Annotated in this window: 49 protein-coding genes (2 of these 49 only partly in view); 20 read left to right on the top strand and 29 right to left on the bottom strand. The window is 44.9% G+C overall.

Annotated elements, in window-relative coordinates; genetic code table 11:
- Positions 1-1,562: the 3' portion of a M56 family metallopeptidase gene (locus tag INQ51_RS02855; RefSeq protein ID WP_233376385.1), read on the top strand. It extends 1,276 nt beyond the left edge of the window; the window shows 1,562 of its 2,838 coding nt (coding positions 1,277-2,838); its start codon lies beyond the left edge, outside the window; the stop codon is at positions 1,560-1,562.
- Positions 1,563-1,958: 396 nt separating this feature from the next.
- Here the strand turns inward: INQ51_RS02855 and INQ51_RS02850 are convergent, their stop codons facing one another.
- From INQ51_RS02850 to gdhA, 7 genes are all read right to left on the bottom strand, one after another.
- The gene (locus INQ51_RS02850) at positions 1,959-2,777 is read right to left on the bottom strand and encodes a hypothetical protein (protein WP_233376384.1); all 819 of its coding nucleotides are present in this window, start codon (positions 2,775-2,777) and stop codon (positions 1,959-1,961) included.
- Positions 2,778-3,112: 335 nt separating this feature from the next.
- On the bottom strand, positions 3,113-5,767 hold the full coding sequence (locus INQ51_RS02845) for a TonB-dependent receptor (protein WP_233376383.1): 2,655 nt from the start codon (positions 5,765-5,767) through the stop codon (positions 3,113-3,115).
- 144 nt (positions 5,768-5,911) lie between these two features.
- Positions 5,912-6,385 carry a hypothetical protein gene (locus INQ51_RS02840; RefSeq protein ID WP_233376382.1) on the bottom strand — a complete coding sequence of 158 codons (474 nt, stop codon included), beginning with the start codon at positions 6,383-6,385 and terminating at the stop codon, positions 5,912-5,914.
- A complete protein-coding gene (locus INQ51_RS02835; protein WP_233376381.1) occupies positions 6,382-7,206 on the bottom strand; it encodes a peptidylprolyl isomerase in 825 nt (274 codons plus the stop codon). Before INQ51_RS02835 ends, INQ51_RS02840 begins: the two co-directional genes overlap by 4 nt.
- 55 nt (positions 7,207-7,261) lie before the next feature.
- Positions 7,262-7,897 carry a DNA-3-methyladenine glycosylase family protein gene (locus INQ51_RS02830; protein WP_233376380.1) on the bottom strand — a complete coding sequence of 212 codons (636 nt, stop codon included), beginning with the start codon at positions 7,895-7,897 and terminating at the stop codon, positions 7,262-7,264.
- A gap of 415 nt (positions 7,898-8,312) precedes the next feature.
- The gene (locus INQ51_RS02825) at positions 8,313-10,715 is read right to left on the bottom strand and encodes a TonB-dependent receptor domain-containing protein (RefSeq protein WP_233376379.1); all 2,403 of its coding nucleotides are present in this window, start codon (positions 10,713-10,715) and stop codon (positions 8,313-8,315) included.
- 162 nt (positions 10,716-10,877) lie between these two features.
- A complete protein-coding gene (gdhA, locus tag INQ51_RS02820) occupies positions 10,878-12,233 on the bottom strand; it encodes an NADP-specific glutamate dehydrogenase (RefSeq protein WP_233376378.1) in 1,356 nt (451 codons plus the stop codon).
- Positions 12,234-12,532: 299 nt separating this feature from the next.
- Here gdhA and leuS point away from each other — a divergent pair, with 299 nt between their 5' ends.
- Positions 12,533-15,184, top strand: a complete 2,652-nt coding sequence (gene leuS, locus INQ51_RS02815; protein WP_233376377.1) for a leucine--tRNA ligase — start codon at positions 12,533-12,535, stop codon at positions 15,182-15,184.
- 127 nt (positions 15,185-15,311) lie between these two features.
- Here the strand turns inward: leuS and INQ51_RS02810 are convergent, their stop codons facing one another.
- From INQ51_RS02810 to INQ51_RS02795, 4 genes are all read right to left on the bottom strand, one after another.
- Positions 15,312-15,680 carry a DsrE family protein gene (locus tag INQ51_RS02810; protein ID WP_233376376.1) on the bottom strand — a complete coding sequence of 123 codons (369 nt, stop codon included), beginning with the start codon at positions 15,678-15,680 and terminating at the stop codon, positions 15,312-15,314.
- A 39-nt stretch (positions 15,681-15,719) separates the two neighbouring features.
- Positions 15,720-16,370 carry a cysteine dioxygenase gene (locus tag INQ51_RS02805; RefSeq protein ID WP_233376375.1) on the bottom strand — a complete coding sequence of 217 codons (651 nt, stop codon included), beginning with the start codon at positions 16,368-16,370 and terminating at the stop codon, positions 15,720-15,722.
- Positions 16,371-16,613: 243 nt separating this feature from the next.
- Positions 16,614-17,078 carry a hypothetical protein gene (locus tag INQ51_RS02800; RefSeq protein WP_233376374.1) on the bottom strand — a complete coding sequence of 155 codons (465 nt, stop codon included), beginning with the start codon at positions 17,076-17,078 and terminating at the stop codon, positions 16,614-16,616.
- 104 nt (positions 17,079-17,182) lie between these two features.
- The gene (locus tag INQ51_RS02795) at positions 17,183-18,043 is read right to left on the bottom strand and encodes an AraC family transcriptional regulator (RefSeq protein WP_233376373.1); all 861 of its coding nucleotides are present in this window, start codon (positions 18,041-18,043) and stop codon (positions 17,183-17,185) included.
- A 564-nt stretch (positions 18,044-18,607) separates the two neighbouring features.
- Here INQ51_RS02795 and INQ51_RS02790 point away from each other — a divergent pair.
- The 10 genes from INQ51_RS02790 (at position 18,608) to INQ51_RS02745 (ending at position 30,705) form a co-directional block, all read left to right on the top strand.
- On the top strand, positions 18,608-19,486 hold the full coding sequence (locus INQ51_RS02790) for a YitT family protein (RefSeq protein ID WP_206610035.1): 879 nt from the start codon (positions 18,608-18,610) through the stop codon (positions 19,484-19,486).
- A gap of 132 nt (positions 19,487-19,618) precedes the next feature.
- On the top strand, positions 19,619-20,920 hold the full coding sequence (locus INQ51_RS02785; RefSeq protein ID WP_233376372.1) for a M23 family metallopeptidase: 1,302 nt from the start codon (positions 19,619-19,621) through the stop codon (positions 20,918-20,920).
- A 335-nt stretch (positions 20,921-21,255) separates the two neighbouring features.
- Positions 21,256-22,125, top strand: coding sequence for a hypothetical protein (locus INQ51_RS02780; RefSeq protein WP_233376371.1), 870 nt, complete (start codon positions 21,256-21,258; stop codon positions 22,123-22,125).
- Positions 22,126-22,128: 3 nt separating this feature from the next.
- Positions 22,129-23,466 (top strand): NAD(P)-binding domain-containing protein, encoded by a 1,338-nt coding sequence (locus INQ51_RS02775; RefSeq protein ID WP_233376370.1) that lies wholly within the window; start codon positions 22,129-22,131, stop codon positions 23,464-23,466.
- 2 nt (positions 23,467-23,468) lie between these two features.
- Positions 23,469-25,064 (top strand): cytochrome c3 family protein, encoded by a 1,596-nt coding sequence (locus tag INQ51_RS02770; RefSeq protein ID WP_233376369.1) that lies wholly within the window; start codon positions 23,469-23,471, stop codon positions 25,062-25,064.
- Positions 25,046-26,077 carry a hypothetical protein gene (locus INQ51_RS02765; RefSeq protein ID WP_233376368.1) on the top strand — a complete coding sequence of 344 codons (1,032 nt, stop codon included), beginning with the start codon at positions 25,046-25,048 and terminating at the stop codon, positions 26,075-26,077. The genes INQ51_RS02770 and INQ51_RS02765 overlap by 19 nt, the downstream gene beginning before the upstream one ends.
- Positions 26,070-27,689, top strand: a complete 1,620-nt coding sequence (locus tag INQ51_RS02760; protein ID WP_233376367.1) for a hypothetical protein — start codon at positions 26,070-26,072, stop codon at positions 27,687-27,689. The genes INQ51_RS02765 and INQ51_RS02760 overlap by 8 nt, the downstream gene beginning before the upstream one ends.
- Before the next feature lie 30 nt (positions 27,690-27,719).
- Positions 27,720-28,460 carry a hypothetical protein gene (locus INQ51_RS02755; RefSeq protein WP_233376366.1) on the top strand — a complete coding sequence of 247 codons (741 nt, stop codon included), beginning with the start codon at positions 27,720-27,722 and terminating at the stop codon, positions 28,458-28,460.
- 87 nt (positions 28,461-28,547) lie between these two features.
- Positions 28,548-28,796 (top strand): hypothetical protein, encoded by a 249-nt coding sequence (locus INQ51_RS02750; RefSeq protein WP_233376365.1) that lies wholly within the window; start codon positions 28,548-28,550, stop codon positions 28,794-28,796.
- Positions 28,797-28,956: 160 nt separating this feature from the next.
- Positions 28,957-30,705 carry an alpha-L-fucosidase gene (locus INQ51_RS02745; protein ID WP_233376364.1) on the top strand — a complete coding sequence of 583 codons (1,749 nt, stop codon included), beginning with the start codon at positions 28,957-28,959 and terminating at the stop codon, positions 30,703-30,705.
- Positions 30,706-31,067: 362 nt separating this feature from the next.
- Here INQ51_RS02745 and INQ51_RS02740 read toward each other — a convergent pair whose 3' ends face one another.
- The 7 genes from INQ51_RS02740 to rpsO all read right to left on the bottom strand — a co-directional run bounded on the left by INQ51_RS02740 (position 31,068) and on the right by rpsO (position 40,628).
- Positions 31,068-32,645, bottom strand: a complete 1,578-nt coding sequence (locus tag INQ51_RS02740; RefSeq protein ID WP_233376363.1) for a T9SS type A sorting domain-containing protein — start codon at positions 32,643-32,645, stop codon at positions 31,068-31,070.
- A 266-nt stretch (positions 32,646-32,911) separates the two neighbouring features.
- Positions 32,912-34,282 (bottom strand): dipeptidase, encoded by a 1,371-nt coding sequence (locus INQ51_RS02735; RefSeq protein ID WP_233376362.1) that lies wholly within the window; start codon positions 34,280-34,282, stop codon positions 32,912-32,914.
- A gap of 397 nt (positions 34,283-34,679) precedes the next feature.
- Positions 34,680-36,431, bottom strand: a complete 1,752-nt coding sequence (locus INQ51_RS02730; protein WP_233376361.1) for a tetratricopeptide repeat protein — start codon at positions 36,429-36,431, stop codon at positions 34,680-34,682.
- A 92-nt stretch (positions 36,432-36,523) separates the two neighbouring features.
- A complete protein-coding gene (locus INQ51_RS02725; protein WP_233376360.1) occupies positions 36,524-37,153 on the bottom strand; it encodes a deoxynucleoside kinase in 630 nt (209 codons plus the stop codon).
- Between the two features lie 76 nt (positions 37,154-37,229).
- Positions 37,230-37,712 carry a lipid droplet assembly factor 1 gene (locus INQ51_RS02720; protein ID WP_233376359.1) on the bottom strand — a complete coding sequence of 161 codons (483 nt, stop codon included), beginning with the start codon at positions 37,710-37,712 and terminating at the stop codon, positions 37,230-37,232.
- A gap of 244 nt (positions 37,713-37,956) precedes the next feature.
- Positions 37,957-40,254, bottom strand: a complete 2,298-nt coding sequence (pnp, locus tag INQ51_RS02715) for a polyribonucleotide nucleotidyltransferase (RefSeq protein ID WP_233376358.1) — start codon at positions 40,252-40,254, stop codon at positions 37,957-37,959.
- Positions 40,255-40,358: 104 nt separating this feature from the next.
- Positions 40,359-40,628: a 30S ribosomal protein S15 gene (gene rpsO / locus INQ51_RS02710; protein WP_233376357.1), complete on the bottom strand. Its 270-nt coding sequence runs from the start codon at positions 40,626-40,628 to the stop codon at positions 40,359-40,361.
- Positions 40,629-41,122: 494 nt separating this feature from the next.
- On the opposite strand from rpsO, the gene INQ51_RS02705 reads away from it, so the two are divergent.
- Positions 41,123-41,557, top strand: coding sequence for a hypothetical protein (locus INQ51_RS02705; RefSeq protein ID WP_233376356.1), 435 nt, complete (start codon positions 41,123-41,125; stop codon positions 41,555-41,557).
- 4 nt (positions 41,558-41,561) lie between these two features.
- Here INQ51_RS02705 and hydF read toward each other — a convergent pair whose 3' ends face one another.
- The 7 genes from hydF to INQ51_RS02670 all read right to left on the bottom strand — a co-directional run bounded on the left by hydF (position 41,562) and on the right by INQ51_RS02670 (position 47,454).
- Positions 41,562-42,788 carry a [FeFe] hydrogenase H-cluster maturation GTPase HydF gene (hydF, locus tag INQ51_RS02700; protein WP_262909848.1) on the bottom strand — a complete coding sequence of 409 codons (1,227 nt, stop codon included), beginning with the start codon at positions 42,786-42,788 and terminating at the stop codon, positions 41,562-41,564.
- 104 nt (positions 42,789-42,892) lie between these two features.
- Positions 42,893-43,213 carry a hypothetical protein gene (locus tag INQ51_RS02695; RefSeq protein ID WP_233376355.1) on the bottom strand — a complete coding sequence of 107 codons (321 nt, stop codon included), beginning with the start codon at positions 43,211-43,213 and terminating at the stop codon, positions 42,893-42,895.
- A gap of 189 nt (positions 43,214-43,402) precedes the next feature.
- Positions 43,403-43,735: a hypothetical protein gene (locus INQ51_RS02690; RefSeq protein ID WP_233376354.1), complete on the bottom strand. Its 333-nt coding sequence runs from the start codon at positions 43,733-43,735 to the stop codon at positions 43,403-43,405.
- A 190-nt stretch (positions 43,736-43,925) separates the two neighbouring features.
- Positions 43,926-45,320, bottom strand: coding sequence for an aspartate ammonia-lyase (locus INQ51_RS02685; protein WP_233376353.1), 1,395 nt, complete (start codon positions 45,318-45,320; stop codon positions 43,926-43,928).
- A 19-nt stretch (positions 45,321-45,339) separates the two neighbouring features.
- The gene (locus INQ51_RS02680; protein WP_233376352.1) at positions 45,340-45,714 is read right to left on the bottom strand and encodes a GxxExxY protein; all 375 of its coding nucleotides are present in this window, start codon (positions 45,712-45,714) and stop codon (positions 45,340-45,342) included.
- Positions 45,715-45,791: 77 nt separating this feature from the next.
- Positions 45,792-47,183 (bottom strand): [FeFe] hydrogenase H-cluster radical SAM maturase HydG, encoded by a 1,392-nt coding sequence (gene hydG, locus INQ51_RS02675; RefSeq protein WP_233376351.1) that lies wholly within the window; start codon positions 47,181-47,183, stop codon positions 45,792-45,794.
- A gap of 25 nt (positions 47,184-47,208) precedes the next feature.
- Entirely contained in the window at positions 47,209-47,454 is a 246-nt protein-coding gene (locus INQ51_RS02670; RefSeq protein WP_233376350.1) for a TM1266 family iron-only hydrogenase system putative regulator, read from the bottom strand.
- Between the two features lie 291 nt (positions 47,455-47,745).
- Here INQ51_RS02670 and hydE point away from each other — a divergent pair, with 291 nt between their 5' ends.
- Entirely contained in the window at positions 47,746-48,795 is a 1,050-nt protein-coding gene (hydE, locus tag INQ51_RS02665; protein ID WP_233376349.1) for a [FeFe] hydrogenase H-cluster radical SAM maturase HydE, read from the top strand.
- Positions 48,796-48,812: 17 nt separating this feature from the next.
- On the opposite strand, the gene INQ51_RS02660 is transcribed toward hydE, so the two are convergent.
- Entirely contained in the window at positions 48,813-49,535 is a 723-nt protein-coding gene (locus INQ51_RS02660) for a DUF5715 family protein (protein WP_233376348.1), read from the bottom strand.
- A 129-nt stretch (positions 49,536-49,664) separates the two neighbouring features.
- Positions 49,665-51,248 (bottom strand): SulP family inorganic anion transporter, encoded by a 1,584-nt coding sequence (locus tag INQ51_RS02655; RefSeq protein ID WP_233376347.1) that lies wholly within the window; start codon positions 51,246-51,248, stop codon positions 49,665-49,667.
- A 790-nt stretch (positions 51,249-52,038) separates the two neighbouring features.
- Here INQ51_RS02655 and INQ51_RS02650 point away from each other — a divergent pair.
- From INQ51_RS02650 to INQ51_RS02640, 3 genes are read left to right on the top strand one after another with little or no spacing between them, the layout of a single operon-like run.
- On the top strand, positions 52,039-52,374 hold the full coding sequence (locus INQ51_RS02650; protein ID WP_233376346.1) for a hypothetical protein: 336 nt from the start codon (positions 52,039-52,041) through the stop codon (positions 52,372-52,374).
- A 60-nt stretch (positions 52,375-52,434) separates the two neighbouring features.
- Positions 52,435-52,884 (top strand): hypothetical protein, encoded by a 450-nt coding sequence (locus INQ51_RS02645; protein WP_233376345.1) that lies wholly within the window; start codon positions 52,435-52,437, stop codon positions 52,882-52,884.
- Positions 52,885-52,905: 21 nt separating this feature from the next.
- A complete protein-coding gene (locus INQ51_RS02640; protein WP_233376344.1) occupies positions 52,906-53,187 on the top strand; it encodes a hypothetical protein in 282 nt (93 codons plus the stop codon).
- A gap of 17 nt (positions 53,188-53,204) precedes the next feature.
- Here the strand turns inward: INQ51_RS02640 and INQ51_RS02635 are convergent, their stop codons facing one another.
- Together INQ51_RS02635 and INQ51_RS02630 are read right to left on the bottom strand one after the other, a co-directional pair.
- Positions 53,205-54,683, bottom strand: a complete 1,479-nt coding sequence (locus INQ51_RS02635) for an alpha-L-fucosidase (protein ID WP_233376343.1) — start codon at positions 54,681-54,683, stop codon at positions 53,205-53,207.
- Between the two features lie 54 nt (positions 54,684-54,737).
- On the bottom strand, positions 54,738-55,391 hold the full coding sequence (locus INQ51_RS02630; RefSeq protein ID WP_233376342.1) for a copper homeostasis protein CutC: 654 nt from the start codon (positions 55,389-55,391) through the stop codon (positions 54,738-54,740).
- Positions 55,392-55,529: 138 nt separating this feature from the next.
- Between INQ51_RS02630 and miaA the strand changes: the two genes are divergently transcribed.
- The 3 genes from miaA to INQ51_RS02615 form a co-directional block, all read left to right on the top strand.
- Entirely contained in the window at positions 55,530-56,444 is a 915-nt protein-coding gene (miaA, locus tag INQ51_RS02625) for a tRNA (adenosine(37)-N6)-dimethylallyltransferase MiaA (RefSeq protein WP_233376341.1), read from the top strand.
- Positions 56,445-56,596: 152 nt separating this feature from the next.
- On the top strand, positions 56,597-57,214 hold the full coding sequence (locus INQ51_RS02620; RefSeq protein ID WP_233376340.1) for an RNA polymerase sigma factor: 618 nt from the start codon (positions 56,597-56,599) through the stop codon (positions 57,212-57,214).
- A gap of 121 nt (positions 57,215-57,335) precedes the next feature.
- Positions 57,336-57,671 carry the 5' end (the start) of a FecR family protein gene (locus tag INQ51_RS02615; RefSeq protein ID WP_233376339.1) on the top strand. 867 nt of this gene lie beyond the right edge of the window, so the window shows 336 of its 1,203 coding nt (coding positions 1-336); its start codon is at positions 57,336-57,338; its stop codon lies off the right edge, out of view.

Raw genomic sequence — 57,671 nt, 5'->3', positions numbered from 1 at the left:
TAGAGATTTCGGAGGGTGTTATTCTTTATCGCAAGGATGTGGAAACTTCTCAGAAGGCATCGGAAGCGGTAATGAAGTCAATTGCGGAGGCTATTTTGAATGTTCGGAAAGAAACTGCACAGGAGAGATTTGGCGCAGCATATTTTTCGCTGCCTGCCGACAAGAAGAAGGTAATCAATGAGCTTATTCCCGACAGGGTCAGCCTCGCCAGCCCGAAAAAAGTAAGAGATTCGGGATCAGCTAACGTATTACCCGGGACTTCTGACGGAGAGTTTGCTTTTGTTCCGCCGCCATTTATAGTCTCAATGAAATCGGATGGAAGTTTTGGTGTTCCCTTTAAAAACATTTATGAGCTTAGAGCAAGCCTGAAAAAACACCGAAAATGGTATTTGGATTACGAGTCAAAAGGAAAGCCGACGTCAACGATAACCTTTATTACAGAAGCGGGTGTTTCTAATGGCCAAATTAACGCAGTGAAAGATATGTTGAGCAAAGTTCAAATCAAGAATGTCCGATTTACTTCTCAGCTTGACCCTGTTCGTATTTCATTAAAAAACAATGGCGATTACATATACCATGATGAGCGTTATGATTCTCCTGTTGAAATTAAAAAGCAGTTAATTAAGCAGAAAGATATTTTAGAAAAGTGGAACAGACAGAATGGAACTCAGTTTGATTTCAATGTAAATGTTTTGGTAGAGAGTAAAGTTCCTAGATCGGATATATCAAGGATGGGAGAGGCTTTGGTTGAAGCCGGGGTTAAAGCGAAAAATATCCTGTACATAGTTGATGATGAAAAACCGGGGTCAAAAGAAGATGGGGCAGAGGGAAAAAGCAAATACGATGTGATTGTTACCAACGAAAAACTGCAAGTCTTTGACAGATTATCTACGGTTGAAAATCTCAAAAAGGATGTTGAAGAGGCTTTAAAGTTAACAGGTGATAAAACGACAATTTCTGTTTTGTCGTTCAGCGATGTTCCGAAAGAAAAACTGAATAACGTTCTTAATGAGCTGAACCAGGTTCCTTTCGTAAAAGTCAGCACAACGGTTTTGAAATTGGAACAGGAGCCGGCTGCTGTGGCGCGCCACAAAGTTCTGGTAAAAGCAAACGGTAAGATTGACCTGGATAACCGGGAATACACTTTAACGGAGTTTGAAACAAAACTCAGGGAAATGGGCAACCAGCCCGCAAAAACAAATGTTGCGTTGGAAGTTGAAAACGAGGTTACGTATCTTCAGATAGAAACTGTAAAACGCATGCTAAAGGAAGTAAACATCGACCAGGTTGGTTACAGTATCCAGCGTCATTCGGTTCGGGAAACAAATCCGGGAACAAAAGCAGGAGAGCCCATGTATGCATTTAGTTTTGGGTGGAATGGGGGTGAGCCAAGTCTGGAAGGAGCTAAACGAGCAGCTGAAGAGTTCCTTTCTGGAACAGGTAATCGGAGTTTGTACACCAGTGTGTCACCCGATAAAAACGCTACGCAAGCAGAAATCGATGCGGTAAAGGAAGTGTTGCTGGAGGCCGGTTTTCTGAAGGTGGATGTTCGGCGAAATTAAAGGTAAAGCTTTGAAGAAATGCTTCCCCGATAGCTAGTTATTGGAAAGCATAAAAATACTGAAGATCTTATGGGCAAATAGAGATTTGTCATAAGTTGGAAAATTAAGTTTGACAGAAAGCCCGGTTCTACGGGCTTTTTTTATGCTTGAAAATAGCAGGTGATGTGTTGGTTTTTGACGTATTGCCGTAGAATGGAGGCCCTCTTCTGATCTGTAAGCACTCACTGTTTGACGCTTTTATCATAACCTTATGATCCCGGCATTGGTTGACGTGTTATGCAAAAGAAAAGGCTACCTGTAAGTTTTGCTTTTAGGTAGCCTTGTATATCTGCTAAATTAGTCAGGAACAATCTGTAACGTTTATTTCTGACGAGTTATAATGTTATTTTGAGTTGTTTATGAAAAAATTGCTTTTCGTTTTGTAATGACTACACTGAGGGCAATTAACATGAATACCAAAATGATAGAAAACATGGAAACAGGAACGGTAAGAGGGGCTGACATTCCGTTAAGGACACTGGCGAAAACGTTTGCCCTGTTGTTGGCATCTCCTGCTGGCGTGTCTGATAGATAGCCTAACATAATGGTATTCCCGTTGTTCCCAATAATGATCGCTGCTTCGTCATTTTCAAAGGTAGCGGCTACAATCCCATTCCCAATCGGAGCAAGGCCGGTGGAGAAGATGGTCCAACCTGGATTTGAAAGCGCATATGGGTTGGTTGTGAGCTCATTTGCTATGAGAGGATTGCTAACAGTAACGTTATTCAAATTGGTATTGCCTGTAAACTCAGCTTCAAACAGATTTGCATAAGCTTGGTCGGCACCTGTTGCCCATGAGGCAAAAATCATTTTTCCTCCCCCTGTAATATAGTTTTGAACAGTAGTAAGGTTTAAACTTCCTGAAGCCGAGTTGTTTTGGGCAAATGCAACGGCCAAATCAGTTCCGGCGGCAAGCTTTGTGTTAAAATCACTCCAGCTTGTTGCTACAGTAACCGTATAACCTTTGTTGTTGAGTGCCAATACAACACCATCATCACTGAACGAATAATCAACATAAACCAAGGCGCTTGGGCCGGTTGACGACGAAATTGCAAGAGATTTGGTAAAAAAGGAGTTATAGAAATTTGAGCCGGTTCCAACTTTGTTAGACTGAGCAAAAGTCACGCCTGCAAAAGCTAGGTAAAATACAATTGAAAGTAAAAAAGATTTTTTCATAAGGAATTCGTTAAACGTATGTTTTCTTTTGAATTAAAGCCGGCAAATATAATATTTAGAGTGGTAAACATAATATTTCACAATGTTTTTTTCGTGTTTTTGAGGCTTCGTGTGATGTCATCGTTTTTAGGGGCTTTCGAATGATGTTTCCGGGGGAGTTAAAAGACGACGGAGGAATGGACAGAGACCTCACTGCATTGTTCAATAATGCTTAAGCATGCCGAAAAAAGACATCACGAGTTAGAGGAGTAAGTCACGTAAAGTAAGCCGAGCTAAGTTAAAAAGAAGCAGACTCCAAAAGACTCATGCTATTGAATTCTTTTCGCTGTTTTTCCTTACCTGTTCCGCTTGCTCCTTTTAAAATAGGGTCTTGGTTTTTTGGTGAAATTCCACGTAAGTTTGGTTCCTACCATTCGGGGCGGCCCGGGAACAAAAGTGGGCACTCCAAACAAGCTTCCCGTGTTTCCGGCGCTGGTAATGTATTGTTCATCCAATACATTGCTGGCCCAAACCGATAGCACCAGGTTGGGATCGTTCAGTGCCAGGCCTCCGTTGATGTTCAGTAAACCGTAAGCATCCTGTTCAAGCCCCGGGGTGTTGGCATCTTCGAAGTACATGTGCGATTTCCAGGCATACGATGGCGTTACAAAAAGCTGAATGGTGGGCGTGATGTTCACCCGCGCATGAAATCCAACGTTGAGGCTGTGTTCGGGCGCGAGGCTAAACACATTGCCGGCGTATTGCTGGGTTTGTCCGTCCACATCGGTGGAGTCGAATTCAGTCTTTAGCCACGCATAATTGGCAAACAAGTGAAGCTGTTCAATAACGGCTACGCGAAGATTGGCTTCCGCCCCGTACGAAGTTGCCTGTCCTCCGTCTTTCGAGATGTAATTAAACTCCCCTGTAGATGCATCAGCCACCCAGGCACGGGTTTGAAAGTTTTTGTAGAGTTGGTAAAAGGCGGTTACGTCCACAAAAATGCGATCGAAGAAAGCAGCCTTAAAACCTGCTTCAAAATTGTCCAGTGTTTCGGCATCCAGTACCTGTTTTTCGCCGGTGGAGGTAAACTGCAATACGTTGGGGCGGCGCCCGCGCGAATAATTGGCAAAAAGATTTCCGTATTCGTTAAAACGGTATTTCAAACCCCCGTGGTAGGTAAACGATAAGGTGCTTTTGCTGAGCTCCTGCTCTGGTATTGGCTTAAAAAATAAGTTGGGGGATTTACTGATATAGCTTTCTTGCGCATTGCTTAATATTCCATCCAGAACAGACTCAGAGCCACCTGTAAATTCAGATTGATAATTTAATTTATAACGATCGTAAACAATACGCGCACCACCCGAAACAAAAAACTTCCGGCTTAGCTGGTAGTTCACATCGATAAAACCTTCGAGGGCTGAATTGGTTGCCTTGCTGTAGTTTTCTTCCTGGTGGTTGGTGGGGAGATCAACATAAATGGGAACGTTGTTTATGGAGTCGTATCCCACAGGAATGACTGGGATCGATATCGGTTGTCCGTTGTTGTCAACCAAAGGCATGGGCGGACTGGAAAGCATAAGATTGGCCAGTTGTTGCTCGTTGGGCGAAAACCAGTAAGTCTGGTCGGCCGTTTCGCGCCAGTAACTTCCGCCCAGCACTCCGTTTAACCGGCTGTTTTGCGAGAAATTTCCCCTAATCTCCTGGTAAAACTGGCTGGCACTCGAATTTTCTGCCATATCGATGGCTGCTGATGCCGTTCCGTCGCCGTCCCAGCGTGCCGAAGCATCGTTGGTGCGGTACGAAGTAATGGACGTCCAGTAATTGTGCTCGCTCATGTAGAGGCGGTAATTCAGTGTGGCGTCAAAGACTTCTTTCCCGGTTCCCAGGTTGGTTCCCTGTTCGTGCGAGGCTACGCCGCTAAAGATTCCGGTCGTGCCGTTGGTGTTGGCCAGACTGTCGGGCATAAAGGCAATTCCCGGAGTATCGTCTTTCTGGTAATTCACCACCAGGTCGAATTTGTGGTTCCACGCCGGTTTAAAGCGCACCGAGAAACGTCCGCCGTAGGTGTTTTTTCCCATCAGGTCGCCGCCAAAAGTATTTTCAATATAGCCGTCGCGGTAGTTGTAAATACCCGCTGCCCGCACTGCCAGTTTGTCTTTTATAATGGGCAGGTTTACAAAGCCACGCACTTCTTTTTGTCCGAATTCTCCGTATCCCGCAGTCAGACTTCCATTGAATTCTCCGGTGGGCATTTTGCTGATATAATGCACGGCTCCGGCCTGGGCACTTCTGCCAAACAGGGTGTTCTGCGGGCCCTTTAAAACTTCCACGCGGTCCATGTCATACAATTCGAGCGAGGCCCCGCTTGCCCTGTTGATCGGGACATTGTTGAAATACACCGAAACACGCGGCTGCGCACTGGGGCTTACTTCGTCGCTGGTGAGGCCGCGAATAACAAAGCTTGGCCGGTTGGCGCCCTGTTCCCGAATGTACAAACCGGGAACAAATTCGCTCATCAAACTAAGGTCCGTAATATTCGACTGTTCCATGGTTTGGGCGCTTACGGAACTAATGGCCGTTGGAACATCCAGTATTTGCTGTTCGCGTTTTTGTGAGTTCACCAAAATTGGTTCGAGGTGAATGTTGTCGAGCGGTAGCATCACGTTTTTTACGTTTTGTCCCTTACGCAAAATAATGTCGGCCGTGTGGGTTTTGTAGCCGATAAACGAGACTCGCACACGCGTGCGGCCTTCAACCAGCCCGGTAATCAGGTATTCCCCGTCTTCGTTGGTATTTACGCCCTTTGCCGTTCCGTCGATGGTCACGGTGGCGCCCGGCAGTGCATTGTAGCCTTCGTCGTACACCGATCCCCGGATAAAAACCGAAGGCATTTCATTGGTAACCGCTTCGGTGCTGCGGTACTTGCGTTTTACCTTGTCGCGTTTTTTGGATTGGGCAAAAGCGGTGGTTGACAGCAAGACGAGGACGAGTAAAAGGCCGGTTATCTTCATGAATCTAAATTTTTTACTGAACGGAATAACTAAAAAACGGAAAGTAAGGATCATTTATTTTTACGATCACGAATATAGTACGATTTATCTGCCAGAATAAACGGTTGGGGAGGGAGAGATGTTTAAGCGGGGCGGATACTGTTTTTACTTCGGAGAATAAACCGGTTTGTGCAGCCAGATAGCAAATTCATCAAGGCATTTGTATCCTTCATCCTGTGTTTTGCATTTTTTTATGGGAATGGCCGGGCGTTTGGCCTGGTTCACCAGGTAGATCCGGTATTCGGTTTTATGGGAAGTGTTGCTTCTATTGGAGCGGCTGTACATGCGGTAAACTTTTCGTATGGGAACAAGTGTTACGCCAATGTAATCGTCGAGCGAGCGCCAGCGCCCGGTTTTAAACAGCCCGAATTGTTTGTTGTAGTTCCTGAATTTCTTTGTTTCGGTGTCTATTTCCACTCCCGAATAGGTGGCAAACAAATAAGCTATGGCAAGCGAACTAACTCCGGCCATAATTGGATGATGCTCAAGCAAGCCCATCAAAAGCAGGGGTATAAAAAGAAAGCCAAAGAAAATATACGGGCCGGTTAAAAAGTGCGATATTTTGTTGTCAATCTTCATGGTTCAATAATACTGGCAGCAACAACTCGTATGTCGCTGAATGGCCGGCTGAGTGAATCAACAGGCAGGGCGGCAATCGAATCCACCACATTCATGCCGTCAATAACTTCTCCAAAAACTGTATAATTCTGATCCAAATGAGGGGCACCTCCAATGGTTTTGTATACTTCGCGGTGAGGTTCCGGGATCGAGTATCTTTCGAAATTGGTATAATTTTTACTGCCCGACTGTATGCTGTCCGACCATTTTCGGTTCGCTTCTTCGTTTTCTTCCTGCAAAGCCAGCTCCAGCGAATCGCGAAGGGCTTTGTTGCCCGGATTGTTTACAAAATAATGCGCTGCCAGCCATTCGTTGATTCTTTTTTCGGCTCGCTCTAGCGTACTGTCGGTTTGAACTTTTCCCTGAACAATAAAGAACTGCGAACCCGATGAGGCACGGTCGGGATTGTTATCGCGGGCAGCAAGTATGGCTCCGCGTTTATGGAAAAGCTCCGTATTTATTTCTGCCGGAATGGTATAATCAGGGCCTCCGTCTCCAAGCGCTTTCCCTGCTTTGGCATTTTTGCTGTCGGGGTCTCCTGTTTGAATCCCAAAACCGCTAACGACCCGGTGAAACAGCATCCCGTCGAAATATCCTTCTTTCACGAGCTTTACAAAGCTGTCGCGGTGCAGGGGAGTTGCGTTCGATAATTCGAGCAGCACATTTCCCTTATCGGTGCTTAATTCAACTCGGACGGGTTGCGCTTCGGGTGTTTTTTTAGGGGAAGAAGTACAGGCGTAAATCAATATAAACAGAAATAGAAAGTATTTTGGATGAGCCATGTTTTTTGCTTGTTAATTCTCAAAGCTACGAATTTTAGCGGTTAAGCAAAACTGTTTATTCCAGTGTTAATCGGCGCCGTTGAATGTAGGAATGCCATAAAATGTAGGTAGCCATCGAACGGTAAGGGGCAAATTTCTCCATGTAGCGGATGATCTCTTCTTTTGAAGCTTCCGGCGGAACAAGTTTTAGTTCGTACACCGCCTTGATGGTAGCCAGGTCGCCGGGCGGAAAAATATCAGAGAAGTGCAAGCTCATCAGCACATACATATCAACGGTCCAGTGTCCGATTCCTTTCAAACGGAGCAAGCTTTCGCGGATGTTTTCTTCGGGGAGTTGGTTTAGCGCATCGAGATCAAGTTTTCTGTCCACAATTTCGCGGGCCAGCAGACGGGTGTAAACAGTTTTTTGCCGGCTGAAATAACAGGAACGCAGCTCTTCGTCGCTCAATTTCAGAATATTTTCTGGTGTTATTTCTCCCACTCGTTCCTGCAGGCGAACAAACGCCGCTTTTGCCGAAGCCAGCGAAACCTGTTGCTCCAGAATGGTAAGTACCAGCGTGGCAAAATTGGGCTCGCGGTGCCAAAACGGAGGATAACCGTATTCCCGGATTACGGTATCCAGACCGGATTCCTGCTCGGTACACCAATCGCAAAGAACCAGAAACTCTGCTTCATCTTTGATTTTCTTCATCCCATAAAAATAGGTATTTCTGAAAATTGAATGTTTGCCTGAATGAAACGAGAATGAGTACGGCTGTTTTTGGTGAATGCCCTTGTGTTTTCTTTGCGGTTCTCTGTGTCACGATTTTTGTTGTTATAACACAAAGTTGCGCAAAAAAGACACAAAGCACCCAAAGATTTTGTACCGAGCTAACTGCGCCTTTCTTTTGGTAAGGGGCTAAAAAAAAGAGGGATGCAAGCACCCCTCTTAAGGCTTTGAAGGCAATACCGAATTAAATAAATTAAAAAATCTCAATGATTTTCTGCCTTCCTGCTTTAGAAACGGCAAATGAATTTTTTTAGTATTAGATAAAATCGATTATTTTGATTGATCTGATATTGAAAATTCAATAACTGACTCATAGTCTGCGAATATGCGTCTTCATTTATATTTTGAATAAGGCCGAGAACATGAAATTTACTCCGGGTGCTACAATTCCAGAAGAGTATGGCCGGTAACGTTTGTCGAAGATGTTTTCCACGCCCGCGCTAAGCGTGATTTTGGGGTGGATCCTGTAATTCGACTTCAGGTTGAGTGTCCACCAAGAGGGCAAGTGCGGATTGCCGTTTTCATCCGGCAGGTACAGGTGCGGCTTGTCTTTTTCGTCGGGCGCCAGATCGTTGTAGTCGAGCTTTCCGTTGTAGTTGAGGTACAGGTCGACATACCACAGTTGATTTTCAAAAACAAGGTGCGACGAGCCAAATGTAGGCGGCACGTGGCGCATCGGAAAACCATCTGAATCTTCTCCACGGGTAAGGCTGATGTCGTGGCGGGTACGCCAGTTGTTGCCAAACAGTACTTCCAGGTTCAGGTTTAGCCCGTAAATCTTGGCGGATTCAGCATTTACCAGTGCTTCCACTTTGCTCAACTCCCCGTCGTACATGATATAGTCTTGCCCGTTCAGCGAGAAATCCCGCCGTACCATGGCGTCTTTCAGCCAGCTGTAAAAACCGGTGATTTCGAACTTGGCATGGTCGTGTATGTTCCGGAGAACGTTGATCTCCAGGTTTCGGGCATATTCGGGCTTTAGATCGGGGTTGGGCACCACCACGTTGCCCGGTTCGGAGTCAAACACTTTGGCGATGTCGTCGATGTTGGGGGAGCGGAACCCCGTAGAACCGTGCAAGTTGATCTGCCACTCTTTCGTTGGGTGCCAGACAACTCCCAGGTTGCCGTTAAAAGCCGAGTTGTCCATGTCAAACCCGTCGAACGGAAAGCTGTAATACTGTTTGTCAAAAACTCCCTCGAGCTGTGTGTAGGTAAAACGCGCGCCCACCTGGAAAATAAACTTCGGGCTCACGTTGTATTTGAATGAAGAATACGCTGCAAAGCTGTTGTATGTCGAGCCATCGGGGTAGCGGGGGGCAATGTCTTCTTTTTCACCGGAAAGCAGGTTTTTGGATATTCCGTTTGAGCCGACATTGTTGAGGTAAGTTTCCAGCCCGTAGAACAGTTCGGCCTTTTCGTCAAAATCTTTTCCAAAGTCGAGGTTAAAAGAAAGAACCTTTACGTTTTCTTCCCGGCTTCTTCTGTTTTCGTTGTTCAGTTTCCGGTCGTTGCGGCTTTCTGTATAGTCCTGAAAGCCCACTTGCAGGCTAATGCGGTCGAAGAGAAAGTGTGGAGCAGTGTATTGTGCGCGGGCCGAAGCCATTGTCCAGATTTGCGGGCCGTAATACCATTCGGCGTAAGCCAGCCGGTCGTTCTTGTATTCAATCAGCCGGTCGTAGCGCGGAATGTCGCCGGTACGCGAATGGTTGGCGCTAAAAACCAGGTCGAAACGATCCGACGGCCGGTAACGCAGTTTTCCCAGGACATTGAACTGGCTGTAACCGGTATATTTTTGAACCTGGTCGTTGTCGTTTGCCACAATTCTGTCGAAACCATTGAACGGGCCGTTCGCAACATATTGGGGACGAAGGTATGCATCCGGTCCCTGACTACCCATCCGGAGATCGTCGAAGTCGGTGTAGGTGGTGCTCAAAACAGCTCCCCATTTTTCGCCGCCCACGTTGTAGGTACCATGAACGGTTTGCTCCATGTTGGCACTCGAGTAACGGGTGAAGACTTTTCCTGATGATTCGGTTTTCGAGGTAGTGGAAAGCTTCGGATTTACCGTGTTGAAACTCATTACTCCCCCCAGTGCATCGCTTCCGTAGATGACTGAGCCGGGGCCAAAAATAACTTCGGCGCTTTCGAGGCTTTGTGCATCCACCGAGATTATGTTGTGCAGGTTGCCGCTTCGGTAAATAGCATTGTTCATCCGAATCCCATCGACAACAAGCAGTATGCTGTTGGCCGAGAAACCACGGATCATCGGGCTTCCGCCGCCCATCTGGCTTTTTTGAATAAAAATGCCGTTTTGATTTCCAAGCAGATCAGCTGAGGTTTGCGGGTTGTATTGTTGTATTTGTTCGGCTTGTATGCTTTGAATATAGTGCGGGATTTCAGATTTTGATTCGGCCCAGCGGTTGACAGAAACCACCACCTCGTCAAGCCGCACCGGGTTTTCGACCAATATCACCACGTTTCCCTGTTTGCTGATCTTTTCTTTGGTGGTAGTGAGCGACAGATAGGAAGAATGTTTGAACAGAATTTTTTCGCCCGGTAAAAAACCGCCCGTGCTTGCTTTTCCGTTTTCATCTGATTGCGAGGAGAAACTGTCGGAAATTAGTACAACACCTTCAATCGGCGCGCCCGATTTGCTGTCGGTTATTTTTACATAATTTTGTGCATGCAGGGAAAGGGTGGTCAGCCATAAAATCAGAACAAAGCAAAAACTTTTTATCATGGTCGTTTCATTCGTTTATATTTAGTCGTCAAGTTTTGGCAAAAGTATAATTACGCGCGATTGTAACAAAAATCGTACCTGTAAAAGGGTGGGGAGATGTTCGGATAAAAAAATCCGGTTCCCCTAAAGAAACCGGATTTTTGATATTATGTATAATATGGTTTATACTAGTCCTTGGGCGATCATTGAATTGGCTACTTTTACAAAACCTGCAATGTTGGCTCCCTTAACATAATTAACTGAGCCATCAGGATTTTGACCATATTTCACGCAAGTGTCGTGGATATTCACCATGATGGTTTTCAGTTTCTGATCCACTTCTTCGCGTGTCCAGTTGATGCGCATGCTGTTTTGAGTCATTTCGAGGCCCGAAACTGCCACTCCTCCTGCATTTGCCGCTTTACCCGGAGCATATAAAATGCCTGCTTCCAGGAATTTGTGTTTGGCTTCGTAAGTCGAAGGCATATTCGCTCCTTCAGCTACCACAAAACATCCGTTTCCGAGCAAGGTGTCTGCATCTTCACCGGTAATTTCATTCTGAGTAGCACATGGAAGAGCTACGTCGCATTTTACACTCCACGGACGTTGATTCTCAAAATAAGCTACGTTGTACTCTTCTGCATATTCCTTGATTCTTCCGCGGTATCCGTTTTTCAGGATTTTCACGTATTCCAGTTTCTTGCGGTCAATTCCTTCCGGATCGTAAATGGTTCCGTTCGAATCGGACAAGGTAACCGGTTTTCCACCCATGTCGAGCACTTTTTCAACGGCATACTGGGCTACGTTTCCTGAGCCTGATATGGCCACTGTTTTTCCTTTAATGCTGTCGCCACGCATTTTTAACATCTCTTCGGCAAAGTATACGGTTCCGTAACCGGTTGCCTCAGGTCTGATAAGAGAGCCGCCCCACTCGATACCTTTCCCGGTAAATACGCCGGTAAACTCGTTGCGTAAGCGTTTGTATTGTCCGAACATGAAGCCAACTTCGCGGCCACCAACACCGATGTCTCCGGCCGGGATGTCGGTATTCGGACCAATGTGACGCGATAATTCGGTAGCAAAGCTTTGGCAAAAACGCATCACTTCGTTGTCCGATTTGCCTTTGGGATCAAAGTCAGAACCACCTTTTCCGCCTCCCATTGGCAGAGAGGTAAGGCTGTTTTTCAAAACTTGCTCAAAAGCCAGGAATTTGAAAATACTCAGGTTAACGGATGGGTGAAACCTTAAACCACCTTTGTACGGGCCAATGGCGCTGTTCATTTCAACCCGGTATCCGCGGTTTATATGCACATTGCCGAGGTCATCGCTCCATGGAACACGGAACATGATAACTCTTTCAGGTTCCACCATTCTTTCGAGTATCTTGGCCTGCAGGTAGCGCGGGTTTTTTACCAGAAATTCGGCAAGGCTTTCCACAACTACGGAAACAGCCTGGTGAAATTCATTTTCTCTTGGGTTTTTTGCTTTTAAATACGAGATAAAATCTTCAGTGTACTGAGCTGGATCTCTAAAATTCATACGGTAAAAAATAATTATGTTATTCTGTTCAAGATTAAAAGTGCAAATCGATTTCCGGATAACCCGGTAAAAAAGAACTTTAGTCTGTTTTATATACTGTCAAAGTGAAGGTATGTTGCCTACGAAATTATAAGAATTTTCGGGTTTATATTTACAAATGATAAATAGACTCGTTTGGATTAAACGGAAAATTAATATTCTGAATCCTGCTTTCTGGTTTGATCAACTTCCCTTTCACATCCAACAAATTGTGTATCTTTGCCGCTTGAACTTTGAATCGTGTATAATCATTCGATAAGATGGAATATAAATTTGCGGAAATTGAGCCGAAATGGCAGCAGTATTGGGAAAAAAACAAAACGTTTAAGACAGTAGACGACTTTTCGAAACAGAAATATTATATCCTCGACATGTTTCCTTATCCTTCAGCGGCAGGTTTGCATGTGGGGCATCCGGAAGGTTATACGGCAACAGATATTCTGAGCCGTTACAAACGGATGAAAGGTTTTAATGTGTTACACCCGATGGGGTACGACGCGTTTGGTCTTCCGGCCGAGCAATATGCCATTCAAACCGGAACGCACCCTGCGGTTACAACCGGGAATAACTGTGATAATTTCCGCAGACAAATCAAGGCCATTGGATTGAGTTACGACTGGGACCGGGAGATCAATACCACCGATCCTAAGTACTTTAAGTGGACACAGTGGATCTTCAAACAACTGTACAATACCTGGTTTGATGAAGAACTGCAAAAAGGCCGTCCTATCTCTGAGTTGGTGATTCCGGAAGAGGTAAAAGCAAACGGCGAAGAAGCCGTAAGAGCATACATAAGTGAAAAGCGCCTGGCTTATTACGACAATGCACAGGTTTGGTGGTGCGATTCGTGTAAAACCGTTTGTGCCAACGAGGAAGTTTTAACCGATGGCTCTCACGAGAAATGTGGCAATCCGGTTATCCGTAAAAACCTGAAACAATGGTTGCTGCGCATTCCGCACTACGGCGAACGGCTGTTAAGTGGTTTGGACACCCTGGACTGGCCGGCTGGAGTAAAAGACATGCAGCGCAACTGGATTGGGAAATCAACCGGGGCCGAAGTGGATTTTGAAATCGATGGGCTGGGCAAAAAACTACGGGTTTACACTACCCGTCCTGATACTTTGTTTGGCGCAACCTACATGGTAGTTGCTCCCGAGCATGCGTTGGTAGGCGAACTGGTAACCGACGACAAAAAAGAGGTAGTGGAAGCCTATATAAAGGCAGCTGCATTGAAATCGGACCTGGACCGTACCGACCTGGCAAAAGAAAAAACAGGTGTTTTTACGGGGCGCTATGCCATTAACCCGGTGAACAATACAAAAATCCCGGTATGGGTGGCTGATTATGTTTTAACCGGTTACGGAACGGGGGCGATTATGGCGGTTCCTGCTCATGATACCCGCGACTTTGAATTTGCCAAAGAATTTGATATTCCGGTTGTATGTATCCTGGATCCAAAAGAGGTTGAAAACAGAGATGAAGTTTTGACCGGAAACGCTTGCTGGACCGAAGACGGTACTTACATTAACTCTGCCAGCGCCGAAACCGGTATCGACATAAATGGTTTGAACAAAGCCGCCGGTATGGCAAAAATTATTGACTGGCTCGAAGAAAAAGGCATCGGAAAGGCGACTGTGAACTTCAAACTGCGCGACTGGTTGTTTAGCCGCCAACGCTACTGGGGCGAACCATTCCCCGTTATTCACTGGGAAGACGGTGAAGTTACTTTGGTGGAAGATGAGAATCTGCCATTGGAGTTGCCCGATCTGGAAGAATACAAACCCAGCGAAACAGGTGAATCGCCACTGGCGAATGCCGAAGACTGGCTGATTGTAACCGATAAGAACGGAAGAAAAGGCCGCCGCGAAACCAATACCATGCCTCAATGGGCCGGATCGTGCTGGTACTACCTGCGTTACATCGATCCGATGAATGCAGATTCGATTTTTGATGTGAAAAAAGAGCAATACTGGATGCCGGTTGACCTGTATGTAGGTGGAGCTGAACATGCCGTATTGCACTTGTTATATTCACGTTTCTGGCACAAAGTGCTGTTCGATTTGGGAATTGTTTCGACCGACGAGCCGTTCCAGAAATTATACAACCAGGGTATGATTCTGGCTTTTGCTTACGAAACGCTTACCGGTGCCAAGGTAACTTCTGATTTGGTAGAAGAAAAAGACGGGAAATATTTCCACACCCAAACCGGTGAAGAGCTGAGACAGATCGTTGCCAAAATGTCCAAGTCGTTGAAAAACGTGGTGAATCCTGATGATGTGATCGAACGTTACGGGGCCGATTCGCTGCGTTTGTACGAAATGTTTATGGGACCGCTTGACGAGCGTAAACCCTGGGCTGAAAACGGTGTAAAGGGAGTTTTCAATTTCCTGGCACGTGTTTACCGCTTCTTTTCCAACAATGAAAACATTGTGGAAGGGGAGGAAGATCCCGAAGTGGCAAAACTGTTGCACCAAACCATCCGGAAAGTGGGTTCCGATATTGAGAACATGAAATTCAATACCGGTATTTCTGCTTTGATGGTGTTTAACAACCTGGCCATCAAGAAAGGAAAGGTAACCAAAGCAACCGCTGAAACTTTTGCCAAAATTCTTGCTCCGTATGCACCGCACCTGGGCGAGGAACTTTGGTCGATTTACGGCAATGCCGAAACCCTGGCTTACGAGCCCTGGCCTTTGGTGGACGAGAGTTTGCTTACCGAAGATACACACGAGTACCCGGTTTCATTCAACGGCAAAATGCGTTTTAAAATGGAATTGCCGCTCGATATGCAACAGGCAGAAGTGGAGAAGGCGGTTTTAAGCGATCCTCGCTCCGAAAAATGGATCGAAGGTAAATCGGTTCGGAAGTTTATTTATGTTCCGAAAAAGATCATCAATATTGCTGTAGGATAATCAGTCAATCAAAAAAATACTAAAAAGGGACGGTCCGTATAAAATGGATCGTCCCTTTTTGCTATAAAAAACTGCAACCACCGGGAAACTCCGGTGATTGCAGCGATCATAAAAAAGTACCTCTTTGTTAGAAGCTCAATAAAGCTGCTCCCTCTTTTACTCGTTCGTGAATGGCCACCGAGCCGACTATTTTTACGCCTTCCACCAGGTCTTCTTCCGAATAGCCTCTTACCTTGGCACAGGGTGGGCAAACGCTGATACTGCAACCGTTGCTAAACACGTTCTGGATCATTTCTTTCATGGTCGGATCTTCCGGATTGGGCCGTGCTTTTTCGGCGGCTCCCTTGCGCACCCAGTCGATGGCTGAACTTACCAGGAAAATGGATACATCCAGTCCGTTGTTAATACCACCGTTTGCAATGCTCCATGCTACGGATGAACGTTCGTCGTCGTGACCTCTCGAAATAACTACTACTAATTTTTGTTTTGCTTTCATGATAAAAAGTTTTAAATGATTCATTATTAAATGGATTGTTTAGAAAATATTCTTGCTAACTAAGTTGGCCGAGCCGGGAGTGTATACGTGCAGGCTAACTGCCGAAGCGCCAAATGGATTTCCCACTGCATGATATCCCAGCCGGTCGTCGATATAGGCGATGCTGCCTGCTTTGTAACCATTGGATGCCAGTATCCGTTGTTTCTCGTCGGTGGAATACCGCAGTTCTTCCAGCTTACCATGCAGCACCTTAAAAACGCAACCTCCGGCCGGGTGACCGTGAACGGAACTTACCTTTCCCGGTTTCCAGTGGATCAAAACAACTTTCATCCATGTGTTATCCACCAGTACATGGCGGGTTTCCCTGTTCTTTAGAAATCTTTTTAGTTGCTCCGGATCCAGGGCGCGTACCTGTTGCATTACCGGCAAAAACTGAAGTGCCGAATAAGGTGCCCGACTGGTGTGAAATGTGTTGAATAAGTCGCGGCATACCGAATACAGATTCGGAACCATTCCGGCACTCATTTTAAGCGATGCTTCGGGTGTCAGTAATCCGCTCGCATTAAAAGACGTCTGTACATTGTTTGCCAACTCGTCGTTTGTTTTATGGTTTCCTTTTAGAAAGAAGAAAGGAGAGAACCCTTTTACGGAGGAGGACTCGTTTGCTGTGGTGTAAATCAAGTTTTTCATAGTTTTTTGTTTTTCGTTGATACAAAGTTGCGAAGTATTGAGAGGCTGGGCTTTGCTGAAAAGTCCGAAGTGTTGTCTATTTGGTTCAGCGGCTAAAAAAGTGTGAAAAAATGCCCTGGAAGTGTCGTTTCTGATGCTTTTAAAACAGAAGCTGGAATCTGTTTTTTGCAGCCGTATAAACAAAACCGCCGCATAACTGTCGGTTGACTGTCAGGCGGCGGCTCCTGTTCAATGTTCTTGTTTTCAATGGTTCCAATTATGATGATCGAGCATCCAGGCTTCCAGCTTTAATGCAGGTTCCATTTCCGTTTCAATACTATCAATGGACGGGATAAACGTTGTCAAGGCAAGCATCCACGCTTCTATTTCAAGCCTGGCTTCAGTTTCAAGCTCCAGTAAGTTAACAGGTAATTCTATATCGCTTTGGGAAGGAGTGCTTGTATTTAAACTTGCCTTTTGGTCCGAATCAGGAGAAAGGAGGCAAATGTTTCTTACCTCACCTGCGGTTTCGGGTAAGGTCAGTGCAATTACTTTCGAATTGATAAGCGAAGCAATGATTAAAATGGCCAGCGCTTTGGTGAAGACACTGTAACCCCTGACCAGTTGGAGGTCATTTTTTGTTTTTAAAATTCCTTTCAGAAAGGTAAAGGGAAAGAATCTTTTCAGTTTCGAAGATTCATTGATGTTGGTGTAAATCAAGTTTTTCATGGTTCTCTGTTTTTGTGATGGTACAAAGTTGAGAACTATTCTCCCGAACGAATTGGCTGAAAAGTCCTAAAAATGGTCTGATTGGTTCACGAGCAAAAAAAGTATCAGAAAGCCAGTGATTTTTTGTAATCCGAAGGGCTTTTGCCGATGATGCTTTTGAAAACACGGCTAAAGTGAGACACATCTTCAAAGCCGCTTTCGTAGGCAATTTGTGTGACACTCTGGTTTGAATTGGCGATAACATGGGCCGCATGTTCAACACGTCGTTTTTGTATCCACTTCCCGGGTGGCTCGTTAAAAATACTGTTGAATTCTCTTTTGAAGGAAGAAAGGCTGCGGTGCGAAAGCTCGGCAAAATCCTCGATCTTGAGGTTGAAACAGAAATTCTTTTCCATAATTTGCCGGAGCGATGGTTTGTCGGTTTCTGTCAGCCCGATAAAGTAAGCCGTTAAAACGGGGTCGCAATTCACGAGGTTGATCAGCAACTCCTTTAGCTTTAGCACCAGGATGGGATCGGGAGGGCGGTTGATTCCCCTGAAATAAGTGAGCATGGAGTTAAAGTAGCCTTCAAGGTAATCGGAAGCCTGCACAGGCCGCGCGGCAAAATTGTTGCTGTCGTTTCCGGCTTTAAGAACCTGGTTTCCCTGAAGCTCTTTCATGGTTTCGCGAATCAGTTCATCCGAAATAAAAAAGCCCAGCATGCAATACTGGTCATCAAAATACTGGTGGATAATTTCTGCTCCTTTTTTCAGGTAGAGTGTTTGCCCCGGTTCCAGTGTCCATTCGCCATGCAGCGTTTTATAGGTTTTCTTTCCGCTCAAAACATATACAATGTAATCGTTTCGGGAAAAGATCCCGATCTCTTCTGCTTCAATCGGGCAGGTGTATTCGAGGCAGACGGTTTCTTTGAACTCAAAGCGGTTAAAGTTCAGGTTCTCTTTTACTATTTTGTAGAAATTGAGCATGTTACACGCTTTTTTTGATTCAATACAATTTAAGACTTTAAGGTCTAAAATCAAAAAAAGCACCTTCCCCGGGCGTCCAGAAAACTCATTCAAATAAGCTGCGACTAAAACAGATCCTTTTCGTTTACTATCGGATACCTCTGAAAACTGGATTTTCTCCGGCAACTAAATCCGCGGCGCATCAGTTTTGCAATCACAGCGTGAGCTTTGTATTTTCCTTTATGTCAGTGTTTTTGTCGGGAACGATGTATGTGAATATCCTGAATCGAATAATGCATTGTACGTCCCTTGTTTTGAAATATTTAGCAGAGAAGCGGCCGTGTAATATTTCGAAGCAGAAGAAAAAGTGTTGGAGAAATGAACACAATTGGCAGGAAAAGAAGAATAAGGTCTGTGTCGTGACTTTTGCTGCTTTGTAAGTGGTTGTTTGTGATGGTTTTGCGAGGCGTTTTCTCCGTATCTTAACAATTGGTTAATTCCATAATCCCTGACAATCATCACTTTTTATTCAGTTTTACATATGTTCTTTTGCGGCGAAATTAAAGCTCATAAAATAGTTAAGCGATGTTTACAGAAATGTTGGCAGCCAATCGTAGTCTGGTGAAAGTAATCGAAGATTATGCGATCATGACCTTTGGCTTGTTTTTGTTTGCCATGGCATGGGAAGTTTTTATTATCCCGGCGCAAATTACAGGTGGTGGAATCACCGGTGTGTCGGCAGTGGTCTACTATGCTACCGGGTTTCCGGTGAGCCTTACTTACCTCGCCATCAATGTGGTGTTGGTATTGATAGCTATTAAAATTCTGGGAGCCAATTTTGGGGTAAAAACCATTTTTAGTATTGGCGTTGTTACTACGTTTTTTGTGATTTTCGAGAACGTGGTAAAAGAACCTTTGGTAGACGACATGTTTCTTTCGTCGGTTATCGGGGGGATGATCAGCGGCGCCGGATTGGGCGTTGTTTTCTCGCGGGGAGGAAGTACCGGAGGAACCGATATTATTGCGATGATCGTGAACAAGTACCGTAACGTAAGCCCCGGACGTGTAATTATGTTATGCGACGTGGTGATCATTGCTTCGGTATATTTTGTTTTTCAATCGGTTGAAAAGCTGGTGTATGGCTATGTGGTGATGTGGGTGGTTTCCTACTCGCTCGATTCGTTTTTAAGCGGTGCCAACCGGTCGGCGCAAATGTTTATCGTTTCAAAAGAGTACAAAAAGATCGCGGAATACATCAGTCATGAAGCAGTCAGGGGCGTTACGCTCCTCGACGGTTCGGGCTGGTACACCAACAAGGAGGTGAAAGTGATCATGTCGGTGGTGCGAAAAAAAGAAAGCGGTGCCATTTTCCGGTACATCAAAAAAATTGATCCCGACGCATTTATCTCCATGGGAAGCGTAATGGGCGTTTACGGTAAAGGCTTTGAAAAGATCAAAATATAGACCCGAACTCGGATTGAACATAAATTCATGCATTCTAAATAATTAAATTGGCGGTACTTTTTCTAAAGTTTCCACAATGAATGGGTGCTTTTTTAAGTTTTCTTATTTTTGCCACTTATGAAGCGAAGCAGGATGAGAAAAAATTGGAAAGTATGGATGACAACTTTGGGCGCCGTTGTTATTTTGATGATGAATGCCTGTGCTCCCAAATCACCACCAAGAGAAGAAGTAACGATTACAGATACAATCGCAACCATCAAAGAACCCGTTCTGAAATATGGCTTGCCGGTTGATTCTTTTAATCTGGAAGACGGCATCGTGCGCAACAACGAGTACCTCAGTCAGATCCTGAATGAACGGGGTGTTAGCATGGCTACCATCGACCGGATTGCCCGGAAATCGAAAGAAGTTTTTGATGTGCGGAAAATAAAGAGCGGTGGAAAATACACCATTTTTTCTACTTCTGATACTTTGAACGAGGCCCGCTATTTTGTTTACGAAAATTCCGCGGTTGATTACACCGTGTTCGAATTGTTCGATTCGCTGGGTATTTACCAGAGCAAAAAGGATGTGGAAACCCGCAGAACCGTTGCACAGGGAGAAGTAAAATCTTCGCTTTGGAATGCCATGATCGACAGTAACCAGGACCCGATGCTGGCGATCGAACTTTCCGATATTTTTGCCTGGACCATCGACTTTTTTGCGATCCAAAAAGGCGACCGTTTCCGGGTAATTTACGACGAAATTTATGTGGATTCCACCCGGATCGGGATTGGAACCATTCACGCGGTAGAATTTGATCATTATGGTGAGTCGAATTTTGCCTTCTTATTTGACCAGGATGAGCGTGCCGACTATTTTGACGATAAAGGACAGAGTTTGCGAAAAGCATTCCTAAAAGCTCCGCTTCAGTTTTCAAGGATAAGTTCGCACTTTTCAAACAGCAGGTTGCACCCGGTGTTGCGCATTCGTCGCCCGCACCAAGGTGTTGATTATGCTGCCGCCAGCGGTACTCCGGTAGTATCCATTGGCGACGGAACGGTGGTTGCCAAAGCCTACCAGGCAAAAGGAGGCGGAAATTATCTGAAGATCAAACACAACTCGGTTTATACCACTACTTACATGCACCTCAAGGGCTTTGCCAAGGGAATTGCCAATGGCAGCCGCGTAAAACAGGGGCAGGTGATTGGTTACGTGGGAGCCACGGGGCTGGCTACCGGACCTCACCTCGATTTCAGGGTGCAGAAAAACGGAAGTTATGTAGATCCTTTACGCGTAAAAGCACCACCGGTTGAGCCGGTAAAGGAAGAAAACATGCCGCGGTATATGGTTCTGAAAGACTCAATGATGAACGAGTTGGAAAACATCCGCTGGGCCGATGAATTGATTCTCCCGGAAGTGGGCGGAGAAATAGCTTCCACTTCTGATAAATAGCGCATTAATACTCCGATGCCAATTTTTATTACGTTTCCTACTTCCCATATTTAGGGTTCTTGTTAGCAGATGATCGGCTGTTTTTTTGAGCAGCCTTTAACACTTTTGTAGGGAGTGATTTATTTTATACTCCTTGATGTACGGGATTTACATCTCTAGATATCCCATTAAATAAGTCGATATTCGGAGACATAATTCTCAATGCGCTCTTGTCAGCCTGAACAGCAATTGCTTAAGTACTTAATTTGGAAAAGATCTAAAATACTTTTTCACAGTGTGTTGACGTATATAGATATGGGAATATCACTAAATTTAACTGAAACAAACTTAAAAGTATGGGACGAATCGCGCACAAAGTCTACCTGAGTTTTATGGTCTTTGTTACCCTACTTGTGTTTTTTGCACTGACTTTTTACGGCGCGGATTATTACCTGACACCCTTGCACGACCGGCCTGTTCATCCGCAACATGAACTTTTGAAACCCACCGGATTGATCGGTCACGGGATTGGAATGCTGGGATCGGCTTTTATGATTATCGGCGTTTTTACTTACATGGCCCGGAAACGTTTGCGTCGCCTTTCACGCTTTGGCGTGCTGCGAAACTGGCTCGAATTCCACATTTTTTTGTGTACGCTGGGGCCGATCCTGGTGCTGTTTCATACTTCCTTTAAGTTCGGTGGCCTGGTAGCAGTCAGTTTCTGGAGTATGGTAGCAGTGGTTCTCAGTGGCATAATTGGGCGGTTTATTTATTTGCAGATACCGCGCACTATCGAAGGACGGGAGCTTAGTTTGAATGAGTTGAACTCAATGGAATCAGAACTTATTGCCGGGTTAAAAGACAAACACCAAATTGACGCTGACATAATTACTTCAATGAATGCGGCAGTGGCCAAAGCAGGAGAAAAGGAGGGAGTGAACTACCTGTTACGGATTTACCGACGATTTGTATTTGAACGAAAACTGGTGAGGCAATTCCGGAAAGAACTCAAAACGAAAAGCATTAAAGGGAAACACCTTCGAAGTGCCGTTCGTATTTTCAAGTCAAAGATCATTCTGAACCGGAGGATTGCCTGGTTGTCGTCGATGCAGAATTTTCTGCGGTACTGGCACGTTGCGCACCTTCCCTTTGCGCTGGTGATGCTGGTGATCATGATCATTCACGTGATCGTTGCGGTGTTGTTTGGTTACAAATGGATTTTTTAAAGGATGGAAAGTTTCTGGGAGAAAATATTGATCTACGGAGGAGTTGCCTTTTTTTTGATCGGTGTACTTTACATCTACATTCGAAAGCTGAGGCGTGAATCAAAGCTGGTAGAGGAGAAGATCCGTGTGGCAAAAGAAGAGGGGCTGCACGAGCCCGTTTCGCTTCATCCGGTGGTGGATGTAAATTCGTGCATTCAAAGCGGCGCCTGTATTCGTGCCTGTCCCGAACACGATATTCTGGGCATTCGCAACGGAAAGGCAACGGTGATTAATGCCAGCCGCTGTGTTGGGCACGGCGCCTGTTTTCATGCCTGTCCCACACAGGCGATTTCGTTGTTTATCGGGACCGAGAAACGGGGAGTCGACCTGCCGCATGTCAATCAATATTTCGAATCGAATGTGAAGGGAATTTTTATCGCCGGCGAGATGGGCGGAATGGGACTGATCAGAAATGCGGTGGAGCAGGGCAGGCAGGCTGTCAATAACCTGGCAAAGGGAATTCAGTATGAAAGCAAAGCCGATTACGATCTGGTGGTAGTTGGAGCAGGTCCGGCTGGCATTTCTGCCACGCTTGAAGCCCGTCGTCTGAAGCTGAAAACAGTGACTTTGGAACAGGATACGCTGGGAGGAACGGTTGCTTCCTTTCCCCGTGCAAAAATTGTGATGACTTCACCGATGGATTTGCCACTTCACGGGAAGGTAAAGTTGTATGAAACCCAAAAAACAGAGCTGCTTAATTTGTGGGAAAAAGTGACTGCCGATAACGGGATCAGCATCCAGGAAAATAAAAAGGTGGACAAAATAGAAGCCCGAAACGGTCATTTTAAGGTGTTTTGCCACGATGGAGAAGAATACACTACGCAGAAAGTGCTGTTGGCGATTGGCCGCCGTGGGACACCTCGAAAACTGAATGTTCCCGGTGAAGATCTGCCTAAGGTGTATTATCGTTTGCTCGAACCGGAATTTATTTCCGACAAAGATATTCTGATAGTGGGTGGTGGCGATTCTGCGGTTGAATCGGCGTTGCTGCTTGCTACGCAAAATAGGGTAACCTTATCGTATAGGAAGGAAACATTTTCAAGATTGAAATCGAAGAATAATGAGCTGTTGGGAAAAGCTATTTCAGAAAAGAAACTGGAAGTGCTCTTGAACTCAAATGTTACGTCGATTGGCGAAACAGCTGTTTCCTTGAAGTTTGAGGATCGTAAAAGCATGGAGCTCAGGAATGACCTGGTGTACATTTTTGCCGGAGGTGAATTGCCTACGGAGTTTCTGAAAAATGCAGGAATCGAGATCACCCGGAAGTATGGTGAGGCTATTCTGAAACACGAAAAACGCTGAACATGAACAGAAAATTGAAATATGTGCTGCTTCTCACTGGTTTTATGTTGACCGGGGGGATGCTGATTGCTCAGATTTCACCGGGTGAATTAAGCCAGGTTCATGCCCATCTCGAAGGATTGAAGAAATGCACCGAGTGTCATATTTTGGGAGAAAAGGAAACCTCCTCAAAATGTTTGGAATGCCATCAGGAGATCAAAAATCTGATGAATCAAAAGAAAGGTTATCATGCCTCAGCCGAAGTTAAAGGGCAGAAGTGTGCTTCCTGTCACGGTGAACACCTTGGCAAAGATTACAAATTGATTCGTTTTGATGCTGAAAAGTTTGATCATCAGCTGGCCGGTTTTAAGTTGGAAGGAAAGCACGGCACCATCAATTGTAATGATTGCCACAAGGAACATTTGATCCGAAATCTTACATCTCAGAAAAAACAGGGAGGAACTTACCTTGGGCTGGGAACAAGCTGTGTGGATTGTCACGAAGATGTGCATCAGAACACGCTTTCCAACAACTGCGTGTCGTGCCACAATCAGGTTGCCTTTCGCCCGGCTATCGGTTTTGATCACTCCAAAACCAAATTTCAGCTGGTTGGTAAACATCAGACGGTTGATTGCGCCAAGTGCCATGTAAAAGAAGTGAGGAACGGTAAAAACTTTCAGCAATTTGCCGGGGTGAAGTTTGATAATTGTACCAGCTGTCACGAGGACGTACATAAAAATAAATTTGGCAACGACTGCCGGAAATGCCACAACGAATTTTCCTTCACACAAGCCAAAACAGCCACAGGTTTTAATCACAACCTGACTGATTTTCCTTTGGAGGGAAAGCACGTTGTAGTGAATTGTAAGAAGTGTCACACGAGCGGAAGTTACACCCGGACATTGAAATTCAAACGCTGCACGGATTGCCACAGCGATTACCACGAAAAGCAATTTCAGAAAAACGAAGTTTCGCCCGACTGTTCGGCATGTCACTCGGTAAATGGGTTTTCGCCTGCTTCTTTTTCCATTGAACGACACAATCAGTCGGGATTTAAACTCGAAGGTGCACACCTGGCCACGCCTTGTTTGGCCTGTCACAAAACCGGTGAAAAGTGGAACTTTAAACTTCCCAATCAACGCTGTGTGAATTGCCACGAAAACGTTCATAAAAATGCCTTGCCTGAAAAATACATGCCGGATTCAGAATGCCGTTCGTGCCATTCTGTTGATAACTGGAAATTGATTGCGTTCAACCACGATCAAACGTCGTTTAAGTTAAGCGGGAAACACGCTGGGGTAAGTTGCCGCGATTGTCATTTCAGGCGAGATAACGGAGTTGTAAAACAGCAGTTTTCGAACCTGGCTGAAAGCTGCGAAAACTGCCACGAGGATATTCATTTCAAACAATTTGAAGCTCTGGGGAAAAATGATTGTGCGCGGTGCCATACCTTTAATAACTGGTTGCCCGACAAATTCAATCATGACAATGCACGGTTCAAACTCGACGGAAAACACAGCGGCTTGCAATGTGCAGCTTGCCACCAACCGACCGATGATTTGATCCGGAATTACATCGTTTACAAATTTAAAGACATAACATGCGCAAGTTGTCATTAATACTGGGAATGCTGTTGACAGTTACTGGACTAAGTGCACAGGACAGTCCGCACGGCGATGAACTGAAGTTTGATTGCCTGGATTGCCACACGACAGAAGGATGGACTTTCGCTGCCTCAACAGCAAAATTCAATCACGATCAAACTACTTTCCGGCTTGAAGGAGAGCATCGGACGACTGACTGCAAATCGTGCCATACCTCGCTGGTTTTTTCGCAGGCGAAATCGAACTGTGTGGATTGTCACACCGACATGCACAACACAACGGTGGGGATGGATTGTGCCAGGTGTCACACCCCCAAATCGTGGCTGGTTACCAACATTACCGGGTTGCACCAGGGCAGTCGATTCCCCTTGCTGGGAGCGCACAATACGGCCGATTGTTCCGACTGTCATACTTCCGTTTCCAACCTGGAGTTTCAGCCACTGGGTGTGGAATGTATCGATTGCCACCGTCCTGACTACCTGGCTACCACCAATCCCAATCATCAGCAATCCGGGATATCCGTAAACTGCTTTGAATGCCACAGAATCGATGCTTTTACCTGGACTTCAAAGGGACTTAATCACGATTTTTTTCCGCTTACAAAAGGACACGAACTAAATAATTGTGCGGCCTGTCATACGAGTGGCGTGTTTGAGCCGGTGTCAACCGATTGTTACAGCTGTCACCAGAATGATTTTGCATCGGCCAGCAACCCAACGCATAACAATGCCGGATTCACGATCCGGTGTACCGATTGCCACACCACCGATCCGGGTTGGAAGCCTGCGAAATTTGACATTCACGATGATTACTATTTTCCGATCTATTCGGGCAAGCACCGCGGAGAATGGAACAATTGCACTGATTGCCATACACAACCGGCTTCGTATGCGGCTTTCAGCTGTATTAGCTGTCACGAACACAACCAAGCCGAAACAGACAGCCACCACCGTGAAGTGAATAATTATACGTATACGGCAACGAGCTGTTATTCTTGTCATCCCAATGGATTTGCCGAAGATGATTGATCCGGAAAAACATATCAGGTTGCTGATGTTTCTGTTGTCTCTTTTTGCAGTGACATTAGTTGGTAAAGCCCAGGAATCAAGGGATTTGACAGAGGGCCGTGTATCCTACCTTTCTGGGGAGAATATTTATGTGAGGTTTGAAAGCACGGAAGGCATCGAAAGCGGAGATACGCTTTTCATTCGAAATGCAGAAGGCCTTTCCCCTGCACTTCTGGTTCAGCATAAATCCTCCATCTCGTGTTTGTGTAAGTCAATCGCTGAAATAAAGGTAGAAGCTGCTGATCTGATCTACGCCCGTTTAATACAAAGTCGGCCTGTTCCTTCCGAAAAAATACCCGTCGAAGTAGTTCCTGAGAAAGATGTAAGTGAAGAAGCGCTCACTGCTTCACATCCGAAGCCGAAAATGACAAGCTCTCCCAATTTTTCAGGCAGGTTAATGCTTTCATCGTATTCCAATTTTAGTAAGCAAGGAAGCGATTCGCACCGGTTTCGCTATACTTTTGCTTCCAGTTATTCCAACATCGGTCATTCAAAAATATCCTTTGAAACCTATGTTTCGTTTACGCATAAATTGAATGAGTGGCAGGTTGTCAGAGATAATCTGAACGATGCCCTGAAAATATATGCGCTGGCCATAAAATACGATGTGAATGAGCAGGCTTCGGTTTGGGTGGGGAGAAAAATCAATCCCCGGATTGCCAATGTTGGGGCGATTGATGGAATCCAGTTGGAATATGCTTTTAAAAGTCTTTTTGTAGGAGTAGTTGCAGGCTCTCGACCCGATTATCTGGACTATGGATTCAATAGTAATCTTTTTGAATACGGCGCTTACCTGGGGCACAGTCAAAAAACAGCCAATGGTTATGTGCAGTCGTCGCTGGCCTTTTTTGAACAGCGAAATTCGGGAAACACCGACCGGCGCTTTTTGTATTTTCAACACACCAATTCGTTGGTGAAAAACCTGAATGTATTTACGTCTCTTGAGCTCGACCTGTACAAGTTGGAAAATGAGCAAAGCGTCAATACTTTGAGTCTGACCGGCCTGTTTTTCTCTTTGAGTTACAGGGCCTCGAGACAACTTTCACTTTCGGGTTCGTACGATAACCGGAAAAATGTGATCTACTACGAGACTTTCCGTAATTATGCCGATGAGGTTTTAACACAGGCCAGCCGCCAGGGAATACGTGGAAGGATCCATTACCGGGCTTTGGATTACCTCATGGTTGGGGCTTCGGCCGGAACGAGGTTTTCAAAAGATGATCCGCGAAACACCAATACCTACAATGCTTTTGCAACGTGGTCGCGTGTTCCTGTATTGGATGCATCGCTGAATATTTCTGCAAACCTGATGCAAACTCCCTACCTCGACGGACAGGTTTACGGAGCACGTCTGACAAAGGATTTCTCGCAGAAAATGAGTATGATGCTGCATTATCGCTGGGTGGATTTTAAGTACGTGAACAGTCGGTCTACACTTATTCAGCATATTGGAGAACTGGATTTTAGTTATCGTTTCAACAAAAAATTCTATCTGTCTGTTAATTTTGAAGCAACTGTTCAGAAAGAAGATATTTATAATCGATTATATTTAAGCCTGAGAAAAAAGTTTTGAATCAATATCACAAACAGAATAAATTAAAAAATGATGTACAAGTTAAGACTAATCTCGTTAATCGTACTGGCCGTTTTTGTGCTGGGTGCATGCGTTCAGAATAAAAACCCTCAACAGGCGCAGAGTGTGGCGCAAGCCAATCAAAATCTTTTTGAAGTGACAGAGGTGGTTCAGGGTAAAACCTATACCTATCTGAATGTAAAAGAAAACATGGCCGACCGCTGGGTGGCAGTTAGCTACCAGGAAGCAAAGCCGGGTGATGTGTTTTATTACGACGAAGCGCTTCAGATGACCAATTTCCACAGCAAGGAGATCGACCGTACCTTCGACGTGATCTATTTTGTAAACCAGATCAGCAAAACTCCGCTAGGAGGGCAGGGAGGACAAGCAATGGCTGCTGAAATGCCGGCCAGTCACAGCGGGAAAGTAAGTGCACACAGCGAAGAAGTGGAAATGGAAAAAGCGGAAGGCGAACTTACCATTGCCGATGTTTTTGCCAAAAAAGCTGATTTGACCAGCGAGGAATTTGAAATTCGCGGAAAGGTTGTAAAAGTAAATGAGCAGGTAATGGGGAAAAACTGGGTGCATATCCAGGACGGCACGTCAAGCGGCGATAAGTTCGATTTAACCATTACAACACAAGCCGAAGTGGAAGTGGGAAGTGAAGTTACTTTTAAAGGAAAACTTACGCTGGAAAAAGATTTTGGTGCCGGCTACTTCTACGATGTAATTATGGAAGATGCCACGCTGGTTACCAAAAAGGTTTCCTAAACAATATTGCTTAGCTGATTTATGTTGGATTTCTTTTTTCAAGTCTCAAAACTTATATCTTTGTATGTAAATATTTAGATATTTGAAATGGAATTCAAAAAGCTGGAAATAAAAGAAGAGGGAAACTGGATTCAGCGCAAACTGAGGAACCCACATTTCCGAAAAACACTTATTTATATGGCAGTTGGTGCCGTTGGTGGATTCATATTTTATTATGTTTCAGAGGGGATGAGCAGGGATGTTATGCCAATGGGCGATATCATACAAAGTATTGGTGTGGGAGCTTTTCTGGGCTTTTTTGTAACCAATAGTCCTTGTGCCAGGGGACGGTGCTGAATTTAAATAGTAAAAACATACGTTTTAGATCAGGCAGGCCGGGTAAATATTTATCCGGCCTGTTTATTTTAGGTAGCTCAATACTGATATTCAGACAGATTGATTTTGTAATTTTAAGTCAAAATCAAGACTATTAATTTATACACAAACGACTACCGGAATGAAATTACCACTTGCTCTTGGATTGATACTTGTTCTGATGGCCTGCTCTCCCCGGAACAAAGAACCGCAAAAAGATGAAGCGACTTTAAAACACGATCAGAAAATGGAGTGGTGGCGCGATGCCCGTTTCGGAATGTTTATCCACTGGGGGCTTTACGCCGAACCCGCCGGCGAGTGGAAAGGAGAGCGTATTCCCGGAATTAGTGAGTGGATTATGTGCAACGCAAAAATTCCGGTAAAAGATTACGAAAAGCTGGCTGAAAATTTTAACCCGGCAAACTACAACGCCGAACAATGGGTAAAGCTGGCAAAATACGCGGGTATGAAATACATCGTAATTACTTCGAAACATCACGATGGATTTGCCATGTTTCATTCAAAAGCCAGCAAATACAACATTGTGGATGCCACACCTTTTGATCGCGACCCGTTAAAGGAGCTGGCGGATGCCTGTAAAAAATACGGGATAAGGCTCGGTTTTTATTACTCGCAGGCGCAAGACTGGCACGAGCCCGGCGGAACTTACCGAAACAGCGACAAACAGCCTCACTGGGATCCGGAGATGCCAAAAGCTCCCCTGATGGATTATATTGATTCGAAAGCCTTGCCGCAGGTAAAGGAGATTCTGGAGAATTACAGAGGCCTTGATATTCTTTGGTGGGATACGCCGTGGGGAATGACCGAAGAAGCAGCCCAAACGCTTCAGAATGTGGTGAACGATTATCCGGACTTGATTACCAACAACCGGCTTTACAGACCCTGGCCCGGCGATTTTTCTACTCCGGAGCAGCACGTGCCGCCAACGGGACTCGATTACGATTGGGAGGTTTGTATGACCATGAACACCAGCTGGGGGTACAAGTGGTACGATGATAATTGGAAATCGGGTGAAGAGTTGATAAAAATGCTCGTGGATATTGCGAGTAAAGGAGGCAATCTTTTGCTGAACGTAGGTCCAACGGCTGAAGGCGAATTTCCGGAGCCCAGCATCGAACGGCTAAAAGAAATCGGAAACTGGATGCAGCAAAACGGAGAATCGATTTACGGAACATCGGCCAGCCCGTTCTTTAAACTGCCCTGGGGAAGGTGTACCATGAAAGAAACCAAGAGCGGAACCAATCTTTACCTTCACGTTTTTGACTGGCCTAAAGATGGTATCTTAACCGTTCCCGGACTGGATACGCGGGTGAGCAACGTATATTTGCTGGCCAATCCCAAACAGTCATTTGCCTGGAAATTTGAAGACGGGAACCTGAACATTCATGCTCCTTCGGTTATCTTCGATGAAATAAATACCGTGGTGGTGGTGAAAACCAAAGGTGGAATAAAAGTAAATAGCAACCAACCCAAATTAGTGGAAGGACGGGTGTTGCTCCCGGCTGACTTTGCCGGCATTTACAACCCCGGTTACGGACAGCATGCCGTGCTGAAAGGGAAAGGCACCGAATCGGTTATCACAGGTTGGGTAGACAGAAATGCCCGTTTAGAGTGGGTGTTTACAACAGCTGAAGCCGGTACCTATAAACTGGAAGCGCTGGTGAAATGCGAGGAAGACAATATGCTGAATATATCGATAGGAGACAATAATGTTCAGGCAAATATTCGGGCAACCGGTGATCGCTTTGATGTGGTCAACCTCGGTACCATTACCATTGGTGAGGCTGGAGATCAGCTTATCGGACTAAAGCCGGAGGCTTCCAACTGGAACGGAATGGAACTGATGTACCTCGAGTTGATAAAGGAATAGTCTGATATTAGCTGACTATTAAAAAGGATGACATCTCTCAAAAAAGATGTCATCCTTCTTGTTTTCGGATATTACTCACTCATCATTTGGTTCAGGAATATTTATACAACTATATTATCTTGTTAATAGGAACTACTCAACTTTAATGAAATAGCTACTAGAGATAGGTATAATATTGTCTAATCCAAACTGAGAATCAAGTTATATTCAACTTCATCTGATTTGATTTCTTATTTATAGTGATAGCTGATATTGGAAAATTTAAATCTGTCTAGTTTGAGTTGTATCTAATGCACATTACCGAAGGAATTTTGGTGATAAAAAAAGAGCTGTAATTGGTAAATCGGTTGTTTTATGTTTTTTTATTTGATAATTAGTTGTTGTTTAACTACCTCCTTATTAAAGGATAAATGCAGAAAATAAGTACCAGACTCCAAATCGTTAGTGTCAATATTTACACTAAGTGATTTTGATCGAAGCGATTTTCTTACTGTTCCGTTTTTATCCAAGATTTGCACAAGGTACTCTTCTGATATTTCATTATCAGCTTCTTTGGATTTTTTAAATGAGATTTTGTGTTTCTTAGATGATTCATCCGATTGCATTTCTGTTGTTAGGTTCGCGTCAGATAGAGATACATTAACGTATGTGTCAGCAGGATTCGGACTTAAGGTCATCATAAACATCCCACAGTTAACTGCCTGAAGCTCAAGTTTTGGGTACTTCCATTCACTCCAACCACAGCTATTTTTTGCACGGATAGTAAAATAAACGGTATTGCCAACAGAATATCCATACATTGGTGCAGATATCTGCACATCTTCCATTGCTACTTGAGGAAGTTCAACCATTGGATGTTGAATAATCGTCCAGTCTAGCGCGTCCCACTCATATTCAATAACTCCAGCAAAGGGATTATTGTACAAGGCCTTCCCATCGTTGGGGAAATCTAGGCAAATCTGATTTTGACTTGGATAGTAAGGGCCAACATTATAATAGCTTATTTCGTCGGGGGAAGGTACGCCATACCAGACCTGTTTCACCGTTTCATCACTGTCAATGTATCCAGTAGCACTCGCTTTTACTTTAATATTACCCGTTCCTGCCCCAGAAGGTTTATAAATTGTCACAGATGTTTCAGTACCCGTATATGTGGTAATATATTGGCCGTTTTTGTAAATTTTCAGGCCATTGGTCACAGTCCAAGTGTATGTGTCTGCCGGAGAATTACTGCTGGATATAGAATACACCGTGTTACTGCAAATGAGACCCAATCCACTAATTGTTGGAGGATTTAGTTTTCGGTTTATAATTACTGTGTCCCATTCACTGTAAAGGCTTCCACAAGCAGTGCCTTGAGGGTTATAAGTCCGATAGGCAATCCATCCTGGTTGGTCTCCCGATATTGAATATGAATAAGTATAATATCTAATACCAAATTCAACATTTTCATTATAATTTGTACGGGAAATATTATTAGATCTTTGTTCATTATATGTGACCTCAGAGATGCTATTCAATAAAATGTTAAATGAGTGCGTCCCAACTAAAATATTTTTATCAGTTAAGCCAGAGCCAGCAGGAGCTGGTACTATTATAATATTAAAATCCTGCGTTTGAGCACTATTTAAAATTATGCGTCCTAAATTATTATTGTTGTTGTCCCAACGAATTGTAACCTTTTTATTAATGCTGGAAACATTCATGATTATACTGGTGCTGTCTCCACTAAATAAATATGAGCTTGCAGGTGCAATAAAAACACCGTTTTCTATAGTAAGAATTTGGTTGTTCCCATAGTAACTTGATTGAATGGTATATTCAATTTCCTGACCAGGACAGACATTCACATAGTCAGGTAGAACAATCTTCTGGGAAAATGCAGAATTTAGAAAGAATAAAAAGAAAACCACAGTTAACGTGAAGAATAGATTTTTCATTTTTCTAAGATTTGGTTAAATAATTAGTATTAATTGCAGTAGGAAATGTCTGGAGGATATGAATTAAGCGTGCGTCCAGGAAACCTACTTTGCATAAAGTTATAATCCCCTGCTTAAAATTTAAATGATAAATATCACTTAATGCGATATAGTGTGTTAGTAGTCAGGCTCTTTTGTTAAAAATAGAATCGTTTTTAGAAGAAAAACGATTCTATTTTTGTGTTCTCTTTCAAAGTTTTATCCTTTGGAAAAGATTGTTGTTTAAACTATTTATTCATTTCCGCAAAGTACTTGTAGAACAACGGAATGGTTTTAATGCCGTTGTAAAACTGTTCCAGCGGATAGTTTTCGTTAGGTGAGTGAATCGCATCCGACTCCAAACCAAATCCCATCAGTACCGATTTGATTCCCAGGATTTTCTCGAACGAAGAAATAATAGGGATACTGCCGCCTGAGCGCACCGGAACCGGACGTTTGCCGTACACATCGGTGTAAGCCTTTTCGGCAGCCTGGTAAGCCGGAATATCAATCGGGCAAACATAAGCCGGACCGCCGTGCAGTGAAGTCACTTCTACTTTTACTGATTTGGGGCCAATGCTTTCAAAATGCTCCTTGAACAGAACTGCAATTTTTTCATGGTCCTGATCGGGCACCAGGCGAGTTGATATTTTGGCAAATGCTTTGGACGGGAGTACGGTTTTTGCACCTTCTCCAGTATAACCGCCCCATATTCCGCAAACATCAAACGAAGGACGGATTCCGGTGTGTTCCATTGGCGTAAATCCTTTTTCTCCGGCCAGCTCTTCTACGTCAATGGCTTTTTTGTAGTCATCAACATTAAACGGAGCACGTCCGAGCAGTTCGCGTTCTTCTGCCGAAACCTCCAGTACATCGTCATAGAATCCGGGGATAGTAATCCGCCCATTTTCATCGGTCATTTGTGCAATCATTTTCGAAAGCACATTGATTGGGTTGGCAACAGCCCCACCAAATAAACCGGAGTGCAGGTCGCGGTTAGGGCCGGTTACTTCCACTTGCCAGTAAGCCAGTCCGCGCAAACCGGTAGTGATCGATGGTTTGTCTGGTGCGATCATCGAAGTATCAGATACAAGAATCACATCAGCTTTTAGCATTTCCTTATTGGCTTCGCACCAGGCAGGTAAATTGGGTGACCCAATTTCCTCTTCGCCTTCAATCATAAATTTTACGTTGCAGGGCAGCGTATTGGTTTTTACCATCAGCTCAAACGCTTTTGCATGCATCATGCTTTGCCCTTTATCGTCGTCGGCACCGCGCGCCCATATTTTTCCTTCACGGATTTCGGGTTCAAACGGCGGCGATTTCCACAGGTTAACCGGATCAACCGGCATTACATCCATGTGGGCATACACCAAAACAGTAGGCAGTGTCGGATCGATTATTTTTTCACCGTAAGCAACCGGATTTCCTTTGGTTTCATATACTTCGGCTTTGTCTGCTCCGGCCGAAAGCAAAGTTTGCTTCCAGTATTCGGCTGCCTTGTACATGTCTTCCTTGTGGCTTTTTTCTGAACTGATCGACGGAATCCGGATCAACCCAAAAAGATCTTCCAGAAAACGGTCTTTGTTTTCTTCAACGTATTTATTGATATATTCCATAATAGTGCAATTTTTTATGAGTGTGGAAAATAGGGTTTTTCGGTGGGTTAACAAAGTGATTTTGTCATAAAAGAAGTGTAAAAAGGCTAAGGCCAAGGCTAAGGCTGAGGTGCAAAAGAGATATTAACAAAACTTGCCGTTTTTAATTAAATAGAACGCTGATAACTCAGATGCCAATGATTATCGCTGCTTTCTTCGTGATTATCTGTCAAAATCAGTGTGATTAGCGTTCCGTTTTCACGTTTTACTTTTAATTGGTTTGTACACAACAGATATGTTTCACTTTTGAGACGCCTTCTTCCGAAACAGTTTAGCAATTTTTCAATTCATTAGAAAAGGCAACAAAAAAGGCAACCCGGAACTCCGGATTGCCTTTTGGTATTTTGTCGATACTTACTTAGTCAACAATTGCTTTGAATTTAGGATCGCTGAAATATTTGGCGAATTCCATATCCACTTTAGCTTCTGCTTTCAAGCTTGGGTTGATGTCGCAAGCTGTTTTCAAGCTGTCGAACAACAAGCTTTCTTTGGCTGTGCGTGCACCGATTACCGCTTTCAGGTATTCAGTCATCCAGCAATTTGGGATTTCACAAGCATCCAGATCTTTCAATGCTCCGTTGTTATCACCAGCCAGAATTTTTGCCAAACCTGTGTTCGGATCCTGGTATTTGCTGTAGTAACGAACCGCGCGGTCGTATTCTGCTTTTTTTACGCTTACAATACCCAGGTTGTAGTTCACTTCTTCGCCTGCTCCCGAAGCAGCACCAAACAATGACTCAGCCTTGGCAACGTCGCCTTCAACCAATGCAATGGCACCAACGTTGTTTTTCACGATCGGCTCGCTGTTTTTCAGCTTTTCAGCTTTTTCGAAATGAGGTTTAGCATCGGCATATTTCATTTGTTTGGCCAGTACATAACCTACGTTGTTCGGACCTCTCCAGTCGTTGGGATAAACTTTTACAAACGATTGGAAAATTTCCAGCTGGTCGTTCAGGTCTTCAAACAAAGTAGCTGCATAAATCAACTCAGCAGGAGTCAAAGAAGCTGGATCTGCTTTTGCAGCAGCTTTCAACTCTTCATCTGTTTTTCCGATCAGGTCAACCGAAGTGATCATTTTTGCACGACGCAATTGCGGAAGAATGTCAGCAGCAACATCGGTAAACGTTTCACTCAGGTTACGGATTTCGCGTTCACGAACTTCCGGATCGTTGTACATAGAAAGTACGCGAAGGATCAGTTCTTTATCCTGGATGTTTGATTTTTCCATCAATTCCTTGAATCCTTCCCAGTCTTCCGGAGTGTATTTTGTTTTCAGTTCAACATTAACACCGGCTTCTTTTAATTTTTTAGCCAAAAATGCTGAAGAGGTATTCTTTCTTTCTGCAGCCAGTTCTGTGTTCAGATCAATGCTTCCGTCAGGAGATGCATAAGCTGATACTTCCACGTCTTTCAGATCAATGCGATCGTTTTCGTTGGCTTTTTTAGTATAGTCCTGTAACGCTTTTACTTCGCTTTTTTCTGTTTCATCTTTTCTCAGGTTCGAGCGGTTGATGAGGTATTTGATGTCAGCCATCATTTCGTCCGGAACAATTCTTTGGAAAGCGTCGATGTTCGGATCGTATTTGCCCGAAGTATTGGCTTCGCGAACAACACCCATGATCGGTTTTGGAACGCTTGCCACTCTTTCGCTGGTTGCCAGTACACCATCAGCAACTTTGATCGGAGCAAAATCAACCGACTTCGCACCTTGCGTTGCAGTAATGTTTACATACAACTCTGATTTCGACATGTCTTTTTTGAACGGAACCGCATCTTTGTACGATACGCTACCACCGTTGTACGAAATTACTTTGTTGTTTGCCTGAACACTTTCGCCCTGTACAGTTACGGGTTGGTATTCAGTTTCGCCACCTTCGTATTTCAATACCGGAGTAGCGGTTAAAGTAACTTTTTTATGAAAGTATTTGGCGGGGAAACGGCCATTGATTGCCACATCAACTTCGCTGGCGTGCGACTCCAGAACTTCGGGAGTAACCTTGAAGTTAATCTGATCGGCATTTTTTTTCATTTTATTAAGCCCTGAACAGCCTGACAACACCACAGCAGCCGCTAGAATCAGGACAGAAGGTTTAAAGTTGATCCTCTTCATAACAGATAATATTTCAGTGATTTTAAAATTATTAGTAAGTCCACAAAAATAATAAGCTTTTTAGTTTTTGAAAGTAGCTAAAGCTTTTTTTGTCACAATATTAAACGGTTAATACCAGATTTATATTTAGTATCAAAAATTGCTGATTTTAGCGTCTCATAATCCCGCGGGTTTTTTACAAAATCAATGCCATTTGTGTCGATTATCAGCATGGGGAATGAGTTTATTTGTTTAAAAAAATTAAAATAGCCTTTGGCAATGTTGCCGAGGTAAGAAGGAGTGATGTGTTTTTCGTAATCACGGCCACGATTGGCAATATTACTCATCAGCCGGTCTACGTTTGCATGCAGGTAAACATACAGATCAGGCTTGGGCATCGACTCAAAAACAATATCAAAAATCTGGCGGAACAGCCTGTACTCATCCGACTTCAACGTGTTTTGGGCAAAAATGGCGGTTTTCGCAAAATAGTAATCTGCCACCAGGAAAGAGTGAAACAAATCGAGGTTTAGTACCTCGTTTTTGATTTGCGTATACCGATCGGCTAAAAACGATAATTCCAGCGGAAAGGAATAGCGTTCCTGGTCTTCGTAAAACTTCGGAAGAAAAGGGTTGTCAGCAAATTGTTCCAATACCAGTTTGGCATTGTATTCTTCTGCTACCATTTTGGTGAGGGTTGTTTTTCCTGCACCGATATTTCCTTCTATAACAAGAAACTGCATCTGATTTTTACTCGTGATTTCAAAACAGCTCCTAAAATTAGAAGCTTTTTACGAATTGGCCTTTTTTTGTTGAAAACTACATGATTCTTTTTTCGTGTCGGATTCGCTTGTCTTTGACGCTCCCGGTGATGTAGGTAACAATCAACCCCACACTGACCGCTGTGGCCATCAATTCGAAGCCGTAAGCAGGCACCAGCTTCATCAGTGCGAATCCAACCAGAAATCCGGCTACCAAGCCGTAAAGCGCATGCTGGTAACTAAAATGGAACGGCGGGTAAAATCCATGTTCCTTTTGCATGTGTTTTGAAAGACGACTGATCAGCCGGTCGTAGTTGCGGCGTGTTTTCCCAGGTACTCCAACGGCCTCGTCGATTGACTCAACTGCTTCCTTGATGTTGATGTGTTCTTTCTGACAGACCGGGCAATTTTTTGAGAATTGATCCACGCGCCCGATGTTTCGTTTGAATTCCTCGATCCGGAAAAACCGAAGCTCGCGGTCTTTTTCATTTTCGAGTTTCGAATCAATTGTTTGTATTATTTCTGATGACCAGGATTCCATATCAATGAATTTAGATAGCGAAGGTAGGAAAAGGAATGGAAAGTAGTTTAGAGTTCTGCGTTCAATGTTCAGAGGAGTTTGTAGTCTCAGTCTCAGTTTGCAGTTTCACTGGATAGTTTCCAATTGGGCGTTTGCAGCTTAAAAGTTTGTCACTCACACATTCTTTCCTTCAATCGTTCAATTTAATAAAAAACGCCCCACCAACCGGCGGAGCGTTTCAATATGCTTTTGAATAAAAATTCAATTATTCTTCGCGGCGTGGGCGGAATTCTCTGCGGTCGCCACCACCACGACGGTCGTCTCTGCGATCGCCACCTCTACGGTCGCCACCACGGAAATCTCTGCGGTCACCACCTCTGCGATCACCACCACGGCTATCCGAGCGAGGCTCTCTTGGAGGACGCTCTACATAACCTTCGGGTTTTGGAAGAAGTACTTTGCGCGAAAGTTTCAGCTTACCGGTTTTTTCATCTACACCGATCAGTTTCACTTCCATCATTTCTCCTTCTTTGCAGAAATCTTCGGCTTGTTCCACGCGGTTCCAATCCATTTCCGAAACATGAAGCAAGGCTTCTTTTCCGGGCAGAATTTCGATGAAAGCACCAAACGACACTACTGACTTAACTTTCCCGGTGTAAACTTCGCCTACTTCAGGAATAGCGGTAATGGCTTTGATTCTTGCTTTCGCAGCTTCAATTGGTTCCTTGCCGGCACCTGAAACCTGCACCATACCCAAGTCTCCCACTTCCTCGATCACGATCACGGTCTGGGTTTCTTCCTGGATAGCCTGGATAACTTTTCCACCCGGTCCAATCACGGCACCAATCATGTCTTTCGGTATCTGAATGGTTTCGATACGTGGTACATTTGGTTTGTAATCTTCGCGTGGTTCAGAAATTACTTCCATCATTTTTCCCAAAATGTGCAAACGTCCTTCTTTTGCCTGTTGCAGCGCCTGCGACAACACTTCGTACGAAAGACCGTCTACTTTAATGTCCATCTGGGTAGCGGTAATACCTTCGGCACTTCCGGTTACTTTAAAGTCCATGTCTCCCAGGTGATCTTCGTCTCCGAGGATGTCAGAAAGAACCGCAAATTTATTGGAGCCTTTATCGGTAATCAATCCCATGGCAATACCAGATACAGGTTTCTTCATTTTGATACCCGAATCCATCATGGCCATTGTGCCCGAACAAACGGTTGCCATCGACGATGAACCGTTTGATTCCAGGATGTCGGTTACGATACGAACCACATAGGGGAATTCTTCCGGCATCATATTTTTCAGTGCACGAAGCGCCAGGTTTCCGTGACCAATCTCGCGACGTCCCACACCACGTGGTGTTTTAGGTTCGCCTACACTAAACGGAGGGAAGTTGTAGTGCAACAGGAATTTCTCTTTTCCTTGTACGGTTACACCATCAATAATCTTTTCATCCATTTTGGTACCCATGGTTACTGAAGTCAGTGCCTGGGTTTCGCCACGGGTGAAAATAGAAGAACCGTGTGCTCCCGGAAGGTAATCCACTTCTCCCCAAATTGGGCGAATTTCGTGGGTTTTTCTGCCATCCAGACGCATGCCTTCGTCGAGGATCATGCGGCGCATCGCTTCTTTTTCCACATCGTGGTAGTATCTTTTGATCAGGTTAACTTTTTTATCCAGCTCTTCGTCTTCTGCATTTTCTGCTTTAAACTTTTCAATCCACTCGTCGCGAAGGGCTTCGAAAGCTCCGTAACGTTCACTTTTATTAGTGATTTGTTGCGTTGCAATTGCATAGCACTGTTCGTAGAGCTCAGATTTTACGCGACTGCGAAGCTCCTCGTCATTGTTTTCATGACAGTATTCGCGTTTTACAACGCCCAATTCTGCTGCCAGTTCTTCCTGAACTTTACAGTGTTTCTTGATTTCTTCGTGTGCTACTTTAATTGCTTCCAGCATTACTTCTTCCGAAACTTCTTTCATTTCGCCTTCTACCATCATGATGTTGTCGTGCGATGCACCCACCATAATGTCAAGGTCGGCTTCGGCCAGTTGAGAATAAGTCGGGTTGATAATGAATTCGCCGTTTACACGAACCACGCGAACTTCCGAGATCGGAGTTACGAAGGGAACGTCAGAAACTGCGATGGCGGCTGATGCTGCCAAACCTGCCAGTTGATCAGGCATTTCATCTTTTCCCGAAGAAATCAATGAAATCATTACAGCTGTTTCAGCGTGATAGTCGTCAGGGAAAAGCGGACGGAGTGCACGGTCAACCAGACGTGCCACCAGAATTTCGTCATCGCTCGGACGAGCTTCTCTCTTCATAAACCCGCCGGGGAAACGGCCTGCGGCCGAGAATTTTTCGCGGTAATCCACTGATACCGGCATAAAATCAACGTCTTCTTTGGCTTCTTTGGCTGAAACAACCGTAGCCAGCAACATGGTGTCACCCATTCGTACCACTACCGAACCATCAGCCTGTTTGGCCAACTTCCCGGTTTCAATGGTAATCGTCCTGCCATCGGCAAGTTCGATTGTTTTAACTGTTGCGTTTACCATAATTTTAACTAAATCTTTAAATATTAAATTACAATGGGTGGTGAGGTTTTGCAATTTACTAAAAAAAGAAAGGCAACACTCATTGCATTGCCTTTCCATATGAATTACTTACGTAAGTTCAATTCTTTGATGATCGCACGGTAACGTTCGATATCTTTTTTGATCAGGTAGTCAAGTAAACTTCTGCGTTTACCAACCAATCTAATCAATGCACGACGGGTGCTGTGGTCTTTTTTGTTTTTCTTCAGGTGTTCAGTCAGGTGATTGATCCTGAATGTGAACAATGCGATCTGACCTTCAGCACTTCCTGTGTTGGTTGCGCTTTTGCCGTGTTGAGCAAAAAGCTCTTGCTTTTTTTCTGCTGTTAAATACATTTTAAAGAACTTGTTTTTGTTATACAATCTTTAAGTCGCAGCATCGCTATCAATTACAACGACTTAAAATTAATTCGGCGCAAAAATAGGCAAAAGATTTTGATTTCCAAACAGATAATTCACTGAATATTGTAATCGCAAAACCGGAATAAACCCAGCAGATCAGAGAGGAATTGTGGAGGTTGTATTCATGTTAATGATTGATTTCGAGGATATTCACCAAAATATGTTAATAACTACACATGTAAATACTCTTTTTTGAGAGCTTGAGTTAGTATTATTGTAGTACCCTTATTTTTTATCATTAATTAGAGTTAGGGGTGGCTGGTGAGCTGCCCTTTTTCTACGCCTGCCGATCATGCTTGCCTTTTCCAATCAAAACCAAACTATTCCCCTGATTATTATTCGAATGTTTTGAAACAGGTTGGCCGCTTTTGCAGGTTGACTATTAAACTTTCGGGCGTGTTTCGCGTCCAATCCTCAGATCAAACGGTATGAAACAACATTCACTGTTTTCAAAATTCATTTCGTGGCTGAGCTCGCCGGAAGTTTTTGGGAGTGCTTCAAAAAATCTCGTTGGTACATGGCTTCTTTTTGAATACTACATGGATGAGCGAGAAGAGCTTGTTCATATGCGTGAAATTGACCTTCGCCGTGAAAACCAAAAGGTAGTGATAACTTTCGCCGACGATGAATTTGAGGTGAACGCTCATATTTCAGTACCCCTGGTTGCGCGGCTGAAAAAGGGCCGGTGGAGTGTCGCAAAAAACTTTATCACCTTTATCGATCCGGAAAATTTTCGCAACAATGTTGAATTTCAGTTTGCTTTTGAAAAAGGCAATCTCAAGCTACTAAAAAAGAACGAGCGGGGAATGATCGAGTTTTTTGGATTCTTTAAACCTGCGGCAGAGAAGCAGAAATCAAGCTGAACCGTTAACGGGATTTACTTTTGTATAGCTCCAATGCTGCGGGAAAAGGTTGCAGTGCCCGCTCAAAAATTCCCAAAGAATACGCAATGGTTAATCCGTAGTTCGTGATGGGGACCCCTGCCTGCCGGGCTTTCATGATACGGCTTAGCATTTCTCTTCTGTTCCACATGCAGGCTCCACAATGAATGATCAGTTTGTAATCTGAAATATTTTTGGGGAAATCGTGCCCGCGCATGTTGTCAATCTGTAGTTTTCCTCCCACGTACTGTGTCAGCCAGCGGGGAATCTTTACCGTTCCGATGTCTTCTCCGATTGGATGATGGGAACAGGCCTCGGCAATCAGTACTTTATCTCCTGTTTTAAGCTGATCGATCGCCATCGCACCTCTTACCATTTCGGTAAGGTCACCCTGGAAACGTGCAAAAAGGATGGAAAACGAAGTCAGCGGGATTTCCGGCGGAGTGTCGGCGGCCACTTTTAAAAATGCCTGCGAGTCGGTCACCACCAGTTTGGGAGGCTTGTTGAACCGCGATAAAGCTTCTCTTAATTCCCGTTCTTTTACTACCACCGAAAAACAATCGTTGTCCAGCAAATCGCGGATGCTTTGTACCTGGGGAAGGATCAATCTTCCTTTGGGAGCTTCCTTGTCTATCGGTACGACCAGAACGGCTGCTTCTCCCGGGCCCACCAAGTCGGCCAGGATACTGGGGCGGTTGATGTAGTCGTCGGGAGCCGATCGTAAGAGCTTTTGCCTTAATTCAGGAATGCCGGCACCAGTTGCAACCGAAGTCTGTACATAGCTGACTTTTACCGAATCAAAATCTGCGGTTAACGATAGATTCTCCGCATACAGGTCGCATTTGTTGAAGACAATGATAAAGGGAATGTCGCGGTCTTTCAGCTCGTCCATCAGCTTTTGCTCGTATTCTCCAAAATCCTGAGAATTGGTAACAATCAGCCCAAGGTCCGTGCGGTCGAAAACAGCCAGTGTTTTGGCAATTCGTTTTTCGCCGAGGTCGCCCACATCGTCAATCCCGGCGGTATCAATAAACAAAACCGGGCCCAGAGGGAGCAACTCCATGGGTTTTTCAACAGGGTCGGTAGTGGTTCCGGCTACTTCCGAAACGATGGAAACCTCCTGTTGGGTAAGGGCATTCAAAATACTCGATTTTCCCGCATTCCTTCTTCCCAAAATGCCAATGTGTAAACGAAATGTTTTTGGTGCCCTCATGTTTAATCTATTGTTTTTATGGATTGTAACCAGAATTGTGTTGCAATGATAGCCAAAAAAAGGGCGCTGTTCGCACCCCTTTCAGAATTATAATCGTTCTTCGATTACTTCTTTGTTCCGCAGCAGCCTTTTTTTGCAGGCGCTTCCTGTTTTTCAGAACCACAGGTTTTTCCAGAAGCAGCACAGCTTTTCTTTTGTGTTTCTGTGCAGCCGGTTGCTTTTTTTGCATCTTTTTCTTTTACTTCTGCGTTTTTCTTTTCAGTTTTCTTTTTGTCTTTTTCTTCTTCTGAAAGTGCAGAATTGTTGTCGTCGTCAGCGACAATTGTAACAGCATCTTTTTCTGTTGAAACAACATTGGTTGAGCTGTTTGCTATTGATACTCCGTAGACTGCAACAAGGGCAAGAATCAAGAAAATTTTCTTCATTGTGAATTTAATTTAAGGTTAATGATATTTGATTTTTACATTAGTTTAAAATGATCGATTTTTGAGTTTTTATTGTCCGGAAATATACAATTTTTTCCTGAAAATCAACGGAGAGCCATCCAATACCCCATAAAAAAAGGCCACTTGCCGAACCGACAAATAGCCTCTTTCTGTATAGGAAAAGCTTTCTTACTTTTTCTTATCGCCGCAAGATTTGCTGCAATCAGCGCTTTTCTTTCCGGCACAAGCTTCTGACTTGGCAGATTTGTCAGCACATCCTTCAGCTTTAGCGCTTGAGCAATCTTTTGATTTGTCAGCACATCCTTCTGATTTGGCAGTTGCACAACCTTCTGACTTCGCTTCTGATTTGGCAGCTTTTTTCTCTTTTTCTGCTTCAACGTTCTTTTTTCCTTCAACTACAACAGTTGCGTTATCATCGTAGTTAACAACAGGCGCCGAAGTCATCGCCATCGACAAGCCATATACTGCAAAAAATGCAAGTGCTAAAAATACTTTTTTCATGATCATCAATTTTTAAGTTATAAAATGAAATAATTCTTACTGTTTTAATTTAGATTCAATATTAATAAGATTCAAATAAAAATCCAAATGAATATTAAGATATTTTTATATTAAACAAGGTTGCAATTTTTTGGGGCTGATAATCAGTTGTTTGAAAAATGTTAATGACCTGTTAATGCCAGTTGTACAATTAGTTGCCTAGTTTGCAGACAGCTTCCGGACTGATAAATTCTTCAAATTCGTTTTCTGTTAAGTACCCCGATTCAATGACAGCATCTTTTACTGTTCTTCCCTGTTCTTTGCAAAGCGTCGCAATTTTGCTGGCTTTCTCATAGCCGATAGCGGGGAGCAGGGCGGTAATGGTAGCCGTTGAATTTTCAATGTTCTTTTTGCATACCAAACGGTTCGCTGTAATGCCTGAAACACAATTCTGTGCGAAAATCAATGCTGCATGAGACAAGAGTTCCAGTGAATTCAACAGAGAGTCGGCAATTAAGGGTATGAACTGGTTTAGCTCCAGATTTCCGGAACTACAGGCCAGTGTAATTACCTGGTCGTTCCCCATTATTTTTATGGCCGCCTGTGCCACAGCTTCTGGAATAACAGGATTGACTTTCCGGGGCATGATCGATGATCCGGCTTGTAATGCAGGAAGGTTTATTTCGCCCAACCCGGCATGTGGGCCACTGGCTAAAAGACGTAGGTCGTTGCCGATTTTAAAAAGGTTGGTGGCACATGCTTTTAAAATACCGGACACTTCAACAAAAACATCGGTATTTTGGGTGTTGTCGATCAGGTTTTCGCTGCGTGCCAGACCGATGTTGGTATTTTCGCGAAGTTTGTCGGTTACCCTAAAAATAAACTGCCGCGGCGCTCCCAATCCTGTACCAATGGCTGTCCCTCCCAGGTTCACTACCCGCAAGCGCTCTTCGCATTTGTAAATGCGCCAGCGGTCGCGGTTAAATGCTTCTGCGTAAGCACTCATCTCACGTCCCAAAGTTGTGAGTACAGCGTCTTGTAGTTGCGTACGTCCGATTTTGACCACATCGGCAAATTCCTTTTCTTTTTGCTGAAAAGCTTCCTGCAAAGCAAGTATGTTTTGTTCCAGGATTCGGAGCAGACGAATGGCGGCTATTTTTAATGCTGTTGGATAGGTATCGTTGGTGCTTTGGTGAAGGTTAACATCGTCGAGAGGTGAAATCACCTCATAATGGCCCGGAGCTTTACCCATGATCTGCAAAGCCCGGTTGGCAATCACTTCATTTACGTTCATATTGGTGGAAGTTCCTGCTCCTCCCTGCAGGGCATCTACTAAAATATGTTCGTTCAGTAGTCCTGCTGACATTTCCCAACAGGCTTTTTCAATGGCATCAGCTTTGGCTTCATCTTGCCAATACCCTAAATGATGATTGATCTGCGCACAGGCCAGCTTTACTTCGCCGTAAGCTTTTATCAGTTCGGGATGAACAGGTCTTCCGGACATAGGGAAGTTCTCCACGGCTCTGGCGGTGTGTATTCCCCACAAAGCATCGGCAGGAATTTGTTTAGTGCCAAGCAGATCAGTTTCTATTCTTGTCTGTACCATGATTCACCTGATTTTAGGATTAAAGGATTTTGTTATTGTGAACCCTTTTGAATTGGAGGGTATTCGCTCCGAAATTTATAAGCAACCCAATTTTCATCTTATAAGCTTCCAGGTAATTCATGGCTTGATTCAAATGAGAGCCATCCAATTCACTTCTGGCTTTTATTTCAACCATAATGTTTTCTTCCACAAAAAAATCAACCCGTCTTGTTCCTATTTCCAAATCACGAGAAAAGACAGGCATTACCTTTTCTCTTTCAAAGTTTATATTTTGATGATCGAATTCGATGGCCAGGGCTCTCTGATAAATTACTTCCTGAAAACCATTTCCGAGAGCCCGGTGAACTTGCATGGCACAACCTATTATTTTATGGGTAAGTTCTTCGTGTTCCATATTTTGCCTGATTTTCCATAAAGTTAGGATTAATCAGGCAATCAGGAAAATCCTTGAAATCAGGGTTCAGACTTTTGCTAGCAATAAACATCGTCCCTGCCTGCCTCAACTCTTTTCACCAGTTTTTCGGCACGCTGACGCGCCACGCCCGACATGCTGTCGATGGTTTGCTGAATGAGTTGGTTGCCTACTGTGTTTGTCTCGGCAGAGGCAAAGTTTTGCAGGTATTCTTTGAACGAACTTAATGCATTGGGGCCGCAATGCAGCTTAATATCACCGGGTTTGGCCAGGTCCATAAAATCCTGCCCGGTGCGTCCAAGCCGGTAACAAGCGGTGCAGAACGATGGAATGTAACCCATTGCAGCGACATCGCGGATCACCTCGTCAAGCGAGCGGTGATCGCCCAGACTGAATTGTCCTGAAACATCATCTTCTTCCTCGTAGCCACCCGGATTGGTTTTACTTCCGGCAGAGATCTGGCTAACACCCATAGCAAAGGTTTCGCGGCGCATTTTGGCCGTTTCGCGTGTCGACATGATGATGCCGGTGTAAGGCACTGCCAGGCGAAGAATCGCAACGATCTTTTTGAAATCGGCATCCGAAACCGGGTAAGGCGGATTGGAGGCCATATCGCTGTTGGTGGCCGGTTCCATGCGCGGAACGCTGATGGTGTGGGGCCCGACTCCGAATTTATCTTCCAGTTCGTTGATGTGCTGGATCATCGCCAGAATTTCAAAACGATAATCGAATAAGCCAAATAAAACACCGATGCCCACATCGTCGATTCCTGCTTCCATGGCACGGTGGAGGGCCCACACCCGCCAGTTGTAGTCTTTCTTTTTACCGCCCTTGTGTACCTTGGCGTAAGTTTCGCGGTGGTAGGTTTCCTGGAAGATCTGGTAAGTACCAATATTGGTGTTTTTTAGTTGCTTGAACTCATCCGTGGTTAGCGGCGCAACATTTACATTCACGCGCCGGATTTCTCCATGTTCCGATTTTACACTGTAGATCGTTTTTACTGAATCCAGCACATATTGCAAGCCTTCTTTGGGGTACGATTCGCCGGCTACCAGCAAAATACGTTTGTGCCCCTGCTTGATCAGCACCTCCACTTCGCGGGCAATGTGCTCTTGCGATAATGCATGGCGGTTGATGCCTTTGTTTGAAGCCCGAAAGGCACAATACAGACATTCATTGGCACAAAGGTTTGAAATGTAGAGTGGCGCAAACAAAACCAGCCGTTTCCCGTAAATGGTGTCTTTTACCTGGTTGGCGGTGTTGTAAAGTTCTTCCAGCATTTCAGGTTCCTGAATAGAGGTGAGCACGGCCACTTCGTCGAGCGTAAGGCCTTTCATTTCCGTGGCGCGGGCCAGTACTTCGCGAATTCTGGACGGATCCGGGGTCTGGTTTTTTTCCAGTGCATCCCAAACTTTTTGTTCGTTGATAAAATCGGCAGGTACGTTATACATAGTGCTTAAATGTTTAAAGTAGATGTTATTGTTTGGCAAGTCCTGATTTTACAGAAACTCCCGGGATGTTGCCCAGTTTTCCGGTCATTTGCCCCAGCTCGTCGGTAGTGGCATCGATCACGAGTGTAATCACCGAAGCATTTTCCTTTACTTTCGGAAGACCGGTGCGTGCCAGTATCAGTTCCGAAAAATCGCTTAAAATGGCATTTACATGGGCCGCACATTTTTCGCGGTCGTCGATGATAATGCCAACAAAACCCAAACGTTTCATTTTATTGAATACTTAAATTTTAATACTGAACGATCAGCCAAAATGGATTAAACAAATACTGCGGGAATAAAATGGAAATCAGACTAATTGGTAAGGATCACTTACATTAATCGACTTATGTTTTCCCTAAAGTCAGCCGCAGCCTTCCCGCAGGAATTCGAAGCAAAAATAAACTTAATTTCAATAGATTACCATGAGAAAAGTTGGTATCCGCTATTTCCGGGTGAAACTTAATTTCAGCTTAGTAAAACAACTAAAAATGCTACTTTTGCTGCCACAAACTTTAGCACATTGGAAAGACAAGAGATCATACAATTACTTCAGTTAAAAGGTGCCGAACGCACGGCCCTGTTGCAACGTGCCCGTGAGGTAAAAATCAAAGAAGTAGGCAACAAGGTTTACTTTCGGGGCTTGATCGAATTCTCGAATGTGTGTTCGAAAGATTGTTTGTATTGCGGCATCCGGAAAGGCAACGAAAAAGTGTTGCGCTACGATGCCAAAGACAACGAAATACTGGATGCCTGCCGCTTTGCGTGGGAGAACCGTTTTGGTTCGGTGGTGTTGCAGTCGGGTGAATTGTCGTCGCCTGCTTTTGTAAAGCGCGTGGACGATCTGCTGAAAAAAATCAAGCAACTCTCGAACAATGAGCTGGGAATTACCCTGAGTTGCGGAGAGCAGTCGCTCGAAACTTACCGTCGCTGGTTTGAAAGCGGTGCGCACCGTTACCTGTTGCGGATCGAATCATCAACGCGGGATCTGTACTACAAGATCCATCCCGAAAACGATCATCATTTATTTGAAAAGAGACTGGAAGCGCTGGCTTCTCTCAAAGAGGCCGGTTACCAGGTGGGAACGGGTGTCATGATCGGACTGCCGTTTCAAACCTGCGAACACCTGGCCGACGATCTGTTGTTTTTCAAAAAACTCGATATTGATATGTGCGGAATGGGGCCTTACATAGAACATGCCGATACACCGCTTTACGAACACCGGCACGTGCTGATGAGCAAACAGGAGCGTTTTGACCTGGGACTGAACATGGTGGCGGTTCTGCGTTTGCTGATGCCCGACATCAACATTGCGGCAGCTACGGCTTTACAGGCCATCGATCCGGCGGGGCGCGAAAAAGCGCTGGCGGTGGGAGCCAATGTGATCATGCCCAACCTTACCCCCTGCGAATATCGCGAAGAATACCAACTGTACGAGAACAAACCTTGCCTTGACGAAGATGCCGAGCTGTGCCGGAACTGTCTCGAAGCGCGCATCAGTTTAGCGGGTGCCGAAATTGGTTACGGCGAATGGGGGGACTCCAAACATTTTCATCAGCGAAATAAAAATTAATTCTGAGAAGTCGCGGTTTAATCCGTGACCGTGATGTGAAAACAGCGTTCGTTGCGTTCGGTAACCACCACACAGCGGCCTTCTTTCCGCAATTCGCCAATGGCTTCGGAAAGTAATTTGCTGGCGCGGCCATCGGTCACTTCTGCCTCGTTCCACAAAAGCGTACGTTTTACCACCGTGAAATACGGAATATCGAAAGTAGTGGCATACAAATGCGAGGTATTGGGAGAAGCATTCCCGTTGCTGCGGCTTAGCTTTTTCTGGTTTTCGGTGGTGCGCAGCAGCGAACTTATCTGGTAATAATAGTGTGGCAGATCGTGCTCGTCCAGTTTTTGCGAGAACCGCTTGCCCAGTTCTTCCAGGAAATTTTTGGCAGAAGGCGTGAGGTAGGGATGCGAATGCGTAAGCGGACAAATGCGGTAATAGCCGTTGTCGGAAATGTGTTCCAGTTTCCCGGTTTTCAACAGCTCCGGAACACCGGCTTCCAGCTCTTCGTTGGTTTTGAACCGTGCTATCCCGTTCTTCTGGGCGTATTTCAGGTGTTTTAGATTCAGATCTTTGTACCAGTCTACTTTTACCGTGCCGATGGGAGCCGGGTGAAGCATCGCGTTTACCTTCTTCTTGGCCGGAAAATAAAGAACGAGTGCTGTAATGGCTATTACGGCCAGTACAATTAAGCGGATCTTGTATTTCTTTTTGAGCCGGCGTTTTTTTCGCTTTGTGCGTTTTTCTGCTGTCAATGTTGTCCTGTTTTTCTGAGGTGGAAAATTATCCGAAAATTACGTTGCGTTGAGCAACGAACGTTCACCCGAGAGCTAAAGTTGTAAACACGCTTGTGTTAGCCGGGGAAACTCCGTCCAACACAATTCTTATGCTTTCTGCTTCGACAGGCGATTGTAATGGTCGATGGCCACAAAATAGTTGGGGTCTTCCAGTACATTTACATCGCAGATTTTTTCGGCTTTTTTTACCAGCTTGATGCAGTCCTTGCTCAGGTGGCGCAGGTGGATGTTTTTCCCCACTTTCTGGTAGCGCTCGGCGAGTTTGTTGATGGCTTCAATGGCCGACTGGTCCATGATGCGCGATTCCTTGAAATCGACAATCACTTCATCCGGATCGTTTTGAACATCGAACTTGGTTTGAAAAAGGGTCGTCGATCCAAAAAACAAGGGGCCAAAAATCTCGTAGTGTTTGATTCCGTGTTCATCGACGCTTTTGCGTGCCCGGATGCGCTTGGCATTTTCCCACGAGAAAACGAGCGCCGAAACAATTACGCCCGACAAAACCGCCACGGCCAGGTCGAAAAGAACGGTTAACCCGGTCACCAGTACAATCACAATTAAGTCAGACACCGGAATTTTGTTGATGATCTTGAAGGTGCTCCATGCAAAAGTGCCGATCACCACCATAAACATTACACCCACCAGGGCAGCAATCGGTATCATTTCAATATACCCCGACGCGAAAAGAATGAACATCAGCAGCATAATGGCCGCAACAATTCCGGAGAGACGACCGCGGCCGCCTGATTTTATGTTGATGATGCTTTGCCCGATCATGGCACAACCGCCCATTCCTCCAAAAAATCCGTTGATGATGTTGGCGGTTCCTTGTGCCACGCACTCGCGGTTGCCGCTGCCGCGTGTTTCGGTGAGTTCGTCCACCAGGTTCAGCGTCATCAGCGATTCAATCAAACCCACACCTGCCAGGATCAGCGAGTAAGGCAAAATCAGTTTCAGGGTTTCGAGGCTAAAGGGGATCAGCGGGACATTAAAGGTGGGCAGCCCGGCTTTGATGCCTTCGCCGCCGCCCGACTGGATAAAGGATTTTACGGTTTCGGTTTCGATGTTTCCAAAAATAACAAGGGCCGAAACCACCAGTATACCCGCCAGTGCAGCCGGTATAGCTTTGCTGATTTTGGGCAGCACAATCATAATGGCCATGGTGAGCGCCACGAGGCCAAGCATGGTGAACAGGGGCGCGCCGCTGAGCCACTCGCCGCCTGCTTTGAACATGTTCAACTGCGAAAGAAAGATCACAATGGCGAGGCCGTTCACAAAGCCCATCATGACCGAATGCGGTACCAGTCGAATAAACTTTCCGAGTTTAAAAATGCCAAAGAGGTTTTGGATGATCCCGGTGAGGATGAGGGCGGCGAACAGGTATTGCAGGCCCTGCATTTCGCCCATGGCATTTCCTTTTTGCACCAGGCTCACCATTACCACCGCCATGGCCCCGGTTGCACCCGAGATCATTCCCGGGCGGCCGCCAATGAGCGAGGTAACCAGTCCCATCATAAAGGCACCGTACAAACCAACAATGGGTGAAACTCCCGCCACAAAAGCAAAAGCCACCGCCTCGGGCACCAGCGCCAGCGAAACGGTTAGTCCCGAAAGCAGGTCGTCTTTAACACTTCCTTGTTTTTTATCGATAAACTGAAATTGAAACTTCATAGGTAATCATTTTGGTGGAACGGTTGCTCGTGTTGGCCCGCAGCAGCTTGTTTACTGCTTGTGCGGCTGTCCGTTCGCTGAATATTTGAAATGTGATGTTTTTTGAATCAGCGCGCGAAAATAGGGCTTAATCCTAAAAATATGTTGTTGAGCATGTTTTTTAGGGGATTGTTAATGTAGAGGTAAAGTGCCTGACTCTTTGTTTTCAAGCCGTTGGAAGGTAGCCGAAAGCTGTTGTTTTTTTCTGCCCGTTGTTTAGTAAGGAAGCCTGCCGGATCTTACTACTCTGATTGGCGGCAGGTTTGCAAAGGCTCCGAATATTATATTTCTGAACAGAGAAACGTTATCCTGACCTCAGGATGATGCATTTCTGATTTGCGAGGTGTTTGCAAAAGGTCAGGATGATGCATTTCTGATTTGCGACGTGTTTGCAAAAGCTCCGAGGGATACTACTCTCGGCAGAGAAACGTTTGCAAAGGCTCCGGATGTTATATTTCTGAACAGAGAAACGTTTGCAAAAGGTCAGGATTTCATTACTCTCAACTGCGGCGGCTTCTTTAAATCAGTGAGTTAGCTGTTTTTTTGGGGTTTCGGGAAAAACCGGGTATCCGGCACTGGCGGGGCGCAGGCTGTAATTCCTTTTTAGCTTACTGTTTGCCCTGGCGAAAGTGGCTGTTGCCTGGTAAGAACTAAAAACATCAGCGGGGTGTTATGCTACTGTATTTCCAATCGTGTTGTTTTTTCGTGAAACAATTCTGATGGATGGAATTCACCCGGGTAAACAAAAGTTATGCAGGATAAAGTGCGGTTAAGCGATGTGTTTGTATGTGCTGAGGGCAGGCGGGAATTTAGTTTGCCTGAATTGGTGCATTTGCCCTGGCAAAAAAGTTTTTTGCGTTTGATGGAGCAGCGTTTGCAAATGGTTTTTAGCGCCGAAACCGAGGACGCCAATGTATGTTTTGCCGGCGACAGCGGGTTGCGAAACGACTTTAAAACACAGTTTACAGCGGAAGAATTGCGCAGGTACGTGGCAGCGTGTTTACCGGACGAACGTTTTGTGTCGCCCGAAGCCGAGTTGCCGTTGCCTGCCAACCCGGCGGCTTTTTATAGCCGGATTGAAGGCTGAGTGATTTATCGTACCGAAAGTGCAGCCGTTTGATTCTGACTGAATGAAAATGAATAAAGTATGAAAGACAAAAATTACGCCTGGGCCATTGCGGCCGTATTTATCTGGATCGGTTTTGTGGGGGCCATTAGTTTTATGGAAGCCTGGCTTAAGTTCAGGGCGCCCGGGATAACGGTTGCGCTGGGCCTCGGCATTGGGCGTCTGGTGTTTCAGGTGCTCAACAAAATAGAAATGGTGCTGGCGGTCGTTGTGATCGTAAATTTTTTGTGGCAAAAAATACCGCTGCACCGGAAAGGTGGTGTCCTGTTTTTGGTCGCACTTGGGGTGCTGGTACTTCAAACCGTCTGGCTTCTTCCGGCCCTTGACGAACGTGCCGTAATGATGATGGAAGGGCAGGAGGTTCCGGACTCGAAACTGCATTTTGTCTATGTCGCCCTGGAACTTATAAAAACCGTGTGTCTGCTTGTTTTTGGCGCCAAACTGCTAAAAGCAAATAACGCCGGAAGGTAATTGGAAGTCTTCAGCATAAAAATGGATACTAATTCAGAAATACTTCTTTATCAGACTGAAGACGGACAAACCAAAATTGATGTCCGGCTAGAAGAAGAAACGGTTTGGCTTTCGCAGGCACAAATGGGCCAGCTGTTTCCGAAAAAGCGGTCGGTAATAACGAAACATATCAATAACATTTTTAATGAAGGCGAACTGGAAGAAAAAAGCAATGTGCAAATTTTGCACATTAGTGGGTCAGATCGTTATTTATCCATAAACCAAACAGGCCATTCCCCGCAAAAGAAATGGCCTGTTTTATAACTTGCCGGATCGGTGTTTTATTCCACCGCCGATATTTTTACCGCCCAGGCAAGGTCGCAAGGCAGCTTGGTTCTTATTTTTTGCGGAACATACACTTTTACTCCTTCGGCCGTATTTTCCCATTTCAACGTTCCGGCGGCGCCGAGCATGCTAAGTTTGGCACCTTTGGCAGCTTTTATTCCTTTAACGGTAAACGAAGCCGGCAATCCTGCACCGTCTTCCTGCTCCAGGTAAAGTGCGTACACCGCTTTGCTGTCTTTTTGCTGGGTCAGGCAAATATTGTCGGTTTTGAAAGGCGCAATGGCACGTGTTGAGTAAATCGCTTCGCCGTTTACATCAATCCATTTCCCCATGGCATCGAGGAGTTTGTAGGCATCTTCGGGCCACGAACCATCGGGTGCCGGGCCAATGTTGTAAAGAAGGTTGCCACCTTTGGCCACAATGTCGATCAGCATATGAATGGCTTGTTTGGGTGTCATGTATTGCGGATTTGGCACCCACGACCAGCCACCACCTGCAATAATACACGACTCCCACGGGTAAGGAAGTTGTGTATCCGGAACCCTGTTTTCGGGTGTCAGGTAGTTTTGGTTGGGGCCTTTTACCGCGCGGTCAACCACAATAAGGCCGGGTTGTTTTTCGCGGGCCTTGGCTGCCAGTTCGTCCATGCGGATATCCTGGTTGATCACCCGGTTTTTGATAAAACCACTGGGTGCTTTGGCGTGGCGTCCTTCGTAATAGGCTTTCAGCGCTTCGTCCGATTGTTTGCAAACCCAGCCGCCATCGAGCCACAAAATGTCAATCTTTCCGTAGTCGGTCAGCAATTCCATAATCTGGTTGTGGGTGAAGTCAACAAACTTTTCCCATTTTTCAGGATGAAGGTCCGGGTCGTAATTGACGTTCCGGTCGAGTGGCGGAAACTTCGGGTCCCAGTAGTTGGGGTTGTTCCAGTCGGGTTTCGAGAAATAAGCGCCTGCCCACATACCTTCGGTGCGGAAAGCATCAAAAACCTCTTTGGCAACATTGGCTTTTGGATTTACACTAAACGGGCAGTCTTTGTCCGTGATTTTGTAGTCGGTATATTTCGAATCGAACATGCAAAAGCCGTCGTGGTGCTTGGTGGTGAAAACCACGTATTTCATCCCCGCATTGCTGGCTGCCTTTGCCCATTTTCCGGGCTCGAAGTTTACCGGGTTAAAAGAAAGTTTCAGGTTTTCGTATTCTTCCTTGTAGGTGAAATAATCGTCCGGATTACTTCCTTTTTTGCGGGCACACCAGCCTTCATCTTCGGGGCAAATCGACCACGATTCAACAATTCCCCACTGGCTGTATGTTCCCCAGTGCATCAGCAAACCGAATTTCAGGTCCTGCCAGTCTTCCAGTTTTTGTAAAACTTTTTCGTCGGTAGGCCACACATAATCGGTTATTTCGTGTTCCAGCTGAGCCTGTGCAAAAAAGGCAAACAGAAGCGGAACAATAAAGGTTAATTTTTTCATGATACTATAATGTTTAGAATTTTGATTGTCAATTAAAACAGAATATGGCAAGGGCTAAATGAGCTCCCCGACAATTTTTCTTCCGTGCAGTTCGCTGGCGCCGGTGAGCCTGCTGATTTCTTCCACGTTAGAGTCCAGCACTTTTCCGGCCACTAAAATGATGATTTGTCCTTCGGCTTCCTGTATCATTTTACGGATGGTTTCCTGTCCTTCCAGTGCGGTAGCTTTGCCACCTGAAGTGAGGATACGTTTGATTCCCGGAATGGTTTTCAAAACACGTACGCCTTCCACTGGGTCGTCCATTTCGTCGATAGCTTTGTGAAAAGTTACCGGAAGCGGCTGTGCATATTCAGCCAAAAGCCGGGTGTTTTTTTCATCGATTTTATTGTCCGGGGTCAGCAAGCCAAAAACTACTCCGTGTGCACCGGCTTCCTTGGCCTGGTCGATGGCCGCTTTCATTTGTTCCACCTCTTCCGGGGTATGAACAAAATTACCGCCGCGCGGGCGTGCCATGGTCATAACCGGGATGGACAGCTCCGAACAGGCCTGCTTCATTAATTCGAGTGAGGGGGTGAGTCCGTCCTGGGCCAGGTCGGCGCATAACTCAATGCGGTTGGCGCCTCTTTCGGCTGCCAATTTTGCTTCTTCCAGCGATTCTACGCAAGCTTCCTTTATCATAAATAAACCGGTATTGATTCTATCTTTCAAAGATAAAGAATTGAGGCTTCGTCTTTGAAACTTTTAAGAATAATCGAAAAATTTTAAAAAGTCTGCGGGGTTTTAAAGTCTGAATATTCGGGCAGAACCCTTAAATATTTGTTTCTTTGTTTTCAAAATCGATTCAAATTGAAATACAATCTGCTTACCATATTGGGGCCTACTGCTACGGGGAAAACCGGGCTGGCGGCACATGTTACGGCTCGTTTGAAGGGCGAAATCATTTCGGCGGATTCACGCCAGGTGTACCGCGGAATGGACCTGGGCACCGGGAAAGATTATGCCGATTATTTTGTGGACGGTGTGGAAGTGCCGTCGCATTTGGTGGATATTGAGGCAGCAGGTGCACATTACAATGTATATCGTTTTCAAACCGATTTTATCCGGGTTTACAATGAGATTCAATCGCGGGGAAAATTTCCCGTTTTATGCGGGGGCAGCGGTTTGTACCTGGAGGCTGTTTTGAAAAACTACCGCTTGATTGAAGTGCCGCCCAACCGCGAACTACGCAAGGAGCTGGAAGGGAAAACGCTGGAGCAGCTGACCGAAATTTTAAAAAGTATGAAGCCCCGCCTGCACAACGACACGGATGTGGAAACCGACCGCCGGGCTGTTCGTGCCATCGAAATTGAAAAATACTATGCCGAACATGCGCAGGAAGCTTCGGAAATGCCGGAGATCCGCAGCCTGAACATTGGGATTGATTTTGACCGCGAAATGCGCCGCCAGCGAATAACGCTGCGTTTAAAGCAACGCCTGGAAGAAGGCATGCTCGATGAGGTGCAAAAACTGCTCGACTCGGGCCTTACTCCCGATCAATTGATTTATTACGGCCTGGAATATAAATTCCTGACACTACACCTGATTGGCGAACTGAGTTACGATGAAATGTTCCGGCAACTGGAAATTGCGATTCATCAGTTTGCCAAGCGGCAGATGACCTGGTTTCGGGGTATGGAAAAACGCGGCACCAAAATTCACTGGGTAAACGGACACTTGCCCATGAACGAGAAAGTGGAAGAAATACTAAAGCTTTTGGAGTAATTAAAGCATCGGTGATCAAGGGATGTTTGATTTCGGTGTTATTTTGATACGCGACGTTGAGACAGACAAAGTGCCCGTTAGATTTCTTTTGTATTCATAATAATAATCCTAATTTTAGGGAGCTATACTTACTAAACTTAAACGGCCCGGTAATGTATCCCAATCAAGAGAAAGACAAGTTTTTGTGGATGGATTTTCTGGAAGGAAGTCAGACGGCCCTTTCCTCCATTTACCTGAACAATGTAACCGATTTGTTTGCGTACGGCTGTAAATTTACGGTCGACCGGTCGTTGGTAAAAGACTGTATACAGGAGCTGTTTGTAACCCTTATTCAATCGCGGGGCAAACTTTCGGCCACGGATAATGTGAAAGGGTACCTGTTTGCTTCGCTGAAGCGGATGATTTTCAGGGAGTCCTTACGTTCGAGTAAGCTCGAAGAAATCATGAAAACGGGTGATTATCGTTTTGAAACCGGTTTGGAGGACCTGAACCGCGAGGAGTTCGAGAATGATCATTATTCCAAAAAACTGCTGATTGTACGTTCGGCGGTGGAGTCGTTGACCAGCCGTCAGAAAGAAGCGCTGTACCTCCGTTTCTATTTTGGGTTGAGCCACAAGGAAATCGCAGAAGTGCTCGAGCTCGAAGAGCAGTCTTCGCGTTCGCTTATCAGTCGGGCAGTGAATAAAGTCCGCAGCATCATCAAAAGCGATAAAAAGCGTGTTTCCAATTTTCTTTTTGTGTTATTTTCTTCACTCGACAGGGAAAAATGATCCTGTTTTCTCTCATTAAATCAGGAAGATAAGTTGGGTGAGTAATTTTTTTTGAATTTTTTTCGAAAAAAGTATCTACACTTTGGAAGTTCATGTCTTATAGAATTGAGAAACTTTCAGAATGAACCAATTCAAGACATATAGCTCCACCGACTTTTTGAACGAAGAATCGTTTCTTCAGTGGTTGTTGAAGACCAATCAGGAGGCCGAAGTTTTCTGGGAAAACTTTATTATGGAGAATCCCGATAAGAAGGAGGAAATTGACGAGGCAATCGAAATTTTTAACTATTTCCGTTTTAAAAACGAAAAGCTTTCGATTGCGGAAATATTTGAAATGTGGGACAGTGTAAAGCATCGTACTGCTGCACCGCGGAAGAACCGGTTCATAAGCCTGCTGAAATATGCAGCCATTTTTATTTTCGTATTTGCCAGCGGAGGCCTGAGCTATTATTTCTAC

Origin of the sequence: Maribellus sp. CM-23, from assembly GCF_021354595.1 — a bacterium.
GTDB lineage: Bacteria > Bacteroidota > Bacteroidia > Bacteroidales > Prolixibacteraceae > Draconibacterium.
This window is presented reverse-complemented; position numbering and strand designations above follow the sequence as displayed.

Bases quoted from the DNA above. Each gene is read 5' to 3' on its own strand.
- INQ51_RS02850 (WP_233376384.1), bottom strand. From the start codon at position 2,777: ATGAAAAAATCTTTTTTACTTTCAATTGTATTTTACCTAGCTTTTGCA.
- INQ51_RS02845 (WP_233376383.1), bottom strand. From the start codon at position 5,767: ATGAAGATAACCGGCCTTTTACTCGTCCTCGTCTTGCTGTCAACCACC.
- INQ51_RS02840 (WP_233376382.1), bottom strand. From the start codon at position 6,385: ATGAAGATTGACAACAAAATATCGCACTTTTTAACCGGCCCGTATATT.
- INQ51_RS02835 (WP_233376381.1), bottom strand. From the start codon at position 7,206: ATGGCTCATCCAAAATACTTTCTATTTCTGTTTATATTGATTTACGCC.
- INQ51_RS02830 (WP_233376380.1), bottom strand. From the start codon at position 7,897: ATGAAGAAAATCAAAGATGAAGCAGAGTTTCTGGTTCTTTGCGATTGG.
- INQ51_RS02825 (WP_233376379.1), bottom strand. From the start codon at position 10,715: ATGATAAAAAGTTTTTGCTTTGTTCTGATTTTATGGCTGACCACCCTT.
- gdhA (WP_233376378.1), bottom strand. From the start codon at position 12,233: ATGAATTTTAGAGATCCAGCTCAGTACACTGAAGATTTTATCTCGTAT.
- leuS (WP_233376377.1), top strand. From the start codon at position 12,533: ATGGAATATAAATTTGCGGAAATTGAGCCGAAATGGCAGCAGTATTGG.
- INQ51_RS02810 (WP_233376376.1), bottom strand. From the start codon at position 15,680: ATGAAAGCAAAACAAAAATTAGTAGTAGTTATTTCGAGAGGTCACGAC.
- INQ51_RS02805 (WP_233376375.1), bottom strand. From the start codon at position 16,370: ATGAAAAACTTGATTTACACCACAGCAAACGAGTCCTCCTCCGTAAAA.
- INQ51_RS02800 (WP_233376374.1), bottom strand. From the start codon at position 17,078: ATGAAAAACTTGATTTACACCAACATCAATGAATCTTCGAAACTGAAA.
- INQ51_RS02795 (WP_233376373.1), bottom strand. From the start codon at position 18,043: ATGCTCAATTTCTACAAAATAGTAAAAGAGAACCTGAACTTTAACCGC.
- INQ51_RS02790 (WP_206610035.1), top strand. From the start codon at position 18,608: ATGTTTACAGAAATGTTGGCAGCCAATCGTAGTCTGGTGAAAGTAATC.
- INQ51_RS02785 (WP_233376372.1), top strand. From the start codon at position 19,619: ATGAGAAAAAATTGGAAAGTATGGATGACAACTTTGGGCGCCGTTGTT.
- INQ51_RS02780 (WP_233376371.1), top strand. From the start codon at position 21,256: ATGGGACGAATCGCGCACAAAGTCTACCTGAGTTTTATGGTCTTTGTT.
- INQ51_RS02775 (WP_233376370.1), top strand. From the start codon at position 22,129: ATGGAAAGTTTCTGGGAGAAAATATTGATCTACGGAGGAGTTGCCTTT.
- INQ51_RS02770 (WP_233376369.1), top strand. From the start codon at position 23,469: ATGAACAGAAAATTGAAATATGTGCTGCTTCTCACTGGTTTTATGTTG.
- INQ51_RS02765 (WP_233376368.1), top strand. From the start codon at position 25,046: ATGCGCAAGTTGTCATTAATACTGGGAATGCTGTTGACAGTTACTGGA.
- INQ51_RS02760 (WP_233376367.1), top strand. From the start codon at position 26,070: ATGATTGATCCGGAAAAACATATCAGGTTGCTGATGTTTCTGTTGTCT.
- INQ51_RS02755 (WP_233376366.1), top strand. From the start codon at position 27,720: ATGATGTACAAGTTAAGACTAATCTCGTTAATCGTACTGGCCGTTTTT.
- INQ51_RS02750 (WP_233376365.1), top strand. From the start codon at position 28,548: ATGGAATTCAAAAAGCTGGAAATAAAAGAAGAGGGAAACTGGATTCAG.
- INQ51_RS02745 (WP_233376364.1), top strand. From the start codon at position 28,957: ATGAAATTACCACTTGCTCTTGGATTGATACTTGTTCTGATGGCCTGC.
- INQ51_RS02740 (WP_233376363.1), bottom strand. From the start codon at position 32,645: ATGAAAAATCTATTCTTCACGTTAACTGTGGTTTTCTTTTTATTCTTT.
- INQ51_RS02735 (WP_233376362.1), bottom strand. From the start codon at position 34,282: ATGGAATATATCAATAAATACGTTGAAGAAAACAAAGACCGTTTTCTG.
- INQ51_RS02730 (WP_233376361.1), bottom strand. From the start codon at position 36,431: ATGAAGAGGATCAACTTTAAACCTTCTGTCCTGATTCTAGCGGCTGCT.
- INQ51_RS02725 (WP_233376360.1), bottom strand. From the start codon at position 37,153: ATGCAGTTTCTTGTTATAGAAGGAAATATCGGTGCAGGAAAAACAACC.
- INQ51_RS02720 (WP_233376359.1), bottom strand. From the start codon at position 37,712: ATGGAATCCTGGTCATCAGAAATAATACAAACAATTGATTCGAAACTC.
- pnp (WP_233376358.1), bottom strand. From the start codon at position 40,254: ATGGTAAACGCAACAGTTAAAACAATCGAACTTGCCGATGGCAGGACG.
- rpsO (WP_233376357.1), bottom strand. From the start codon at position 40,628: ATGTATTTAACAGCAGAAAAAAAGCAAGAGCTTTTTGCTCAACACGGC.
- INQ51_RS02705 (WP_233376356.1), top strand. From the start codon at position 41,123: ATGAAACAACATTCACTGTTTTCAAAATTCATTTCGTGGCTGAGCTCG.
- hydF (WP_262909848.1), bottom strand. From the start codon at position 42,788: ATGAGGGCACCAAAAACATTTCGTTTACACATTGGCATTTTGGGAAGA.
- INQ51_RS02695 (WP_233376355.1), bottom strand. From the start codon at position 43,213: ATGAAGAAAATTTTCTTGATTCTTGCCCTTGTTGCAGTCTACGGAGTA.
- INQ51_RS02690 (WP_233376354.1), bottom strand. From the start codon at position 43,735: ATGAAAAAAGTATTTTTAGCACTTGCATTTTTTGCAGTATATGGCTTG.
- INQ51_RS02685 (WP_233376353.1), bottom strand. From the start codon at position 45,320: ATGGTACAGACAAGAATAGAAACTGATCTGCTTGGCACTAAACAAATT.
- INQ51_RS02680 (WP_233376352.1), bottom strand. From the start codon at position 45,714: ATGGAACACGAAGAACTTACCCATAAAATAATAGGTTGTGCCATGCAA.
- hydG (WP_233376351.1), bottom strand. From the start codon at position 47,183: ATGTATAACGTACCTGCCGATTTTATCAACGAACAAAAAGTTTGGGAT.
- INQ51_RS02670 (WP_233376350.1), bottom strand. From the start codon at position 47,454: ATGAAACGTTTGGGTTTTGTTGGCATTATCATCGACGACCGCGAAAAA.
- INQ51_RS02655 (WP_233376347.1), bottom strand. From the start codon at position 51,248: ATGAAGTTTCAATTTCAGTTTATCGATAAAAAACAAGGAAGTGTTAAA.
- INQ51_RS02650 (WP_233376346.1), top strand. From the start codon at position 52,039: ATGCAGGATAAAGTGCGGTTAAGCGATGTGTTTGTATGTGCTGAGGGC.
- INQ51_RS02645 (WP_233376345.1), top strand. From the start codon at position 52,435: ATGAAAGACAAAAATTACGCCTGGGCCATTGCGGCCGTATTTATCTGG.
- INQ51_RS02640 (WP_233376344.1), top strand. From the start codon at position 52,906: ATGGATACTAATTCAGAAATACTTCTTTATCAGACTGAAGACGGACAA.
- INQ51_RS02635 (WP_233376343.1), bottom strand. From the start codon at position 54,683: ATGAAAAAATTAACCTTTATTGTTCCGCTTCTGTTTGCCTTTTTTGCA.
- INQ51_RS02620 (WP_233376340.1), top strand. From the start codon at position 56,597: ATGTATCCCAATCAAGAGAAAGACAAGTTTTTGTGGATGGATTTTCTG.